The following is a 55137-nucleotide window of genomic DNA, read 5'->3' as shown; positions in this document are numbered from 1 at the left end:
GCCGACCGCTTCGATCATCTCGATGGACACCAGCTTGTCGTACTGACCGGTCAGGTCGCGATAATCTTGCAGCAGCAGCTTCACCTGATCCTTGAGGCCCAAGGCCTCGATGCGTTTTTCGGTGTAGGCAAACTGTTCTTTGGACAAGGTCGTGGTGGTGACCTTGCAGCCATAGTGCTGCGCCGCATACAACGCCATGCTGCCCCAGCCGGTGCCGATTTCGAGCAAATGGTCAGTGGGTTTGAGCGCAAGCTTCTGGCAGATGCGTTCCAGCTTGTTCAACTGCGCCTGTTCCAGGCTGTCGTCGGGCGTCAGGAACTGCGCCGCCGAATACATCATGGTCGGGTCGAGGAATTCCTCGAACAGGTCGTTGCCCAGGTCATAGTGGGCGGCGATATTTTTCTGCGAGCCCTTGCGGGTGTTGCGGTTAAGCCAGTGCAGGCCTTGGGTGAACGGTCGCGCCAAGCGCGCCAGGCCGCCTTCCATTGCGTCAAGCACATCAAGGTTGCTGACCATCACACGCACCACGGCGGTGAGGTCCGGGCTGCTCCAGTAACCGTGGATAAACGCCTCGCCGGCGCCGATCGAACCATTGGCGGCCACCAAGCCCCAGACCGCCGAATCGTGGATCTGGATTTCGCCCAACAGATGCGCTTCGCGTGCGCCGAACACCTGGCGTTCACCCTCTTCAATCACTACCAACTGGCCGTGGCGCAGTTGGCTGAGCTGGCGCAGTACACCTTTGCGCAACAGCGCACTGGTCACGCCGTTGACGTTCAGGCGGTTGGTCTTGACCGATAAGCTAGGGGATTTCATGGCGGCGATCCTTGGTATACCCGACTGCGGTGCGAGAGGCGCCATCGGCGGCCTGATGGGAAAAAATCGGTGTGCGTTTGAGCAACAGGCGCATGGCTTGCCAGTAAATCGCCAGGCAGGTCTTGGCGGTCATCCACGGGAAGCGCCACAGGTAACGATGCAGGCTGGCGCGGGTCAGCGTTTCTTTTTGCAGGCTCAAGGTGGCGTCGAAGACTTTTTGCGTGCCCTGCCAATCGGCCATGTGCACACCCAGCCTGTCGGCCGGCGGGCTGAAACTCATGCGGTATTCCAGGTCGCGGGGTAAAAACGGCGACACATGGAACGCCTTGGCCACGGCGAAGTGTTGGTGTTCTTCGGCGCCGAGCGCCTGGGCCGGCAGCACATAGTGGTAACGCTCGCGCCACGGGGTGTTGGTTACTTCACACAGGATCGCGGCCAGTTGCCCGTCGGCCTCGAAGCAGTAGAAGAAACTCACCGGGTTAAAAGCCAGGCCCCAACTGCGGGCCTGGGTCAGTAGGCAGATAACGCCCCGGGGCTCGCGCCCCAGTGCCTTGCCGACTTCCTGGCGCACGGCATCGCTCAAGCTCATGCCGTGACGCGTGAATTCACGCAGGTAGTCCTGCTGGCGAAAGCCGAAGGGCGCCAGGCGGCTGTTGCCGGCCAGGGGTGATAGGCCGAGCACTTCGTCTTGTTCGCTCAAGTCCAGGTACAGCAGGCCGATGCGGTAGCGAAAGGCGTGGGCCTTGGGCGCAAACCGGCGATGGGCGATCCAGCCGCTGTACAGGGCGCTGTTCATAGGGTTTCGCCAAAGGCCTGGGCCACGCGTAATGCGCTGCTCACGCCGTCTTCATGAAAACCGTTGGCCCAGTAGGCGCCGCAGTAAAAGGTGTGCCGCGCACCGTGCAATTCTTCCCAGCGGTTTTGTGCGGCCACTGCCGCCAGGCTGTATTGCGGATGCGCATAGGTGTAGCGCGCGAGGATCTTCAGCGGGTTGATCATCGGCGTCTGGTTGAGGCTGACGCAAAAGGTGGTGTCGCTGTGGATGCCTTGCAGGATGTTCATGTCGTAAGTGACGGCCGCCTGGGTTTGCGCGCTGCCGCTCAGGCGATAATTCCAGCTGGCCCAGGCCAGTTTGCGATCGGGCAGCAGGCGCGTGTCGGTGTGCAGCACCACGTCATTGTCGGCGTAGGGCAGGGCACCAAGAATGTCCTGCTCAGCCTGGCTCGGGTCGGCCAGCAACGCCAGGGCCTGGTCGCTGTGACAGGCGAACACCAAGCGGTCAAAGGTCTCCCTGCCGGCGGGGCTGTGGATAACCACGCCGTCGACTGTGCGTTCGACTTTATCCACAGGGCAATTGAGGCGGATCTGCTCGCGAAAACTGCGGGTCAAAGGTTCGATATAACTGCTGGAACCACCTTCGATCACGCACCATTGCGGCCGATTGTTCACCGACAGCAACCCGTGGTTCTTGAAGAACCGCACAAAGAACTGCAACGGAAAACCGAGCATGTCCGCCAGCGACATCGACCAGATCGCCGCGCCCATCGGCACGATGTAATGGCGGATAAAGCGTGGGCCATAACCCCCGGCCTCGAGGTAGTCGCCCAGGGTCATATCGGCACTGATGCGTTGCTCTTGCAGGTCCAGCGGTGCCTGGCGATTAAAGCGCAGAATGTCGCGCAACATGCCCCAGAATCCCGGCGAGAGAATATTGCGGCGCTGGGCAAACAGGCTGTTGAGGTTATTACCGTTGTACTCGAAACCTGCGTTCTGGTCGCACACCGAAAAGCTCATTTCGGTGGGCTTGAAGGTCACGCCAATCTGCCCGAGCAGACGGATGAAATTAGGGTAGGTCCAGTCGTTGAACACGATAAAACCGGTGTCCACGGCATAGGGTTTACCTTTGACCGTGACGTTGACCGTGTGAGTGTGCCCGCCAATGCGCTCGCCCGCCTCAAACAGCGTGATGTCGTGGCGCCGACTGAGCAGGTAAGCGCTGGTCAGCCCGGCGATACCGCTGCCGATGATGGCGATCTTCACAGGTCGTCCTTCTTCGGTGGCGGGCTGCGCAGCATGCGTTTGCCGATAATCAGTTGCGCGCGGTTGGGCAGTTTCGACAATGGCCACAAGGTGGCGATAAACATCGCGGGGAAGGCGATTTCCAGCGGGCGCTTTTCCAATTTGGCGAAGATATGCCGCGCAGCCTTTTCGGCGGACCAGCTCAGCGGCATCGGGAAATCATTGCGTTCGGTCAGCGGGGTGTCGACAAAGCCCGGGCTGATCACCGTGACGTCGATGTTCTCCGGCGACAGGCTGATGCGCAGCGATTCGAACAGGTAACGCAGCCCGGCCTTGGACGCGCCATAGGCTTCGGCGCGTGGCATTGGCAGGTAGGTCACGGCGCTCGCAACGCCGACCAGATGTGGGGTGAGCCCTTTGCGCAACAGCGGCAGTGCAGCTTCGATGCAATAGCTGCTGGCAAGCAGGTTGGTGCGCACCACGTGCTCGACGATGGAGGAGTCGAATTGCCGGGCGTCGACATACTCACAGGTGCCGGCGTTGAGGATCACCGTATCCAATGAACCCCAGACCTCGCCGATGCGTTCACCGATCTCGCGCACGGTCTGGCTGTTGGTCAGGTCGCCGGCTACCACCAGCACTTGGCCTGGATAACGCTGGGCGAACGCTTCCAGCGGGCCTTTGCTGCGCGAGCTGAGCGCCACATGCGCGCCACTGTTGAGCAGTTCGACGGCCAGTGCGGCACCGATGCCACTGCTGGCGCCGGTCAACCAATAACGGCGGGGCGGTACAAGGCTCATCCCATTCTCCTTTTTAGCCAACTGACCACACGGCCGACTACCGGTAAGTGTTCATAGAGCAACGCGCCCGCATCGAAATAATCGCGATGGCGGTAGACCTTGTCGCGCCACATCAGGTGCGAGCAACCTTCCACCCGGATTACCTTGCCATTGGCCAGGCGCGGGTGGCAAAAACTCATTTTCCAGCGCAGGTAGCCTTCACCTTCGGCGACCTGGTCGAAGCCATGGAAGTCAAAACGCAACTGGCTGATGTTGCTGTACATCTCGGTGAAGTAACCGCGCAAAGCGGGCAGCCCATGCACTTCGTGCAGCGGATCGGTGAAGGCAATGTCCTGGCTGTACAAGCTGTCGAGCAGGTGCAGGTTGTGCTTGTCCAGCGTGGTAAAGGCTTGGGCGAACCGGTGCAGGAAGTCACTCATGTTCGGCGACCTCCTGGCGTGAAGGCAGGTTGCGGAAGGCGGCGAGGGCGCGCTCGCGGGATTTTTTCAGGTCGACAATCGAGCGTGGGTAATCTGCCGCGCCGAACAGGCCACCGGCGGCTTCGGGGTTGTGCACTTCTTTTTTGTTCAGCGCCGCCAACTCTGGCAGCCAGTGCTTGATGAACACCCCTTCGCTGTCGAACTTTTCCGACTGGCTCAACGGGCTGAAAATCCGGAAGTACGGTGCCGCGTCGGTGCCGGTGGACGAACTCCACTGCCAGCCGCCGTTGTTGGCGGCCAGGTCGCCGTCGATCAAGTGGCGCATAAAGAAGCGCTCGCCTTCGCGCCAGTCGATCAGCAGGTTCTTGGTCAAAAACATCGCCACCACCATGCGCAGGCGATTGTGCATCCAACCGGTTTCCAGCAGTTGGCGCATGGCTGCGTCAATGATCGGCAGGCCGGTGCGCGCTTGCTGCCAGGCGGCCAAGTCCTTGGGCGCATCGCGCCAGGCCAGTGCCTCGGTTTCGGGGCGGAACGCACGGTGGCGTGAGACCCGTGGGTAACCGACCAGAATGTGTTTATAGAACTCGCGCCACAGCAACTCGTTGATCCAGGTGATGGCGCCGATATCGCCGCTTTCGAACTCGCCCTGGTTGGTTTGCAGGGCGGCGTGCAGGCACTGGCGCGGCGAAACCACACCGGCGGCGAGGTAGGCCGAGAGCTGGCTGGTGCCGGGTTTGGCCGGGAAGTCGCGTTCGTCTTTGTAGTAGCTGATCTGTTGGTCGGCGAAGGCGTCAAGGCGACGCCGGGCTTCTTCTTCACCGGCGGGCCAGAAAGCGCGCAAGGTCTCGCTGGGCGGCGCGAAACCGTCGACCTGATCCGGGATGGCGTCGCTGTGCACATCCTGCGGTGCCTGTTGTTGCGGCGTGGCCACCAGGCGCGGCAAGGCGCTGTGCAGGCGGCTGTAGCAGACCTTGCGGAACTGACTGAACACCTGAAAGTAAGTGCCGGTTTTGGTCAGCACGCTGCCGGGTTGGAAAAACAGTTGGTCGAGGTAGCTGTGGAACGTCACACCGTCAGCCTCCAGGGCGTTGGCCACGGCCACATCGCGACGGCTCTCGTGGATGCCGTATTCCTCGTTGACGTGCACCGACTCCACTGACAGTTCCCGGCACAGTTTGCCCAGCACGGCGGGCGCCTGGTCCCAGGTGTCGGCGGTGCGAATCAGCAAGGGAATGTTCAGTTCGCCAAGGGCCTGGCTCAGGTGCTTGAGGTTACGCAGCCAGAAATCGACTTTGCAGGGTGCATCATCATGGGCCAGCCATTGCTGCGGCGTGATCAGGTACACGGCGGCAACCGGGCCGCGCTGGCAGGCGGCGGCGAGGGCGGTGTTGTCGTGTAGGCGCAAGTCGGTGCGCAGCCAGATCAAATGCATTTAGACAATTCCACGCTGGATCAGTAACTGGTGGGCTGACAAGGGGTCTTCGGCCACGAACAATTCAGGAGTGTCACGGGTTAATACGGCTAACTCGTCCTGGTGGATGCATACCGTTGGTCCGGCAATCAAAATTGGGCAACTGATGCCGCCCAACAGTTTGCCGAGTGCCGACAAGTGGAGGGCTTTGCTTGAGTACAGCAGCACCGCACGCGGTTGCAGGTGTTCCACGGACAGGGCCAGTTCGCCGGTCGGCAAAGGCCAATCAAAAACCTCCACGGGGCAGTCGGCGCTGCTGGCCAGCCAGGCGCTAAGCCACAGGTGTGGCTCCAGGGGCACGTCTGACTGGTTGACCAGCAGCAACGGCGCGCCCTGGAGCTGGCGGTTGTTGTGGTAAATGCGCGCGCCGAACTTGCTGCGCAGCCAGGACAGAAAAAACACTCGCTCCATTTGCGCGCCGAACTGGCCCTGCCAGCGTTGCTCCAGCGCGTTGAGCAGCGGCAGCATCAATTGCTCACACAAGGTGCGCGGCGGGTACAGCGCCATGGCCTGGTTGAACAGGTCGTCGACCCGGCGTTCGGCCAATTCGCTGATTGCGGTGAGCAGTTTATGACGCAGCACATGCCATTCATTTTCGACGCTGTCGGGGCTGGCCTGGGCGGAATCGATCAAGCCTTTGACCTGGCTGACCGGCACACCACGGTTGAGCCAGGTCAGAATGGTGTGGATGCGTTGTACATGTTCGGCGCTGAACAGCCGATGGCCCTTGGGCGTGCGCTGGGGCACGATCAGGCCATAACGGCGCTCCCAGGCGCGCAGGGTCACGGCGTTGACGCCGGTCTGGCGCGCCACTTCGCGAATCGGCAGCCAGCCGTCTTCGATGGCTTGGGCGATGTCTTCGACAGGGTCGTCTTGCAGGGCAGGTGTCATGGTCTAGATCGCATTACGCAGGCTGAGGTTTTCCGGGTGCGGCTGCAGGTACGCCTGCTGCGCGATGTAGCGGTCCGGGTGTTGGCGAAAGTGATGTTTGAGCAAGGTCAGCGGCACTACCAGCGGCACGATGCCGGTGCGGTATTGGCCGATGACGGTTTGCATTTCCTGCTTGTCATCGGCGCTGATGGCTTGTTTGAGGTAGCCGCTGATGTGTTGCAGCACATTGGTGTGGGTGCCGCGTGTGGCGCACTTTTTCAGGCCGGTCATCAACTCGCTGAAATAGCCGGCGGCCAGTTCATCCAGGTTGATGCTCTTGCCCATGCTGCCCAGCAGGTGGCCAAGGCTTTTGTAATGCACAGGGCTGTGGGCCATCAGCAGGTATTTGTAGCGCGCGTGGAACGCCAACAGGCGGTGACGGGTGATGCCCTCAGCCAGCAATTCTTGCCAGCTGGCGTACACGAACACGCGGGTGAGGAAGTTCTCGCGCAGCACCGGGTCATTCAACCGGCCGTCTTCTTCTACCGGCAGGTTGGGGTGGCGTGCGCAAAACGCCTGGGCATAAATGCCGCGCCCGCCGCCATCAACGGGCGTGCCGTTGTCGCGGTAGACCTTGACCCGCTCCAGCCCGCACGACGGCGACTTCTGCATGAAGATGTAGCCGCACAGGTCTGTGTGTTCCACAGCCATCTGCTGGCCGTAAGCATCCAATGGCTGCGTCACATTGAGGTCACGGTGCACGGTGCCGACCGCCTGCGGGTGGGCAGGGTCGCCCACCAGGCGAATCGGTTCGCGGGGGATGCCCATGCCGATCGCCACTTCGGGGCACAACGGCACGAAGTCGAAATAGTCGGCGAGCGTTTGGCTGCACAGCAGGGATTGTTTGTGTCCGCCGTTAAAGCGCACGTTCTCGCCGAGCAGGCAGGCACTGATGGCGATCTTCGGTTTTGCGCTGCTGGACATGCTCAACCCTCTGCGAAATTCCTATACAGATTTATAACTCTGTACAATTAAATCTCATCATAGGTTTGATGCTGTACAAGTCAAATTGTTTGTATAAGTATTTTCAGCGCCCGCTATTTCCAACCCATGCGCCAGTCTTCGGCATTTTGCAGGGTTTGCCACGGGAGGCGTTCGGCGCGGCGGGTCATGACCGCTTGCAGCTCGATTTCGAGCACGGTGCCTTCGTCATCACGGAACAGTTCGGTGACGAGGAAGTGTTTTTCCTTGTTGCGCGGGCGTGCTGCTGTCCACTTCGACAACAGCAATTTCGTCGGGTTGAGGCGGTTCATTGCAGGTGTTCGATCAGGCGGCGTGCGGCCTCCTGGCCGCTGAGCCACGCGCCTTCGACCCGCCCGGACAGGCACCAGTCACCACACACATACAAGCCCAGGTCGGCGTCGGCCAGCACGCCAAATTCATGCCGCTCCGACGGCCTGGCGTAAAGCCAGCGATGGGCCAGGCTAAAGGACGGTGCGGGCATGGCGCTGTGCAGCAGTTCGGCGAAGGCGCCGTGCAGGTGTTCGATCACCGCCTCTTTGGGCAAGTCGAGATTGGCCTTGCTCCAGGCGCTGGTGGCATGCAACACCCAGGTGTCGAGGGTGGCGTCACGCCCGGGTTTACTGCGGTTGCGCGCCAGCCAGTCGAGCGGGCTGTCTTGCACAAAGCAGCCTTGCATCGGCGTATCCAGCGGCGTGTCAAAGGCCAGCGCGACGGCCCAGGTGGGGTCCATCTTCACCCCGGCGGCGGCACTTGCAAGCTTGGGCGCAGCGGCCAGCAGGGCGGTGGCCTGGGGCGCCGGCGTGGCAATGACTACGTGGCTGAACGGGCCATGATTGCCGCCGTCGGCGTCCAGCAGGTTCCAGTGCTGCTTGCCTTGGAACACTTCGGTGATGCGGCAACCGAACTCAACCGGCAAGTCGTCAAGCAGTGCGCGGGTAATGGCGCTCATGCGCGGCGTGCCGACCCAGCGGATCTGCTCGTCGGGGGAGGGCGTGAGCTGGCCGGACTTGAAGTTGTACAGCTGCGGTTTCCACTGTTCGGCCCAGCCGTTGCTTTGCCAGCGCTGTACTTCGTTGACGAAGCGCCGGTCGCGGGCCGTGAAGTATTGTGCGCCCATGTCCAACGCGCCGGCATCGCTGCGCTTGCTGGACATGCGGCCACCACTGCCACGGCTTTTATCGAAGAGTTGTACAACGTGCCCCGCGTCTCGTAACGCTCGGGCGGCGGAAAGACCGGCGATGCCGGTGCCGATGATCGCGATGGGAACAGTCATTGGGGGCCTCGTTTTACCTTTGGGTACAGACTACGCCGACACCCATAGCTGTACAATATTGTTTTTTGGTATAAGTTTTGGCGTACCTGTTCTAACGGCGTGACCTAAGGTTAAGGGTGAGGGGTTAAGAAGGAGGCCTGAACCGGCCTCTGAAACCAACGTAACGCCCACTTACAAAAGATCCATGCTTATAAAATAGACTAGCGATGGGCGGCAAACGTTACATGAGGAGAAACCCATGCATATTTTGCTGACCGGCGGTACGGGCTTGATCGGTCGCCAACTCTGTCTGCACTGGCTTGCCCAAGGGCATCGCCTGACCGTGTGGAGCCGCGAGCCGGATACCGTGGCCAAATGGTGCGGTGCCGAGGTGCTCGGTGTTGGCCGCTTGCAAGACGTGATCGGCACGGTGGATGCGGTGGTCAACCTGGCGGGCGCGCCGATTGCCGATCGCCCATGGACCAAAAAGCGCAAGGCATTGCTGTGGAGCAGCCGCATCGGCCACACCGAAACCTTGCTGGCTTGGATGCAAGGCCTGGCGCAAAAGCCGGCGGTGTTGATTTCCGGCTCTGCAGTAGGCTGGTATGGCGACGGCGGCGAGCGCGAACTGACCGAAGCCAGTGGCCCGGTGCAGGATGATTTCCCCAGCCAACTGTGCATCGCCTGGGAAGAAACCGCGTTGCGCGCCGAAGCCTTCGGCACCCGCGTGGTGCTGGTGCGCACTGGCCTGGTGTTGGCGGCCAAGGGCGGCTTTTTGTCGCGCCTGCTGCTGCCGTTCAAACTGGGGCTGGGCGGGCCGATCGGCAATGGTCGGCAGTGGATGCCGTGGGTCCATATCAAAGATCAAATCGCCCTGATTGATTTTCTTCTGCACAACGGCGACACCAGTGGTCCTTATAATGCCTGCGCGCCACACCCGGTACGTAATCGCGAGTTTGCCAACACCTTGGGCCAGGTGCTGCACCGCCCAGCGTTCATGCCGATGCCGGCGTTTGCCTTGAAGGTCGGCCTGGGCGAGTTGTCCGGGTTGTTGCTGGGCGGGCAGAAGGCCGTCCCCGAACGGTTGCTGGCCGCCGGTTTCACTTTTCAGTTCACTGAGTTGCACGCGGCACTGGAAGACTTGTCCAGCCGCCTCTAGCCATAGGATGTTGCATGACGGATCACGCGTTGTTACTGGTCAACCTGGGTTCACCGGCGTCCACTTCGGTGGCCGATGTGCGCAGCTACCTTAATCAGTTCCTGATGGACCCTTATGTGATCGACCTGCCGTGGCCGGTGCGGCGCTTGCTGGTGTCGCTGATCCTGATCAAGCGCCCTGAGCAATCGGCGCATGCCTACGCCTCGATCTGGTGGGAAGAGGGTTCGCCGCTTGTGGTCCTGAGCCGTCGCTTACAAGCGCAAATGACCCAGCAGTGGACACACGGCCCGGTGGAGCTGGCGATGCGCTACGGCGAGCCGTCGCTTGAAACCACCCTCACGCGCCTCGCGGCTCAAGGCATTCAAAAAGTCACCCTGGCGCCGTTGTATCCGCAGTTCGCTGACAGCACCGTGACCACGGTGATCGAAGAAGCCAAGCGTGTGGTCCGCGACAAGAAGCTCAACGTGCAGTTTTCTATCTTGCAGCCGTTCTACGATCAGCCGGAATACCTCGACGCCTTGGTCGCCAGCGCCCGGCCGTACGTGGCACAGGAATTCGATCACTTGTTGCTGAGCTTCCATGGGTTGCCTGAGCGCCATCTGAAAAAACTCGACCCCACAGGCCAGCATTGCTTCAAGGATGCTGACTGCTGCAAGAACGCTTCGCCCGAGGTGCTTGCCACCTGCTACCGCGCCCAGTGCTTCAGCGTGGCGCGCGACTTTGCCGCGCGCATGGGCTTGCCGGAGGGCAAGTGGTCGGTGGCGTTCCAGTCACGGCTGGGCCGTGCCAAGTGGATCGAACCCTACACCGAGGCCCGCCTGGAGACCTTGGCCCAGCAAGGCGTGAAAAAGCTGCTGGTGATGTGTCCGGCGTTTGTAGCGGACTGCATTGAGACGCTGGAAGAGATTGGTGATCGCGGGCTGGAGCAGTTCCGCGAGGCAGGGGGCGAGGAGTTGGTGTTGGTGCCGTGCTTGAACGATGAGCCGCAGTGGGCGGTGGCGCTCAATACGCTGTGCGAGCGGGCGCCAGTAGCGCTGTAGTCCGAGTGTCGAAACGATAGAGATCAACTGTGGGAGCCGGGCTTGCCCGCGATGGCGGTTTGTCAGTCGACATATTGGGTGACTGATAGGCCGCCATCGCGGGCAAGCCCGCTCCCACAGTGTTTTCAGGGTTTATTCGTGGTGCGGTTCACCGAGGAAGGTCAACGAAGTAAACAGCCCGCGGGTGGCCACGTCGGCGTTGTCCTTGAGCGGAATCTCCACCTGCGCGGCAATCACATTCAACCCTTCATTACGCACCAGCACCTGGGCGCGGCCGTCCTTGTCGGTCTCAGTGCTCAAGGTGTTCGGCGCATTGCGATAATCGCCCACCAGCTTGATCCCCGCCGCCGGTTTGCCGTCCAGCAGCACCCGCACCGGCAGTGACTTGCCTGGCCCTACGGTCAGCGGGTCGACTTCCGGCAGGATCAGCAGCTTGATCTGATCCAGTTTGGGCAGCTTCGCCCCCGGCTGGTAAATCGCCAGGCTGTACTTGAAGGTCTGGGTCGACTCAATCGCGCCTGGCACTTGGCTACGGCCCTGGTTGATCCACTTCTTGTCCGGCGTCTGCGACCACATCCCGTTATCCAACGCCACGGCTAAAACGGCGGGCGATTTGAGTGGCTTGAGGCGTGCGTGGTCGGCCAGGCGCTCCACGGTGACCGGGATCATTTTGCCGCTGGCGTCATACGCCCAGGCGCCGCTGATTTTTTGCGCCTTGAAGGCATTGTCTTCGGCGCCGTGGCCGTAGATCACTTCGATATTGCCGCGTCGTTGTTCGGTCCACAGGCCGTGGGCGGAGACTTGGCTGGCAAACAGCAGGCCGATCACGGCCAGGGATTTGAAGGCTTGCATGGGGCATCCTTTTACAGGTTAAGGGTCAGGCTGACGGTGAAGTTGCGCGGCTCGCCGGGAGTGACCCAGTAATTGCTGTAGGAGCGCTCGTAGTACTTTTCGTCGAATAGGTTGTTGAGGTTCAGGCCCACCGTGACGCTATCGCTGGCCTTGTAATGCGCCAGCAGGTCGACGGTGTGGTAGGCGGGCAGTTCGAACTGGCTGCCGGCCTCGCCGGAGCGATCACCGACGTAGGTGAACGCCGCGCCCAGGTCCGAGCCGCGCAGCGCGCCATTCTGGAATTCATACACACCCAGCAGACTGCCGCTGCGCTTGGCTACGCCCAGAATCCGGCTGCCGGTGGGGATGGATTTGTCGCCCTTGGTCACTTCGGCGTCGATATAGGCAAAGGCGCCGATCACGCGTACCGCGTCCGTCACTTGCCCGCTCAGTTGCAGGTCAAAGCCCTGGCTGCGCGCCTTGCCTATGGCGCGGCTGTTGTTGAGGGTGGCCGGGTCCTGGGTCAGAACATTTTCTTTTTCGATATGGAAGGCGGCGAGCGTGGTGCTCAAACGGTCGTCGAACAGCTCGCTCTTGATCCCCACTTCATAGCCCACGCCTTCTTCGGGCTTGAAGGATTTGCCGCCGGCATCCACACCGTTGTTGGGTTTGAACGAGGTTGACGCGTTGGCGAACACCCCGACTTGCGGCGTTAGCTGATAGAGCAGACCGGCGCGTTGAGTCAGGGCGTCGTGGGTATGCCGGCTCTTGGCGTGGTTGCGGGTGAAGTCGTCGGTGCGTTGTTCGACATGCTCGAAGCGCGCACCGAGCATGCCGCGCAGGCGGTCGGTGAAGATGATCTGGTCTTGCAGGTTCAGCGCCTGGCTTTTCGTCTGTTCGAAGACGTCGGTGCCGGTGCGTGCGCCGTTGGGTTTGGTCTGGCCGTAGATCGGGTTATAGATGTCGATGGGGTAGAGGCTGCCGGCAACCGCCGACACGCGTTCCTTCTTGCGGTAGTCCTCGTATTCGCCGCCGATCAACAGTTCGTGCTGCCAACTGCCGATGTCGAACTGGCCGCGCAGTTCCAGCTGGGTGATGCTGTCGTGCCAACCGGTGGAGCGTTCGCGCAGGCGGCGGTTAACGGTATGGCCGTTGGCATTCAGCGCACGACTTTCCGAGGCGTCACCCCACAGGCTGCCCTGTTTGTAGTGGCTGGCCAGGCGCAGTTTCCAGGCGTCATTAAGGTGATGTTCCAACGCGGCCTGGATGCGATTGTTGTGGTTGCGGATATTGCCGTCGTTGGGTTCGCCGAGGAAGGTCGAGCGGGACATGCCATGGTTGGCGACGATGCCCCGGTCGAAGGTGGAGCTGTGGCGCACGAACTCGCTTTCTACGAGAAGGCTGGTGTCGGGGTCCAACTGCCAACTGAATGATGGCGCGACGAACACGCGCTGGGCGTCGACGTGATCGCGGAAGCTGTGGTTGTCTTCCACGGCCAGGTTGACCCGCGACAGCACGCGGCCTTCGCTGTCCAGCGGCGTGTTCACATCCAGTGCGGTGCGATAGCGGTCCCAGCTGCCGGCACTGGTTTGCACGGTGGTAAAGGCTTCGGGCTGCGGCTTCTTGGTGACAATGTTCACGGTGCCGCCCGGATCGCCACGGCCGTACAGGCTGGCTGCGGGACCTTTGAGCACTTCAATGCGCTCGATGTTGGCCGCGTCCGGGGTGCTCGGGTAGCCACGGTTGGCGCTGAAACCGTCCTGGTAGAACTCCGACGTGGTGAAGCCGCGCACGCTGTACTCGTAAAGCGTCAGGCCGCCGAAGTTGTTTTGCTTGGACACGCCGCCGGCAAACTCCAGAGCACGTTCCACGCTGGTGCTGCCCAGGTCCTCGAGCACCGTGGCAGGAATCACGCTGATTGATTGTGGGATGTCGCGCAGATCGGTGTCAGTTTTGGTCGCGCTGGCGGAACGGGTGGCGCGGTAGCCTTTGACGGGGCCGGTGGCGGATTCATAGGCGTCGGAGGTGACGCTGATGGTGTCCAGTTCGACAGTGTTGTCATCGGCGTAGGCGGGGTCCAGCAGCAAACCCAAGGCCAGGCCAGCAACGGGGGCGAATCTTTGAGACGGCATGATAGAGCGTTCCAATAGCGATATTGAAACAATATAACATGACCATTGAGAATGGATTTCTTTTGAAATATTCGGTAACAGGAGCCCGCGAACGGGCTCCCGTAGCCGTTATTCCTCTTCTTTCACCGGGGCGGGTGGCGGGCGCAGGCCGATCTCTGCCGACAGCTTGATCTCTTTGCCGTTGCGCATTACCAGGATCGACACCTTATCGGTCGGCTTGATCCGCGCCACCTGGTTCATCGACTTGCGGCCATCACCGGCCGGTTCCCCGTCGATGCTCAGGATCACATCGCCCAACTGCAGGCCGGCTTTCTGCGCCGGGCCGTCGCGGAAGATCCCGGCCACCACGATGCCCGGGCGCCCGGTCAAGCCGAACGACTCGGCCAGTTCCTTGGTCAACGGCTGTACTTCGATGCCCAGCCAGCCACGGATTACCTGGCCGTGCTCGATGATCGACTTCATCACTTCCATTGCCAGCTTCACCGGGATCGCAAAGCCGATGCCCTGGGAACCGCCGGACTTGGAGAAAATCGCCGTGTTGATACCGGTCAGGTTGCCATTGGCATCCACCAATGCGCCGCCAGAGTTCCCCGGATTGATCGCCGCGTCAGTCTGGATAAAGTCTTCGTAGCTGTTGAGCCCCAACTGGTTACGCCCGGTGGCGCTGATGATGCCCATGGTCACGGTCTGGCCGACGCCGAACGGGTTGCCGATGGCCAGCGCGACATCACCGACGCGCAGCCCTTCGGAGCGGCCGATGGTGATCGAGGGCAGGCTCTTGAGGTCGATCTTCAGCACCGCAAGGTCGGTTTCCGGGTCGCTGCCGACCACGCGGGCCAGGGTTTCACGGCCGTCGCGCAGGGCCACCACAATCTGGTCGGCGCCGGTGGTCACGTGGTTGTTGGTGAGGATGTAACCTTCCGGGCTCATGATCACCCCGGAACCGAGGCTGGATTCCATCCGGCGCTGCTTGGGTCCGTTGTCGCCGAAATAGCGGCGAAACTGCGGGTCTTCAAACAACGGATGCGCCGGTTTATTGATGACCTTGGTGGTGTACAGGTTGACCACTGCAGGCGCGGCGATGACCACCGCGTCGGCGTAGGTGACCGGGCCTTGCACCACCGAGCTGCTTTGTGGGGCCTGTTGCAGGTTCACATCAAGGCTGGGTAAGCCCACCCATTGGGGATAACGCTGAATAATCAGCATCGCGATCAGCACGCCAGCCAACAATGGCCATCCAAAAAAACGCAGTGCCTTGAGCATCAAGTAAGTCCTGACAGGTTGCAGGGGGCGGGATAGCGCCCATAATGTCGCGCATTATACGAGGCTGCGAGCGCCTCGGAACGGGATATTTAGGAGTCTTTTATGGCTGTCCCCCTTAGCACCCTGGTCGAGGAAGCGGACCGCTACCTTGGCAGCGCAAAAATTGCCGATTATTGCCCCAATGGCTTGCAGGTCGAGGGGCGCCCGCAGGTGATGCGCATTGTCAGCGGCGTCACGGCCAGCCAAGCGTTGCTGGACGCCGCCGTCGAAGCCCAGGCCGACCTGGTGCTGGTGCACCACGGTTATTTCTGGAAAGGCGAAAACCCGTGCATTACCGGCATGAAGCAGCGCCGCCTGAAAACCCTGCTCAAGCACGACATCAGCCTGCTGGCCTACCACCTGCCGCTGGACCTGCACCCGGAAGTGGGCAACAACGTGCAACTCGCCCGTCAGCTGGATATCACCGTCGAAGGCCCGCTGGACCCCAGCAACCCGAAAATCGTCGGCCTGGTCGGCTCCCTGGCCGAACCCTTGTCGCCGCGTGATTTTGCCCGACGCGTGCAGGATGTAATGGGTTGCGAGCCACTGTTGATCGAAGGCAGCGAGATGATCCGCCGGTTGGGTTGGTGCACCGGCGGCGGCCAAGGCTACATTGATGATGCTATTGCCGCAGGCGTTGACTTGTATCTGAGCGGCGAAGCGTCCGAGCAGACCTTCCACAGCGCGCGGGAAAACGACATCAGCTTTATTGCTGCGGGCCATCACGCTACTGAGCGTTATGGCGTGCAGGCACTGGGTGACTATCTGGCACGGCGTTTCGCGCTGGAACATCTGTTCATCGATTGCCCCAACCCAATCTAAGGAACACCAAGGCTCAAATGTGGGAGCTGGCTTGCCTGCGATTGCATCACCTCGGTTTGCCTGAATGACTGAGGTGCCTGTAGAGCAGACAAGCCAGCTACCACAAGCCAAACTGAGGGGCATATTCATATACCGTTTCGATCTAGCTGGCTCCCTGAATAGAAGAAGGTGCTGTGCTAGCATGCCCCGCTCGAACACGGCCCGCTGGCCGTCCATAAGATCGTTTTTCCGTGAGTAGCCATGGTCGACAAACTGACGCATCTGAAACAGCTGGAGGCGGAAAGCATCCACATCATCCGCGAGGTCGCCGCCGAGTTCGACAACCCGGTGATGCTCTACTCGATCGGTAAAGACTCCGCCGTGATGCTGCATCTGGCGCGCAAGGCCTTCTTCCCGGGCAAATTGCCGTTCCCGGTGATGCACGTCGACACCCGCTGGAAATTCCAGGAGATGTACAAGTTCCGCGACAAAATGGTCGAAGAACTGGGCCTGGACCTGATCACCCACGTCAACCCTGATGGTGTGGCGCAGGGCATCAACCCGTTCACCCACGGCAGCGCCAAGCACACCGACATCATGAAGACCGAAGGCCTCAAGCAGGCCTTGGACAAGCATGGTTTCGACGCAGCCTTCGGCGGTGCCCGTCGCGATGAAGAGAAGTCCCGCGCCAAAGAGCGTGTGTACTCGTTCCGTGACAGCAAACACCGCTGGGACCCGAAGAACCAGCGCCCGGAGCTGTGGAACGTCTACAACGGCAACGTCAACAAAGGCGAGTCGATCCGTGTGTTCCCGCTGTCCAACTGGACCGAGCTGGACATCTGGCAGTACATCTACCTCGAAGGCATCCCGATTGTGCCGCTGTACTTCGCCGCCGAGCGCGACGTGATCGAGAAGAACGGCACGTTGATCATGATCGACGACGACCGCATCCTCGAGCACTTGTCCGACGAAGACAAAGCCCGAATCGTCAAAAAGAAAGTACGTTTCCGTACCCTTGGCTGCTACCCGTTGACGGGCGCGGTGGAGTCCGAAGCCGAGACGCTGACGGACATCATTCAGGAAATGCTCCTGACGCGAACTTCCGAGCGCCAGGGCCGGGTCATCGACCACGATGGCGCAGGCTCGATGGAAGATAAAAAACGTCAGGGTTATTTCTAAGGGGCTGTCACCAATGTCGCATCAATCTGATTTGATCAGCGAGGACATCCTCGCCTACCTGGGCCAGCACGAGCGCAAAGAGATGTTGCGCTTCCTGACCTGCGGCAACGTCGACGACGGCAAGAGCACCCTGATCGGGCGCCTGCTGCACGACTCCAAGATGATCTACGAAGATCACCTGGAAGCCATTACCCGTGATTCGAAAAAATCCGGCACCACGGGCGATGATATCGACCTGGCCTTGCTGGTTGACGGCCTGCAGGCCGAGCGTGAACAGGGCATCACCATTGATGTTGCCTACCGCTACTTCTCCACCGCCAAGCGCAAATTCATCATCGCCGATACCCCCGGCCATGAGCAGTACACCCGCAACATGGCCACCGGTGCGTCCACCTGTGACCTGGCGATCATTCTGATCGACGCCCGCTACGGCGTGCAGACCCAGACCCGCCGCCACAGCTATATCGCCTCGTTACTGGGCATCAAGCACATCGTGATTGCCGTCAACAAGATGGACATCAATGGCTTTGACCAAAGCGTGTTCGAGTCGATCAAGGCCGATTACCTGAAGTTTGCCGAGGGCATTGCGTTCAAGCCGAGCACCATGGCGTTTGTACCGATGTCGGCGCTCAAGGGCGACAACGTGGTGAACAAGAGCGAGCGCTCGCCCTGGTACACCGGCCAGTCGCTGATGGAGATCCTCGAAACCGTCGAGATCGCCAACGACCGCAACTACACCGACCTGCGTTTCCCGGTGCAGTACGTCAATCGTCCGAACCTGAACTTCCGTGGTTTCGCCGGCACCCTCGCCAGCGGCATCGTGCACAAGGGCGATGAAGTCGTGGTGCTGCCGTCGGGCAAGAGCAGCCGCGTCAAATCCATCGTCACCTTCGAGGGTGAGCTGGAACACGCAGGCCCAGGCCAGGCCGTGACCCTGACCATGGAAGACGAGATCGACATCTCCCGTGGCGACCTGTTGGTGCATGCCGACAACGTGCCGCAAGTCACCGACGCTTTCGACGCCATGCTGGTCTGGATGGCCGAAGAGCCGATGCTGCCGGGCAAGAAATATGACATCAAGCGCGCCACCAGCTACGTGCCGGGTTCGATCACCAGCATCGTGCACCGCGTGGACGTGAACACCCTGGCCGAAGGCCCTGCAAGTTCGCTGCAACTGAACGAGATTGGCCGGGTCAAGGTCAGCCTCGACGCCGCCATTGCGTTGGATGGCTATGACAGCAACCGCACCACCGGTGCGTTTATCGTCATCGACCGTTTGACCAACGGTACTGTGGCTGCGGGCATGATTATTGCGCCGCCGGTGGGCCATGGTGGCGCTGCGCAACACGGCCGCCTTGCTCATGTAGCCACCGAAGAGCGCGCCCAACGCTTCGGCCAGCAACCGGCTACCGTGTTGTTCAGCGGCCTGTCCGGCGCCGGCAAAAGCACCTTGGCCTACGCGGTTGAGCGCAAGCTGTTTGACATGGGCCGTGCGGTATTCGTACTGGATGGCCAGAACCTGCGCCGCGACTTGAACAAGGGCTTGCCGCAGGACCGCGTCGGGCGTACCGAAAACTGGCGCCGTGCTGCTCACGTGGCGCGTCAGTTCAACGAAGCCGGCCTGCTGACCCTGGCCGCGTTTGTTGCCCCGGATGCCGAAGGCCGTGAACAGGCCAAGGCGTTAATCGGCAGCGACCGCTTGCTCACCGTCTACGTGCAGGCCTCGCCGCTGGTGTGCGCCGAGCGTGACCCGCAAGGCCTGTACGCGGCGGGCGGGGACAACATCCCAGGCGAGTCCTTCCCGTACGACGTGCCGTTGAATGCCGACTTGGTGATCGACACCCAGGCCACGTCGCTGGAAGACAGCGTCAAGCAAGTGCTGGAGCTGTTGCGCCAGCGCGGCGCGATCTAAACCTCGCCGCCACAAAAAAGCCCGCCACCGATCATTCGGTGGCGGGCTTTTTACTTTCTCAAGGTCTGGCGCGGTCACTGTGGGAGCTGGCTTGCCTGCGATAGCGGTGGGTCAGCAACTTACCCATCAACTGACAGTCAGCTATCGCAGGCAAGCCAGCTCCCACATTAGATTGCATTCACAGGTCGGTCAGTGGCGGCCTGGGTATTCCGTGTGAAGCTTATCCAGCAGCGCATCCTTGTCTTCCCACAGCTGGTTGATCCACCCCTGGAACGCCAACCGATACTCCCCATCCTGCTCATAATTCTTGCCGATAAACCCGGCTGGAATCTGCACTTCCTCAAAGCGCACCACCACGTCTTTCACATTCCCGCACAACAAATCCCAATACCCTGGACGCCCGGCCGGGTAGTGGATGGTCACGTTCACCAATGACTTGAGCTGCTCGCCCATGGCATCCAGCACAAACGCAATGCCACCGGCCTTGGGCTTGAGCAGGTAACGGAACGGCGATTTCTGCTGTGCGTGCTTGCCCGGCGTAAACCGCGTGCCTTCGGCAAAGTTGAAAATACCCACCGGGTTGTCGCGAAACTTCGCGCAGGTCTTGCGCGTGGTTTCCAGGTCTTTGCCTTTCTTCTCCGGGTGCTTCTCCAGATAAGCTTTGGTGTAGCGCTTCATAAACGGGAAGCCCAGCGCCCACCATGCCAGGCCAATCACCGGCACCCAGATCAGTTCCTGCTTGAGGAAGAACTTCAGCGGCCGAATCCGGCGATTGAGCACGTATTGCAGCACCATGATGTCGACCCAACTCTGGTGGTTACTGGTCACCAGATACGAGTGCTGGTAGTCCAGGCCTTCAAGGCCAGTCAGGTGCCAGCGTGTGCGTCGCACCAGGTTCATCCAGCCCTTGTTGTTGGTCACCCAGGCTTCGTGGGTGTGGTTCATCAGCCATTCGCTGAAGCGTTTGGCAAATGGCAGCGCCTTGAACAGCGCGACAACAAACAGGAACGAACACAGCAGGATCGTGTTCAGCGCCAACAACAAGGACGCGATTACCCCGCGTACGGCGGCAGGTAGAAAATCCAGCATTTAGATATCCATAGGTCGGTTGGCGGCTTGAATCGCCGTCAGGGCGATGGTGTACACGATGTCGTCCACTTGTGCACCGCGCGGCAGGTCGTTCACCGGTTTGCGCAAGCCTTGCAGCATGGGGCCCAGGCTTACGCAGTCGGCGCTGCGTTGCACGGCCTTGTGCGTGGTGTTGCCGGTGTTCAGGTCCGGGAACACAAACACCGTGGCTTTACCGGCGACCTGGCTGTTGGGCGCCAACTGCCGGGCGACGGTTTCATTGGCGGCGGCGTCGTATTGCAATGGGCCGTCGATCAGCAGCGAGCTTTGCTGTTCGTGGGCGAGCAAGGTGGCTTCGCGGACTTTCTCCACTTCTTCGCCGCTGGCCGAATCACCGCTGGAATAGCTGATCATCGCCACCCGTGGCGTAATGCCGAAGGCAGCGGCGGAGTCGGCACTTTGCAGGGCGATTTCCGCCAGTTCCACGGCGCTTGGGTGCGGGTTCATCACGCAGTCGCCGTACACCAGCACCTGCTCGGGGAACAGCATAAAGAACACCGACGACACCAAGGTGCAGCCCGGCGCCGTTTTAATCAGCTGCAGGGCAGGGCGGATGGTGTTGGCGGTGGAGTGAATAACCCCGGAAACCAGGCCGTCCACTTCATCCAGCGCGAGCATCATGGTGGCGATCACCACCGTATCTTCCAATTGTTGCTCGGCCATCGGCGCGTTGAGGCTCTTGCTCTTGCGCAGTGCGACCATTGGCTCGACATAGCGCTGGCGAATCAGGTCCGGGTCGAGAATCTCCAGGCCTTCGGGCAATTCGATGCCGTGGGCGCGGGCGACGGCTTCCACGTCGGCAGGTTTGGCCAGCAGCACGCAGCGCGCAATGCCCCGGGCCTGGCAGATGGCGGCGGCCTGCACGGTCAACGGCTCGCTGCCTTCGGGCAACACGATGCGTTTGTTGGCGGCCTGGGCGCGCTGGATCAACTGATAGCGGAACACCGCGGGCGACAGGCGCATTTCCCGTGGCGTGCCGCAGCGTTGGTGCAGCCAGCGTGCATCGAGGTGGCTGGCGACGAAATCGGTGATGATCTCCGCGCGCTCGCGGTCATCAATCGGGATTTCTTTGTTCAGGCTGTTGAGCTGGTTGGCCGTGTCGTAGGAACCGGTGCTCACGGAAAGGACTGGCAGCCCGGCCTGGAAGGCGCCACGGCACAGGTCCATGATGCGCGGGTCGGGCAGGGTGTCGCTGGTCAGCAACAGGCCGGCCAAGGGGACGCCGTTGATCGCGGCGAGGCTGACGGCCAGGATGATGTCGTCACGGTCGCCCGGCGTTACCACCAGCACGCCCGGCTTTAGCAGCTCCACGGTGTTACGCATGGTGCGCGCGCAAATGATGATCTTGGTCATGCGCCGGGTTTCGTAGTCGCCGGCGTTGAGGATCTGTGCGCCCATCAGGTCGGCCACGTCGCGGGTGCGCGGGGCGTTGAGTTCGGGCTGGTAAGGGATGCAACCGAGCAGGCGGAAATCGCCGCTGCGCAACAGGGGCGAATGCTCTTTTAGGCGCGCCGAGAAGGCTTCCATGCTTTCGTCGGTGCGCACTTTGTTGAGGATCACGCCCAGCACTTTCGGGTCTTTGGGGCCGCCGAACAGTTGGGCCTGCAATTCCACGCGGCCCGATAGCTCGGTGAGCACTTCGTTTTCCGGTGCCGACACCAGGATCACTTCTGCGTCGAGGCTCTTGGCCAGGTGCAGGTTGACCCGCGCCGCATAGCTGGCGCTGCGGGTCGGCACCATGCCTTCGACGATCAGCACGTCTTTGCCCACGGCGGCTTGCTGGTACAGGGTGATGATTTCTTCGAGCAGCTCGTCGAGCTGGCCGTCGCCGAGCATGCGTTCCACATGGGCCAGGCCCAAGGGTTGTGGTGGCTTAAGGCCGTGGGTGCGCGCCACCAGTTCGGTGGAGCGCTCGGGGCCGGTGTCACCCGGATGTGGCTGGGCAATCGGTTTGAAGAAGCCGACTTTCAGCCCGGCCCGCTCAAGGGTGCGCACCAGCCCAAGGCTGATGGAGGTCAGACCCACACCAAAATCGGTGGGCGCGATAAAAAAAGTCTGCATGCGAATTCTCTGGAGGTGCATGGCTTCGGTGGCGTTCTATGGCTGAGCGCCTACCGGGAATCAGGCACCAAGGTTATCGTTATTCAGGCGCTTGCGCACACCAGCCGCACGTAAAGGGTTGGCCTATTTTTTCAAGACGTTGCGCGGTATCGAGTACCCAGGCGCGCGACTGCCATGGCGGCTGGTGGCGCAGGTGCTGGGTGTGGCCGCAAGACAGCTCGGCCACCCAATGGTTGTCCTCATCCTGATGGAAACCGATGATGAAGGATGCCGTTGATCGGTTCCGTCTGTCCGGGTTCTGTTCGCTTTCGGGCAAATCCTTGTTTAGACTTGTCCGTTCTTCATTCTTATGCAAAAGGTCTCGCCCCATGACGATCGCCGCTAACAAGGCTGTCTCCATCGACTATACCCTGACCAACGACGCTGGTGAGGTCATCGACAGCTCCGCCGGCGGCGCGCCGCTGGTCTACCTGCAAGGTGCAGGTAACATCATCCCGGGCCTGGAGAAGGCTCTGGAAGGCAAGAACGTCGGTGACGAACTGACTGTCGCCGTAGAACCTGAAGATGCTTACGGCGAATACTCCGCCGAACTGGTCAGCACCCTGAGCCGCAGCATGTTCGAAGGCGTTGATGAGCTGGAAGTGGGCATGCAGTTCCACGCATCCGCTCCGGACGGCCAGATGCAGATCGTCACCATCCGCGATCTGGACGGCGACGACGTGACTGTCGACGGCAACCACCCTCTGGCTGGTCAGCGGCTGAACTTCCAAGTGAAGATCGTTGCTATCCGCGACGCCTCCCAGGAAGAAGTGGCCCACGGCCACGTCCACGGTGAAGGCGGTCATCACCATTGATTGTGGTTTGATCAATAGGTAGCAAAAACGCCCCGACTGGTTCGGGGCGTTTTTTTTGCGCCCGAAAATACACTGCAGTTCAAGTGTGGGAGCGGGCTTGCCCGCGATGAGGGCGTGTCAGCCGCCTTATACATCACTGACCCACCGCAATCGCGGGCAAGCCCGCTCCCACATTTTTGATCTTATCGCGCACAAACAAAAATGCCCCGGACCTTTCGGTTCGGGGCATTTCTTAACTGTTACGCAACCTGAGTTACGTGGCAGTTGTTACCACTTAGGCTGCTGCAGCGACGTTCAGAGCCTTGATGTGGCCATTCAGGCGGCTCTTATGACGAGCGGCTTTGTTCTTGTGGATGATGCCTTTATCGGCCATACGGTCGATAACAGGCACAGCCATGTGGGAGCGGGCTTGCCCGCGATGGGGGCGTGTCAGCTGGCCTGTTCACCACTGACCCACCGCAATCGCGGGCAAGCCCGCTCCCACATTTTGATCCGTGCGCCCAAGTTATTGAGCACAAACAAAAATGCCCCGGACCTTTCGGTTCGGGGCATTTCTTAACTGTTACGCAACCTGAGTTACGCGGCAGTTGTTACCACTTAGGCTGCTGCAGCGACGTTCAGAGCCTTGATGTGGCCATTCAGGCGGCTCTTATGACGAGCGGCTTTGTTCTTGTGGATGATGCCTTTATCGGCCATACGGTCGATAACAGGCACAGCCAGAACGTAAGCAGCTTGAGCTTTTTCAGCGTCTTTGGTGTCGATGGCTTTAACTACATTCTTGATGTAGGTACGAACCATGGAACGCAGGCTGGCGTTGTGGCTGCGACGCTTCTCAGCCTGTTTTGCACGTTTTTTGGCGGAAGGTGTGTTGGCCACCGTCGAGCTCCTCGAAAGACTTTTTAGGAAATAGCAAACAAAATAGGCCGCGAATCATGCCGATGACTTGATGGGTTGTCAAGGGCGGCTGATGCGAACTGCTGAGTGGTCGATCTGAAGAGGCGGGTGATTTATTTCCGGCGCTTGACCTGTAAACTCGCGAGCTTTGGCTCTGTGCTGTTGCAGGCGCGCAGTATCGCATAAGTGGGCGCTTTGTTCGCCTGCTCTTTATCTAAAGGCGCAAACTCTTTCAATGAATCTGCTCAAATCGTTGGCTGCCGTCAGCTCTATCACGATGATCTCCCGGGTTTTAGGGTTTGTGCGTGACACCCTGCTGGCGCGCATTTTCGGCGCCAGCATGGCCACGGATGCGTTCTTTATTGCCTTTAAACTGCCCAACCTGTTGCGGCGGATCTTCGCCGAGGGCGCATTCTCCCAGGCTTTCGTGCCGATCCTGGCCGAATACAAAACCCAGCAGGGTGAAGAGGCGACCCGTACCTTTATTGCCTATGTCTCGGGCTTGCTGACCCTGGTACTGATGCTGGTAACCCTCGTCGGCATGCTTGCCGCGCCCTGGGTGATCTGGGCCACGGCCCCCGGTTTTGCCAATACCCCGGAAAAATTCGCGCTGACCACTGACCTGTTGCGGGTGACCTTTCCTTATATATTGCTGATTTCGCTGTCTTCCCTGGCCGGGGCGATCCTCAATACCTGGAACCGTTTCTCGGTACCGGCCTTCGTGCCGACATTGCTGAACGTCAGCATGATTATTTTCGCGCTGTTCCTGACGCCGTACTTCGACCCGCCGGTTATGGCCCTGGGCTGGGCGGTGCTGGCCGGCGGCCTGGCGCAGCTGCTGTACCAACTGCCGCACCTGAAAAAAATCGGCATGCTGGTGCTGCCGCGCCTGAACCTCAAGGACACCGGCGTATGGCGCGTGATGCGCAATATGCTGCCGGCGATCCTGGGCGTGTCGGTGAGCCAGATTTCCCTGATCATCAACACTGCGTTCGCATCCTTGCTGGTGTCCGGTTCGGTCTCCTGGATGTACTACGCCGATCGCTTGATGGAGTTGCCGTCCGGCGTACTGGGTGTAGCCTTGGGCACAATCTTGCTGCCGACGCTGTCGCGCACCTATGCCAGCAAGGACCGCCAGGAGTACTCGCGCATCCTCGACTGGGGCCTGCGCCTGTGCTTTATGCTGGTGTTGCCGTGTTCCCTGGCCCTGGGCATTCTGGCTGAGCCGTTGACCGTGTCGCTGTTCCAATACGGCCAGTTCAGCGCGTTTGACGCGTCAATGACCCAGCGCGCACTGGTCGCCTACTCCGTCGGTCTGCTCGGCATTATCGTGATCAAAGTGCTGGCGCCGGGCTTCTACGCCCAGCAAAACATCCGCACGCCGGTCAAGATCGCAATCTTCACCCTGATCGTCACGCAACTGCTCAACCTGGTGTTTATCGGCCCGTTGGCCCATGCCGGCCTGGCCCTGGCGATCAGCGCGGGTGCCTGCATCAACGCGGGCCTGCTGTTTTATCAACTGCGCAAGCAGCAGATGTATCAGCCGCAGCCGGGCTGGGGCCTGTTTGCCCTCAAGCTGCTGGTGGCGGTGGCGATGATGTCGGCGGTGTTGTTGGGCCTGATGCACTTCATGCCCGCCTGGGATCAAGGCCATATGCTTGAACGCTTCATGCGCCTGGGTGTTCTGGTCGTGGCAGGTGTGGTGGTGTACTTCGGGATGTTGCTGTTGCAAGGCTTCCGTCTGCGTGATTTCAATCGAAAGTCGCTTGGCTAGAGACTTTGCCGTGATAAAACGGTTGTTTTATCGATTCGATCCATTTGGCCTGCGCTGTTGCCTGTCGTCCGGGGCCGGGTGTGGTTATAATCGACCACTTTATGAGCAAGAAGCGCGTTATGCAGCTGGTTCGAGGTCTCCACAACCTGCGCCCCGAGCATCGGGGCTGCGTCGCCACTATTGGCAACTTTGACGGTGTTCACCGTGGCCACCAGGCTATCCTGGGCCGGCTGCGTGAACGTGCGGTCGAGTTGGGCGTGCCCAGCTGCGTGGTGATTTTTGAGCCACAGCCGCGGGAATACTTTACCCCCGAGACGGCTCCGGCGCGCTTGGCCCGCCTGCGCGACAAGCTGCAACTGCTGGCTGAAGAGGGCGTGGACCGTGTGCTGTGCCTGGCCTTCAATCAGCGTTTGCAAAGCCTCAGCGCCGCCGAGTTCGTTGACCGTATCCTGGTAGATGGCCTGGGCGTGCAGCACCTGGAGGTCGGCGACGACTTCCGTTTCGGCTGCGACCGCGTCGGCGATTTCGACTTCCTGCAACACGCTGGTGTGAATCAAGGTTTTACCGTCGAAGCCGCGCAAACCGTCGAACTGGACGGCCTGCGCGTGAGCAGTACCCAGGTGCGTAACGCACTGGCGGCTGCCGACTTCGCCTTGGCCGAGCGTTTGCTCGGTCGCCCGTTCCGCATTGCCGGGCGGGTATTGCACGGTCAGAAGCTGGCGCGCCAACTGGGCACGCCAACCGCCAACGTGCAGCTCAAGCGTCGTCGTGTGCCACTCACCGGGGTTTACCTGGTAAGTGTCGACATCGACGGCCAATCGTGGCCGGGAGTCGCCAACATAGGCGTCAGGCCCACGGTTGCAGGTGATGGCAAGGCCCACCTGGAAGTTCACCTTTTGGATTTTGCCGGTGATTTGTATGACCGGCGTTTAACGGTGGTTTTCCACCAGAAGCTGCGTGAAGAGCAGCGTTTCGCCTCCCTTGAGGCGTTGAAAACGGCGATCAATGCGGATGTCGCCGCCGCCCGTGCACTAGCCGCACCTAGCGCCCATCGCTAACCGAAGAGCCTTAAATGACCGACTATAAAGCCACGCTAAACCTTCCGGACACCGCCTTCCCAATGAAGGCCGGCCTGCCACAGCGCGAACCGCAGATCCTGCAGCGCTGGGACAGTATTGGCCTGTACGGAAAGTTGCGCGAAATTGGCAAGGATCGTCCGAAGTTCGTCCTGCACGACGGCCCTCCTTATGCCAACGGCACGATTCACATCGGTCATGCGCTGAACAAAATTCTCAAGGACATGATACTGCGTTCGAAAACCCTGTCGGGCTTCGACGCGCCTTATGTTCCGGGCTGGGACTGCCACGGCCTGCCGATCGAACACAAAGTCGAAGTGACCTACGGCAAGAACCTGGGCGCGGATAAAACCCGCGAACTGTGCCGTGCCTACGCCACCGAGCAGATCGAAGGGCAGAAGTCCGAATTCATCCGCCTGGGCGTGCTGGGCGAGTGGGACAACCCGTACAAGACCATGAACTTCAAGAACGAGGCCGGTGAAATCCGTGCCTTGGCTGAAATCGTCAAAGGCGGTTTCGTGTTCAAGGGCCTCAAGCCCGTGAACTGGTGCTTCGACTGCGGTTCGGCCCTGGCTGAAGCGGAAGTCGAGTACGAAGACAAGAAGTCCTCGACCATCGACGTGGCCTTCCCGATCGCCGACGACGACAAGCTGGCCCAAGCCTTTGGCCTGTCGAGCCTGCCAAAGCCTGCAGCCATCGTGATCTGGACCACCACCCCGTGGACCATCCCGGCCAACCAGGCGCTGAACGTGCACCCGGAATTCACCTACGCCCTGGTGGACGTCGGTGATCGCCTGCTGGTGCTGGCCGAAGAAATGGTCGAGGCCTGCCTGGCGCGCTACGAGCTGCAAGGTTCGGTCATCGCCACCACCACCGGCACTGCGCTGGAACTGATCAATTTCCGTCACCCGTTCTATGACCGTCTGTCGCCGGTGTACCTGGCTGACTACGTGGAGCTGGGTTCGGGTACTGGTGTGGTTCACTCCGCGCCGGCCTACGGCGTTGATGACTTTGTGACCTGCAAAGCCTACGGCATGGTCAACGATGACATCCTCAACCCGGTGCAGAGCAATGGCGTTTACGCGCCGTCGCTGGAGTTCTTTGGCGGCCAGTTCATCTTCAAGGCCAACGAGCCGATCATCGACAAACTGCGTGAAGTCGGTTCGCTGCTGCACACCGAAACCATCAAGCACAGCTACATGCACTGCTGGCGTCACAAGACCCCGCTGATCTACCGCGCTACCGCGCAGTGGTTTATCGGCATGGACAAAGAGCCGACCAGCGGCGACACCCTGCGTGTGCGCTCGCTCAAAGCCATCGAAGACACCAAGTTCGTCCCGGCCTGGGGCCAGGCGCGCCTGCACTCGATGATCGCCAACCGTCCGGACTGGTGCATCTCCCGCCAACGTAACTGGGGCGTGCCGATCCCGTTTTTCCTGAACAAGGAAAGCGGCGAGCTGCACCCACGTACCGTTGAACTGATGGAAGCAGTGGCGCTGCGCGTTGAGCAGGAAGGCATCGAAGCCTGGTTCAAGCTGGACGCCGCCGAACTGCTGGGCGACGAAGCGCCGCTGTACGACAAGATCAGCGACACCCTCGACGTGTGGTTCGACTCGGGTACCACCCACTGGCACGTGCTGCGCGGTTCGCACCCGATGGGTCACGCCACCGGCCCGCGTGCCGACCTGTACCTGGAAGGCTCGGACCAACACCGTGGCTGGTTCCACTCGTCGTTGCTGACCGGCTGCGCCATCGACAACCACGCGCCGTACCGCGAACTGCTGACCCACGGCTTCACCGTCGACGAGACGGGCCGCAAGATGTCCAAGTCGCTGAAAAACGTGATCGAGCCGAAAAAGATCAACGACACCCTGGGCGCCGATATCATGCGTCTGTGGGTCGCCTCGACCGATTACTCGGGCGAAATCGCCGTGTCGGACCAGATCCTGGCCCGTAGCGCCGATGCCTACCGCCGTATCCGTAATACCGCACGCTTCCTGCTGTCGAACCTGACCGGTTTCAACCCGGCCACCGACATCCTGCCGGCCGAGGACATGCTCGCCCTGGACCGTTGGGCCGTGGACCGTACGCTGTTGCTGCAGCGCGAGTTGCAGGAACACTACGGCGAATACCGTTTCTGGAACGTGTACTCCAAGATCCACAACTTCTGCGTGCAGGAGCTGGGTGGTTTCTACCTCGATATCATCAAGGACCGCCAGTACACCACCGGCGCCAACAGCAAGGCGCGCCGCTCGGCGCAGACCGCGCTGTACCACATCTCTGAAGCGCTGGTGCGCTGGATCGCACCGATCCTGGCCTTCACCGCTGACGAACTGTGGGAATACCTGCCGGGCGAGCGTAACGAATCGGTGATGCTCAACACCTGGTACGAAGGCCTGACCGAATTGCCGGCCAACTTCGAACTGGGCCGCGAGTACTGGGAAGGCGTGATGGCCGTCAAGGTTGCGGTGAACAAGGAGCTGGAAGTTCAGCGCGCGGCCAAGGCCGTCGGTGGCAACCTGCAAGCCGAAGTCACCCTGTTTGCCGAGGAAGGCCTGACCGCCGACCTGGCCAAGCTGAGCAACGAACTGCGCTTCGTACTGATCACCTCGACCGCGAGCCTGGCACCGTTTGCCCAGGCACCTGCGGACGCAGTGGCCACCGAAGTGCCGGGCCTCAAGCTCAAAGTGGTCAAGTCGGCCTTTCCTAAGTGCGCCCGTTGCTGGCACTGCCGTGAAGACGTCGGCGTGAACCCAGAGCATCCGGAAATCTGCGGTCGTTGCGTCGACAACATCAGCGGTGCTGGCGAGGTTCGCCACTATGCCTAATGCTTCCAGTCGTTTCGGACGTCTGGGTTTGCTCGTGCTGAGCGTGCTGGTCCTGGTCATTGACCAGGTCAGCAAGGCTCATTTCGAAGGCTCCCTGCAGATGTTCCAGCAGATTGTGGTCATTCCTGACTACTTCAGCTGGACCCTGGCCTACAACACCGGTGCTGCCTTCAGCTTCCTGGCGGGCAGCGGCGGCTGGCAGCGCTGGCTGTTTGCCTTGATCGCGGTGGTTGTCAGCGCTGTGCTGGTGGTCTGGCTCAAGCGTCTGGGCCGTGATGATACCTGGCTCGCCATTGCCCTGGCCTTGGTGCTGGGCGGCGCGCTGGGCAACCTGTACGACCGCATTGCCCTGGGCCATGTGATCGACTTTATTCTGGTGCATTGGCAGAACCGCTGGTACTTCCCGGCGTTCAACTTTGCCGACAGCGCCATCACCGTCGGTGCAATCATGCTGGCGTTGGACATGTTCAAAAGCAAGAAAACCGGAGAGACCGTCAATGACTGATCAGGTATTGGCTGAGCAACGCATCGGCCAGAACACGGAAGTCACTTTGCATTTCGCACTGCGCCTGGAGAATGGCGACACGGTCGACAGCACGTTCGACAAAGCCCCGGCGACCTTCAAAGTCGGTGATGGCAACCTGCTGCCGGGTTTTGAAGCGGCACTGTTCGGTTTCAAGGCCGGCGACAAGCGCACCTTGCAGATCCTGCCGGAAAACGCCTTTGGCCAGCCCAACCCGCAAAACGTGCAGATCATCCCGCGCTCGCAGTTCCAGGACATGGACCTGTCGGAAGGCCTGTTGGTGATCTTCAACGATGCGGCGAACACCGAGCTGCCCGGCGTGGTTAAAACCTTCGATGACGCGCAAGTGACCATCGACTTCAACCACCCGTTGGCCGGTAAAACCTTGACGTTTGACGTTGAAATCATCGACGTTAAAGCGCTCTGACTGACGAAACCGGCGCTTATGGGGCCGGCTTGTGTGGGAGCTGGCTTGCCTGCGATAGCATCACCTCGGTGTACCTGATACACCCGGTCGTTTGCATCGCGGGCAAGCCCGGTTCCCACAGGGGCTTACTCCTGTAGAGTTGAGTTGATCCAATTTCTTGCCCTGCAAGACACGAGGCACAGCATGCAAATCAAACTCGCCAACCCCCGTGGCTTCTGCGCCGGTGTGGACCGGGCGATCGAAATCGTCAATCGCGCCCTGGAAGTGTTCGGGCCGCCGATTTACGTGCGCCATGAAGTCGTCCACAACAAATTCGTGGTTGAAGACCTGCGCGCACGCGGGGCTATCTTTGTCGAAGAACTCGACCAGGTGCCGGACGACGTTATCGTCATCTTCAGCGCCCACGGCGTGTCCCAGGCAGTACGTACCGAAGCGGCGGGCCGTGGCCTCAAGGTGTTTGACGCCACCTGCCCGCTGGTGACCAAGGTGCATATCGAAGTCGCGCGCTATAGCCGCGACGGCCGTGAATGCATCCTGATCGGCCACGCCGGTCACCCGGAAGTCGAAGGCACCATGGGGCAGTACGACGCCAGTAATGGCGGCGCCATCTACTTGGTAGAAGACGAAAAAGACGTGGCCGAGTTGCAGGTTCAAAACCCTGATCGCCTGGCCTTCGTGACGCAAACCACCCTGTCGATGGACGACACCAGCCGTGTGATCGATGCCCTGCGCACGCGTTTCCCGGCAATTGGCGGCCCACGTAAGGATGACATCTGCTACGCCACGCAAAACCGCCAGGACGCGGTCAAGCAACTGGCCGACGAATGCGATGTGGTTCTGGTGGTCGGCAGCCCCAACAGCTCCAACTCCAACCGCTTGCGCGAACTGGCTGAACGCATGGCCACGCCGGCCTACCTGATCGATGGCGCTGAAGACATGCAGCGCAGTTGGTTCGACGGCGTTGAGCGTATTGGCATCACCGCAGGGGCTTCCGCTCCAGAAGTGCTGGTGCGCGGTGTGATCCAGCAACTGCAGGCCTGGGGCGCCACCGGCGCGGATGAATTGGCCGGTCGCGAAGAGAACATCACGTTCTCCATGCCCAAAGAGCTGCGGGTTCGTTCGCTGCTCTGAGTGCCACGGTGCCGGAGCCGCACAGCGCCTGCTCGGTGGCCTCACTGCGCAGGCTGATGCGCCCGCTGGGCGCCAGCACCACTTGATAGAGGCTCTGTACCGGGTCGGTGCCGCAGATGTGCACCGTACCGGCGCGGAAGCCACCTCCCGCAAACACCGGCTCACCCAGCCCGCTGAAGCGTACCTGGTTCTTGACTGGCCCATTGCCCGCCATCAGCACGCGCCCATTGCCCTGCCGTTCCAGCAGTATAGGGTTGTCGGTACCCGGCTCGCCGCGCCCGCTTGTATCCACGATGATTTGCCATCCTCGGCTCCAATCGTTCTCCAGCGCCTGAATGATCACTGCGCGATTGCGGGTGATTGCCTCAGTGCGCGCCAACCGCAGGCCTTCGGCAAGTGAGTGTGCCGCGCTGCGTTGCTGCTGCGACGCAAGCAACCCCTTGAAGGCGGGCACTGCCACGGTCACCAGGATGCCGCCCAGTAACAGGCCGAACAGAAGTTCGATCAGGGTGAAACCGCGTTGTTGCATAGTCTGTCCCTCCATGGGCAAGGGTAAAAATGGGTTTGGAGACCTAGGTATAGCGCCCGGCGGCGGGGCTGAATGATGGCCTTTATGTCCAAAGTATTTCCCTTTGTTCCGATAGCAGCGCGAGCCAAAAACCGGCGCTAGTCTTGGGTCTCACAGCAGCATTGCGCTGCTTTTTTCAGCCTTCGACACGGATGACGACGGTAATGCTTGCCTGCCCGAACAGACTTTTTCCCTGCGTGCTGCCTCGACAGCAAACCGGCATGACCTTGATCGAAGTGCTGGTGGCGGTGCTGATTCTCGCCGTCGGGCTGCTGGGCGCCGCAGTGACCCAGCTCAATGCACTCAAGTACACCGACAGCTCAAGGATGACCAGCCAGGCCAGTTTCATTGCCTACGATATGCTCGACCGAATCCGCGCCAACTCAGGTGCCGACTATGCATGGGGGGGCGCGCAAACCGCCCCCGTCCTTAGCGCGACGGCCAGCGTGCGGGACCTGGACCTGCATGACTTCGAAGCCAATATCATCGGCTTCGCCGGCGAGGACGCCAAAGGCTCGGTGGTGATCAGCGGTGGCGAGGTAACCGTGAGCATCAGTTGGGATGATGCCCGTGGGGCGAATACGCCCGGGGCGCGGGAAACCTTCACCCTCACCAGCCGCATTACCAGCGACCCGCAGGTGCCTCAATGAGAAGCTTTGTCCGTGGCTTCAGCCTGGTGGAGTTGTTGCTCGCGCTGGCTGTCGGGTTGCTGCTGGTGCTGGGTGTCAGCCAGGTGACGATCAGCGCTCGCGCGACTCAAGCCAGCCAACAGGCCGCCATGCTGCTGCAGGATGACGCGCGGTTTGTGCTGGGCAAGATGATCCGGGATATCCGCCAGGCGGGCATGTTCGGCTGCCTGGCGACAGCCGCTATCGACAACGCACCCCCAGCCTTTGATCAACCTGTGGGTTGGCATTCTGCAGGCAGTTCCTGGTCGCTGACGCTGGTCACCGCCGATGTCGCAGGTGAGGGCGGCACGCCTGACTGGACGGTGCTCTCTGACTGCCTCGGCACGGCCCAAGCCTACGCGGGGAATTCACCGCCACCGATGCCAGGGCAGATCCGCTTTGCGCTGCGCCAACTCACCTACACCTATGAAACTGGGCAATTGAAGGTCAGTACGCCTGCGGCGCCGGCCAAGGCGGTGCTGTTGGACAACGTGCAGGCCTTCGACATCAGTTTCGGCGTGGCGGGCAAACCAGGTTCGCCTCAGGTAGCGCGCTATGACGCCAGCCCGGCGGATGAATCGCTGATCCGCAGCGTACGCCTGCGCATGACGCTGCAAGACCCGACCGGGCGCGTGAAAGATCAGGCCTACAGCGTCGTCGCAGCCCTGCGAAACCGGTTGGGGTAGGGCAGCATGTTCAATCATCAACGCTTTTATGCAGGGCAAGCCGGCATGGTTTTACTGATCAGCCTGGTGTTTCTGCTGGTGCTGTCACTGATCGGCCTGGCATCGATGCAAGGGGCGGTGTCCCAACAAAAGATTACCGGCAGCGTATGGCATCGAAACCAGTCATTCCAAAGCGCCGAAAGTGGCCTGCGGTTGGGTGAGTCGGTGATCCGGCGGGCAGGCGCGACACTGCCGGTGTGTCGGGCAATCAATTCCTGTGCGCCGCCGGTCGAGTCGTCGCAGGTGATAGAGGCAGGCACAAACCCCGTGTCAGCAGTCACTTGGGTTGCCCTGAAGGGCGGCCTGTATGGCGTGCAATCCCTGGGAGTGGGCGTGGGGATGGCGGGTTTGCCTGCCGAAACACCGGCCGCGTTGTACCGCGTGACGGCGGTTGGGAGCAGTGGCCAAGTGCGCACGGTGCTGGAGGCGGTCTATGCACAGGTAGAGGGCGATCTGAGCGTTCATCGGGTGCTATGGCGACAACTTCACTAGTAAGGAGCGTATCAATGGGCAAGGATTGCCAAGGTTTTACCCTGATCGAGTTACTGGGCGCGGTCGCGATCATCGCGTTTTTGGCCGGGATTGCTTACCCCGCGTATACCGGGCAGGTGAAAAAAGCCTACCGCGCGCAGATCGTTGCACTGTTGATTGAGCAGGCGCAGCACCTCGAACGTTTTTACACGCGCCACGGCACTTTTATTGATGCAAGCGGCGCCAGTGCCGGCAATGATCACTATAGAATCAGCACTGCATTGAGCCCCCAGTCATTCACACTGGTCGCCTCGCCTGCAGTCGGCGCCATCATGGCAAATGACCCATGCGGTGAGTTCAGCTTGTCCAGCACCGGCGTGCGCAGCAACCCGGGCGCGATACCTGAAATGTCGCGCCAGGCGTGTTGGGGGCAATGATGAGAGTACTGGATGAATGGGCGCCGGGTGCGCTTTTCCCTTTTTATCGGCTGGATCAAATGATGGCTAAGCAACAGCAAGTGGTGATTGTCGGTGGCGGTGTCATCGGCTTGTTGACCGCGTTTAACCTGGCCACGGAGGGGCAGGCCGTGGTGCTGCTGGAGCGGTCGGGGCTTGGGCAGGAGTCTTCCTGGGCGGGTGGCGGCATTGTTTCGCCGCTGTATCCATGGCGCTACAGCCCGGCGGTCACCGCACTGGCCCATTGGTCGCAGGATTTTTACCCGCAGTTGGCAGAGCGGCTGTTTGCGGCCACCGGGGTTGATCCAGAGGTTCACACCACAGGCCTGTACTGGTTGGACCTGGAAGATGAAGCCCAAGCGTTGGCTTGGGCTGCCCGAGAAGGTCGCCCGTTGAGCAAGGTAGATGTGTCGGCCGCCCATGATGCCGTGCCGGTGCTGGGCGGTGGATATTCCCAGGCGATCTACATGGCGAACGTGGCCAATGTGCGCAACCCGCGTCTGGTCAAATCCCTCAAGGCTGCGCTGTTGGCGTTGCCGGGCGTGACCCTTCATGAGCAGTGCGAAGTGGAGGGGTTTGTTATTGAAGGTGGCAACGTCGTGGGTGTAAATACCGCTGCGGGGCCGATCCTGGGCGATCAGGTGGTGCTGGCTGCGGGCGCCTGGAGCGGCGAAATACTCGGCAAGCTGGGTCTGTCGCTGCCAGTGGAGCCGGTCAAAGGCCAAATGATTTTGTACAAATGTGCGTCGGATTTTTTGTCGAGCATGGTGCTGGCCAAAGGGCGTTATGCGATCCCGCGGCGTGACGGGCACATTCTGATCGGCAGCACGCTGGAGCATGAAGGGTTCGACAAGACCCCGACCGAGTCGGCCTTGGAAAGTCTCAAGGCATCGGCGGTGGAGTTGATTCCCGCGCTGGCAGACGCGCAGGTCGTAGGTCACTGGGCCGGTTTGCGCCCCGGTTCACCGGAAGGTATCCCTTACATCGGTGAAGTGCCCGGTTTCAAAGGGCTTTGGCTCAACTGCGGGCATTATCGCAATGGGCTGGTGCTCGCGCCGGCATCCTGTCAACTGTTCGCTGACTTGCTGTTGGGGCGTCCCCCGATCATTGACCCGGCGCCGTATGCGCCCGCCGGTCGGATCAACGCTGAATAGACTTCGGCCCTTGTTCCAGGTGCGCCTGGGTGCAGTACCACTCCTGGCGTGAATTGAGTGCGCGATCCTGCGGCAGGTGCACGCCGCAGTGGGCGCAGCGCACCATCAGGGCCGCGCCCGGCTCGGCGGAGCGTTGCTGTCTAGCCGCCGGGCTTTTGAATTTGCGCCAGAACCATACCGCGGCAGCAATGACGGCAATCCAGAACAGTAGACGAAGCATGATGGGCAGTTTCTCGACAGGGAATGCGCCAGTTTAGCCAAGCGCGTGGCAAGCGCACAGCGCAATAACAAGACGTCCACAAAAAAGGAGCCTCGAGAGGCTCCTTCTTGATGACGCTGTGTGCAATCAGTCAAACACGCCGAAGGTCATGTAGCTGAACCACGAACGGTCTTCATTGTTGCCCAGGGCCTGGGGTGCTTCTTCTTCGATCACGTCGCCATTGGCGTCATGCGGCTTGAGCTCCGAAGGAATGGCTTCCTTGGCGTCCTGGAACTGCTTCATCACGTCCTGGTTGGCGCGGGTTTCGCCCGGCGGCAACGGTGGGCGGGAACTGATCAGGCCCAGGGTGTATTTGCTCAACCAGGAACGGTTGTCTGCTTCAGCTACCCGAGGCACGAACTGGCCGTCTTTCAGACTTGGGGAGTCCGGGTAGTTGAGCTTCAGGGTTTCCAGGCTGGTGGTTGCCAATGCATCCAGGTGCAATGCCTGGTAAGCCTGGGTCATCACCGCCAGGCCGTCACCCACGGATGGGGTCTCCTGGAAGTTCTCAACTACATAACGACCACGGTTGGCGGCAGCTACATACGCCTGACGGGTCAGGTAGTAGTCGGCCACGTGAATCTCGTAGGACGCCAGCAGGTTGCGCAGGTAGATCATGCGCTGCTTGGCGTCCGGCGAGTAGCGGCTGTTGGGGTAGCGGCTGGTGAGCTGGGCGAACTCGTTGAAGGAGTCGCGGGCAGCACCAGGGTCACGCTTGGTCATGTCCAGCGGCAGGAAGCGCGCCAGCAGGCCAACGTCCTGGTCGAACGAGGTCAGGCCCTTCATGTAGTAGGCGTAGTCCACGTTCGGGTGCTGCGGGTGCAGGCGGATGAAACGCTCGGCGGCGGATTTTGCAGCTTCCGGCTCCGCGTTCTTGTAGTTGGCGTAGATCAGCTCGAGCTGTGCCTGGTCGGCATAGCGCCCGAACGGATAGCGCGACTCCAGGGCCTTCAGCTTGGCTGTGGCACTGGTGTAGCTATTATTGTCCAAGTCTTTTTGAGCTAATTGATACAGCTCGACTTCGCTCAGGTTTTCGTCGACGACTTCCTTTGTTGACGAGCAAGCAGCAGTCATGGCGAGGATGGCGATCAGCAGCAGGTGTTTCACTTGCATGGCGGCTTGCGTCCCTATGACGGCCGCTGTCTTGGGCGGGGCCGTCCTGTTATGATGAGCGCCCCGTTGAAAGCCTCGGGGCAAAAGACGCCGTATTTAACCACAAGCGCGCAGCCGAAACCAAAGGCTGTGCCACGCCTAGTCTGAGCATGTCCGATAAAATTGAACTTCGCGCAGAGGTGCCGTCCGAATTGGGCGGCCAACGCCTCGATCAAGTCGCCGCACAATTATTCGCTGAGCACTCGCGCTCGCGCCTTTCCGCCTGGATCAAAGACGGCCGCCTGACTGTGGATGGAGCGGTTATCCGCCCGCGAGACATAGTCCATGGCGGTGCGATTCTTGAGCTGACTGCCGAGCAGGAAGCCCAGGGAGAATGGGTCGCCCAAGACATCGAGCTGGATATCGTCTATGAAGACGATGACATCCTGGTCATCAACAAACCTGCAGGCCTGGTGGTTCACCCGGCGGTCGGGCACGCTGATGGCACTTTGCTCAATGCCTTGTTGCACCACGTGCCGGACATCGTCAACGTGCCGCGCTGCGGCATCGTGCACCGCCTGGACAAGGACACCACCGGCTTGATGGTGGTGGCCAAGACCATTCAGGCGCAGACGCAGTTGGTCACACAATTGCAGGCCCGCAGTGTCAGCAGGATCTACGAATGCATCGTGATCGGCGTGGTGGTGGCGGGTGGCAAGATCAACGCCCCGATCGGCCGCCACGGCCAGCAGCGCCAGCGTATGGCTGTGATGGAAGGCGGCAAGCCGGCCGTCAGCCACTACCGTGTGCTGGAGCGTTTCCGCTCCCACACGCATGTGCGGGTGAAGCTGGAGACCGGCCGCACGCACCAGATTCGCGTGCATATGGCGCACATCAACTTCCCGTTGGTCGGAGATCCGGCCTACGGTGGTCGCTTCCGTATTCCGCCAGCGGCCAGCCAGACCATGGTTGAATCGCTGAAAACCTTCCCGCGCCAGGCACTGCATGCACGTTTCCTGGAGCTGGATCATCCGACGAGCGGTAAGCGGATGAGCTGGGAATCGCCTCTGCCGGACGATCTGGTCTGGTTGTTGTCGCTGCTCAAGCAGGATCGCGAGGCGTTTGTAGGATGAGTGACTGGCTGATTCCTGACTGGCCCGCGCCGTCGGGAGTCAAAGCCTGCGTCACCACCCGTGCGGGCGGCGTCAGTCTGGCGCCGTTCGACAGCCTTAATCTGGGCGATCATGTCGAGGACAGTCTTGGGGCCGTCCTTGAAAATCGCCGCCGCCTCACTGATACCTTTGATATTCAGCCGGCCTGGCTGCGCCAAGTCCACGGGGTGCGCGTGGTCGAGGCTGATCCGGATCGCATTGTCGAAGCGGATGGCAGTTGGACCAGCACGCCCGGCGTCGCCTGCACCTCAATGACCGCCGATTGCCTGCCCGCGTTGTTCTGCAACCGCGCCGGCACACGTGTGGCGGCTGCCCATGCCGGTTGGCGCGGGCTGGCGGCCGGTGTATTGGAGGCTGCGTTTGAAAGCTTGAATGCCGAGCCCGATGAAGTACTGGTGTGGCTAGGCCCGGCCATTGGCCCGCAAGCGTTTGAGGTCGGCCCCGAAGTGCGTGAAGCCTTCATGCAGCAATTGCCGACCACGGCCGAGGCCTTTGTACCTAGCCGCAACCCCGGCAAGTACATGGCCGATATTTACCAGTTGGCGCGCCTGCGCCTGGCCGCGCGCGGTGTCACCGCTGTATATGGTGGCGGTTTATGCACCGTTACCGACCCACGCTTCTTTTCCTATCGTCGCAGCCCGCGCACCGGTCGGTTCGCCTCCCTTATCTGGCTTGAGCGCTAGACTCTCCTGACTTGGGTCAATGCTGATCCACATCAAGGATCAGTTGCTTGAATCTTCCAGAATCCACCCCATCTATAAGGGTATCTGGCAGGTTTCTTCATTCAGGATGTGTATTTCTAGCTCCGGCCTGCTCAAAAGGAAGGTGACTAATGCGTATTGATCGTTTAACCAGCAAATTGCAGTTGGCACTCTCGGATTCCCAATCCCTGGCGGTCGGCCTCGACCACCCGGCGATTGAGCCTGCGCACTTGATGCAGGCGCTCCTGGAACAGCAAGGTGGTTCTATTAAACCCTTGCTGATGCAGGTGGGCTTTGACGTCAACAGCTTGCGCAAGGAGTTGAGCAAAGAGCTCGACCAACTGCCGAAAATCCAAAACCCTACCGGCGACGTGAACATGTCGCAGGACTTGGCGCGCCTGCTTAACCAGGCCGATCGCCTGGCCCAGCAGAAAGGTGACCAGTTCATTTCCAGCGAACTGGTGCTGCTCGCCGCGATGGACGACAACAGCAAGCTTGGCAAATTGTTGCTGGGCCAGGGCGTGAGCAAAAAAGCCCTGGAAAACGCCATCAACAACCTGCGTGGCGGCGAGGCGGTGAATGACCCCAATCATGAGGAGTCGCGCCAGGCCCTGGACAAATACACCGTCGACCTGACCAAGCGCGCCGAAGAAGGCAAGCTGGACCCGGTGATCGGCCGTGACGACGAAATTCGTCGCACCATCCAGGTGTTGCAACGCCGCACCAAGAACAACCCTGTGCTGATCGGTGAGCCTGGCGTGGGTAAGACCGCGATTGCCGAAGGCCTGGCCCAGCGCATCATCAATGGTGAAGTGCCGGACGGCCTTAAAGGCAAGCGCTTGTTGTCGCTGGACATGGGTTCGCTGATCGCCGGTGCCAAGTTCCGTGGCGAGTTCGAAGAACGCCTGAAGTCCCTGCTTAATGAACTGTCGAAACAGGAAGGGCAGATCATTCTGTTTATCGATGAACTGCACACCATGGTCGGCGCCGGCAAGGGCGAAGGTTCGATGGATGCCGGCAATATGCTTAAGCCCGCATTGGCTCGGGGTGAGTTGCATTGCGTTGGCGCGACCACGCTCAACGAATACCGTCAGTACATTGAAAAGGACGCGGCCCTTGAGCGCCGCTTCCAGAAAGTATTGGTGGAAGAACCGAGCGAAGAAGACACCATCGCCATCCTGCGTGGCCTCAAAGAGCGTTATGAGGTGCACCACAAGGTGGCGATCACTGACGGCGCGATCATTGCGGCGGCCAAACTGAGCCATCGCTATATCACCGACCGTCAGTTGCCGGACAAGGCCATCGACCTGATCGACGAAGCGGCCAGCCGCATTCGCATGGAGATCGATTCCAAGCCGGAAGTGCTCGACCGCCTGGATCGGCGCCTGATTCAGCTGAAAGTTGAATCCCAGGCACTTAAGAAAGAAGAGGACGACGCAGCGAAGAAACGCCTGGAAAAACTTCAGGAAGAAATCCTGCGTCTGGAACGCGAGTATTCGGACCTCGAAGAAATCTGGACCTCGGAAAAAGCCGAAGTGCAGGGTTCTGCGCAGATCCAGCAAAAGATCGAGCAGTCCCGTCAGGAGCTGGAAGCCGCGCGCCGTAAAGGCGACCTGAACCGCATGGCCGAGTTGCAGTACGGGGTGATCCCGGACCTGGAGCGCAGCCTGCAAATGGTTGACCAGCACGGCAAGCCCGAGAATCAGCTGCTGCGCAGCAAGGTGACCGAGGAAGAAATTGCCGAAGTGGTCTCCAAGTGGACCGGCATTCCCGTGTCGAAAATGCTTGAAGGCGAGCGCGACAAGCTGCTGAAAATGGAAAGCCTGCTGCACCAGCGCGTCATCGGCCAGGAAGAGGCCGTGGTGGCAGTGTCCAATGCGGTACGGCGTTCGCGGGCCGGTTTGTCCGACCCGAATCGTCCGAGCGGCTCGTTTATGTTCCTCGGCCCAACCGGCGTGGGTAAGACCGAGCTGTGCAAGGCATTGGCCGAGTTCCTCTTTGATACTGAAGAGGCCATGGTGCGCATCGATATGTCCGAATTCATGGAGAAACACTCGGTGGCTCGCCTGATCGGTGCTCCACCAGGCTATGTGGGCTATGAAGAAGGCGGTTACCTGACCGAAGCCGTGCGGCGTAAGCCTTACTCGGTGATCCTGCTGGATGAGGTCGAGAAGGCCCACCCGGATGTGTTCAACATCTTGCTGCAGGTGCTGGAAGATGGTCGGTTGACGGACAGCCACGGGCGCACTGTGGACTTTCGCAATACGGTGATCGTGATGACCTCTAACCTGGGCTCGGCGCAGATCCAGGAGCTGGTCGGTGATCGTGAGGCCCAGCGCGCTGCGGTGATGGATGCGCTGACCTCGCACTTCCGCCCGGAATTTATCAACCGGGTCGATGAAGTGGTGATCTTCGAGCCTCTGGCGCGGGATCAGATCGCGGGTATTACCGAGATCCAGCTGGGCCGTCTGCGTAGCCGCCTGGCCGAGCGTGAGCTTGACCTGGAGCTGAGCAGCGAGGCGTTGGACAAGTTGATCGCGGTGGGTTACGACCCCGTGTACGGCGCACGGCCTCTGAAACGTGCGATTCAGCGCTGGATCGAGAATCCCTTGGCGCAGTTGATCCTGTCGGGCAGCTTCATGCCGGGGACCAGCGTGGCGGCCACGGTGGAAAACGACCAAATCGTCTTCCACTGAGCCCGACCTGTATGGCGATAAGAGGAGGCCCCGCATTGCGGGGCCTTTTTTTTCGATAGGGCGTTGAACTGTAAGGCAAAGGCTTGTAAAGTGCGCCCCGCAGCAACGTCAGCCCACGGATTTCTTCTCCCCAAGAAGAAATCAGAAACAAGCGCAAATCATTGTCTTAAAAGCAATTTAAAGGGTTGACAGGGGTTTTTAAGATTGTAGAATAGCGCGCCTCAGAGACGTGAACGTAGCGATACGGACAAGCCGAAGAGAAGGTTACAAAGCAGTAAAAGCAGTAAAAGTTGTAAATTTGAAATATGTAGTTCCGTGATAGCTCAGTCGGTAGAGCAAATGACTGTTAATCATTGGGTCCCAGGTTCGAGTCCTGGTCACGGAGCCAATTTCAAAACCGGGGTATAGCGCAGTCCGGTAGCGCGCCTGCTTTGGGAGCAGGATGTCAGGAGTTCGAATCCCCTTACCCCGACCATTTTTGGGTCGTTAGCTCAGTTGGTAGAGCAGTTGGCTTTTAACCAATTGGTCGTAGGTTCGAATCCCACACGACCCACCATTTTTGAGACCAGTTAACGCTGGAATCGAATCTTAAGATCAGAGGCCAAAAGCACTGATCGAAGAAGGCGACTGAGAGGTCGCCTTTTTTTTACCGGGGTATAGCGCAGTCCGGTAGCGCGCCTGCTTTGGGAGCAGGATGTCAGGAGTTCGAATCCCCTTACCCCGACCATATTAAAAATCCTCGTATCGAAAGATACGGGGATTTTTTTTGTGCGCGCAAATCTTAAATATTACGCAAAAAATGTGGGAGCTGGCTTGTCGAATCGTCGCACCGCTGCGATAGCGGTGTATCAGCCTGTGCATCTTGTGCTGATCGATCGCCATCGCGGGCAAGCCAGCTCCCACATTAGTTTGTGTTGTTAATGGAGCTTGAGCCGCGGCTCAGTCCCGCGCCCAATCTTGCTGCCCAGCATCAACATCGCCGTGCGGAAGAACCCGTACAGCGCCATCTGGTGCATGCGGTACAGCGACACGTAGAACATCCGCGCCAGCCAGCCTTCGAGCATCACGCTGCCCGTCAGGTTGCCCATCAAGTTACCCACCGCCGAAAAACGCGACAGCGAGATCAGCGAACCGTAGTCGGTGTACTTGTAGGACGGCAGGTCCTTGCCTTCGATCCGCAGTTTCAGCGACTTGGCCAACAGTGAAGCCTGCTGGTGAGCGGCCTGGGCGCGTGGCGGCACATTGCGGTCGGTGCCCGGTTGCGGGCAGGCGGCGCAGTCGCCAAAGGCGAAGATGTTTTCATCACGGGTGGTTTGCAGCGTCGGCAATACCTGCAATTGATTGATGCGGTTGGTTTCCAGCCCGTCAATATCCTTGAGGAAGGCCGGTGCGCGGATACCCGCAGCCCAGACCTTGAGGCTCGCTGGAATGACCTGGCCGCTGCTGGTGATCAACGCATCCGCGGTCACTTCGCTGACCGCCGAGTTGGTCAGTACCGTTACCCCAAGTTTCTCCAGGGTTTTGTGCACAGGCCCGCCGATCCGCTCCGGCAGCGCGGGCAATACCCGTGGGCCGGCTTCGATCAGGGTGATGTGCATGTTTTCCGGTTTAATGCGGTCCAGGCCATAGGCAGCCAGCTCATGGGCGGCGTTGTGCAGTTCAGCGGCCAATTCGACGCCCGTCGCACCAGCGCCGACGATAGCGACGCTGATGTTCTCTTCCACGTCGGTCTGGCCCGCATGGGCGCGCAGATAGTGGTTGAGCAATTGTTGATGGAAGCGCTCGGCCTGTTTGCGGGTGTCGAGGAACAGACAGTGCTGCGCCGCGCCCTCGGTGCCGAAATCGTTGGTGGTGCTGCCGACTGCGATCACCAGGCTGTCATAACCCAGCACGCGCGCAGGCACCAGCTCACGGCCTTCTTCATCGAGGGTCGCGGCCAGCTGGATTTTTTTCTGTTCACGGTCAAGCCCGCTCATGCGCCCCAGTTGGAACTCGAAGTGGTTCCATTTGGCCTGGGCGACGTAATTGAGCTCGTCTTCCGAAGAGTTCAGCGAACCGGCGGCCACTTCGTGCAGCAGCGGTTTCCAGATATGGGTGAGGTTGGCGTCCACCAGCGTGATGCTGGCGGTGCCGCGCTTGCCCAGAGTCTTACCCAGGCGGGTAGCCAACTCCAGGCCGCCGGCGCCGCCGCCGACGATAATAATACGATGGGTCATGGGGATATCTCGCAAGGCTAAAAGAAATCGGAGCAGTTACCCTCGCGAGCGCGATGCAGCTCATAGCGTCAGGTAACTCAAAAGGCGGCTCAGCAGGCCGAGCCCGATCACCGCCAACAGCACAACACCTAGGAGCAGCCACGGCCGGAAAGGCTTGCGCTCGACTCGGTTTTGGGAGAGTTGCAGGTACTCTTCGACATGCTGTTGGTCATCGGGGTTCAGGCGGCTGGTCATAAAGGCCTCGTCAGGTAGACGTTGCAAAAGGGCGCCACGTTACAGCCAGAAGGTTGGCGGGTTCGCCACAAGCGTAGCCGGTGCCGGCGTCACAGGCTGATGCCCACGTCGAATACTATGCTGCGCCCCAGGTTGTTGCGCAAGAAGTCCGGTGCGTCCGGGTGGGCAAACAGTACGCGCGCAAAGGTCGGGCCTACCAACGACAGCGAGCGCCACCCTTGGCGCAGGTATTCGGTAGGCGGTGGGAAATGGCTGTTGAGGTCCAGCACTTCACGCTTGAGGCTGGTGAAGGCAATCAGGTCCAACTCGCCCAGGTCTATGCCGCGTTCTTTGTAGTTATGTGCCTTTTTGCGCAACGTCGGCGCCAGGCGCAGCAGGAATTCATGGGCCGGAATGCGCCGTGGCTTGGCTTCGCGTCGCACCAACTGGCTCAAGGAAAACGCACTGCGCCGCCGCAGCAACTCATCACGCCATTCGTCGTTCAGGCGCCGGCCTTCATCCAATACGAAAAAAACTTCGAAACTGGCGTCGCGAAACAACACGTCCGGCGGCTCTTGGCCGGCGGGGTGAAACTCTTCGGCACGGTAAGGCACGTTCAAGCCTTGCAGCAGGCGCTGGCAGACCCAACGCTCACGCTCCCATTTGCGGGCATTGGACAGGAACGCATTGGCTTGTTCGGCCGCTACGGTGAGCAGGCGCAAATAATCTGAGTCATCCATATTGGCAGCTTAGCGTCCAATTGATGACCGCAGGAAGTCTTGCTTTGAAACGCCGGTGTAGACTGCTCATTCAACAGCAACTGCATGGACGAGGTGTGTGGTGAGGTTTTCTGCAAAGGCATTACGCTCGTGATCAGCGCTGCAGTGTTGGCGCCGCAAACGCTCATCATTGGCTGGCTGTTTTACGCGCCATTGGTCATGTGGGCGATCCTGCGCGCACCGTGGGTCGAGTTGTTTGCCGACCGGCGGCGCCAGCATTTGCTGTTCGGCACCGTGTTTGCCCTGTTTATGCTCTGGCTGGTACGGCGGGATTTCGACACCGGTGTGTCTTACCACTTTATCGGCATGACCGCCGTGACCCTGCTGCTGGATTGGCCCCTGGCTATCGTCGGCGGGTTGGCCGCGCAATTGGGTTTGGTGCTGCTGGGGCGCCAGGACCTGGCGGCGGTCGGGGTCAATGGTTTGCTGCTGATTGGTTTGCCGGTGCTGGTCACCGAGACCTGCGCGCTGCTGGTGGAGCGGGCGCAACCGCGCAACCCCTTTGTGTATATCTTCTGTTCCGGCTTTTTCGCCGCAGCGCTGTCGGCACTGCTGTGCCTGCTGGCGGCGTTGGGGTTGTTGTGGTTTGACGGCCGTTTTGCCATGCCCGAGTGGCTGGAAGACTTCGTCGGTTACCTGTGGCTGATCATCTTCCCCGAGGCGTTTATCAACGGCATGGTCATCAGTGCCCTGGTGGTGTTCTGCCCGGAATGGCTGGAGACCTTCAACCGTACGCGCTACCTGTCGGCGCCGTGGAAGGATGACGATTCGCGGCGTTGATCCAGATCAAATCCCAGGCGGCCGCGCAGGCCCATGCTCTGCGAAATTTTACTGAGCAGGGCGGGGCACAGACTATGAGTGTGTACGAATGGGCGCGGCAAGAGTTGCGCAGAAGCCAGGATGCGGCGCAGGAAATCGGTTTTGACCCAGGCCTTACCCTGCGCGCCATGCTCAGTGCGGTGGTGCAGCAGAGCAAGGGTGTGCGCAGTTTTGAAGACCTGGCCGACGAGCTGCAATACCTTGCAGAAAACCTCGACGACCAGCAGGAATACGCCTTTATGCGGCCTTAGTGGCGCGGCGGCAGGTCTTCTGAGAACAGCTCGTCCTCGGCATCCGGGCTCACCGGAATCTTGTGTTCTTCCGCGGCCCAGGCGCCAAGGTCGATAAGCTTGCAGCGGTCCGAGCAGAACGGCCGGTTGAGGTTGTCGGGTTTCCATTCCACGGGTGCGCCGCAGGTTGGGCAGTCGACGGTCAAGGGTTGGCTCATGATCGGCCTCCACGCAAAGTAAGGTAAAAGTGGTGCAGTCGCTCGACCTCGCTGTGCAGCCAGGCGAGGTCCTTGTCGTTGACCAGCACGTCATCGGCATGGTTCAGACGGTCTTCACGGCTGGACTGAGCCTTGAGGATCGCCTGCACCTGCTGTTCGCTGATGCCGTCGCGCTGCAGGGTACGCTGAATCTGCAGCGATTGCGGCACGTCGATCACCAGGATGCGCTGGGTCATGCTGTACTGGCCGGACTCGATCAGCAGCGGTGAGACCAGGATCGCGTAAGGCGATTGCGCACGCGCCAGATGGCTGCGAATTTCTTCGCCAATCAACGGGTGCAGCAGGGCTTCCAGCCAGCGACGTTCTTCGGGAACTTCAAAGATCAGCTTGCGCAGGGCGGCGCGGTCCAACTGGCCGTCCGCCTGCAGCACACCTGCACCAAAATGCTCGGCAATGCGTGCGAGTGCTGGCCGGCCGGGTTCGACCACCCAGCGTGCGGCATGGTCGGCATCGACCAGGTCAATGCCCAGGTCGATAAAGTGCTGGGCGGCCGCGCTTTTACCGCTGCCGATGCCGCCGGTGAGGCCTAGAATCCAGGGTGTTGCGACACAAGTGGTCATCTGAAACCGACAGACTGCAAATAGAAGTCGGTTATTTGACCACCCCAGAGCAATGCAATCCAGCCGGCAATTGCCAGGCACGGGCCAAATGGCATCGGCACCGATGCCTGGGACTTGCGCAAACGCATCAGGACAAGGCCTGCGAACACGCCCAGCAGCGACGCTATCAGCAGCGTCATCGGCAGGATCTGCCAACCACCCCAGGCACCGAGCAGGGCCAATAGCTTGAAATCGCCATAACCCATGCCGTCCTTGCCGGTGACAACCTTGAACACCCAGAACACGCTCCACAGGCACACATAGCCTATGACTGCGCCCCACAGCGCATCGGGCAGCGTCGCCAACAAGCCGCCGCTATTGAGGACCAGCCCCAGCCACAGCAGTGGCAACACCAGCACATCCGGCAGCAGTTGATGATCGATGTCGATCAGGCTCATCGCCAGCAGGCCCCAACCCAGCAGCATCACTGCGCCAGCTTGCCAGCCGAAGCCAAAATGCCAGGCGACCATGGCCGAGAGCAGCGCACAGGCCAGTTCGGTAAAGGGGTAACGCGCGCTGATAGACTCGCGGCAGCGGGCGCAGCGCCCCTTGAGTAGCAGGTAGCTGAGTACCGGGATATTTTCCCAGGGGCGAATCGGCTGGCTGCAATGCGCACAGCACGAGTTGGGATGCATCAGGTTGTAGACAGGGCCGGCGGGGTCGGCCGGCAGGCCGAGTATTTCCTGGGCCTGGGCGCGCCATTCGCGCACGAGCATCTTCGGCAGGCGCCACACCAGCACGTTGAGAAAGCTGCCGACGATCAGGCCGAGCACCAACGCCATCCCGACAAAGACCCAGGGTTGTTCACCCAGCAGCAGGCTCAAAACGCCGACCCCAACTGGAACACCGGCAGATACATCGCAATCACCAACGCGCCGACAATGCCCCCCAACACCACCATGATCAGTGGCTCCATCAGGCTGGTGAGGTTATCGACCAGGTTCTCCACATCGGCTTCATAGTGGTTGGCGACTTTTTCCAGCATGAGGTCCAGGGTGCCCGACTCTTCACCGATGGCCGTCATCTGGATGGCCATGCCGGGGAACAGCCCGCTGTGGGCCATGGACTGGTTCAACGGCACACCTGTGGATACATCGTGCCGCATATGTTCGATCGCCTTTGTGAACAACCCATTACCTGCCGCGCCTGCCACGGAGTCCAGAGCCTGCACCAATGGCACGCCCGCGGCAAAGGTGGTTGAAAGTGTACGGGCGTAGCGGGCGATGGCTGAGCGCCTCAGCAGTGTGCCAGCCAGGGGCGCGTTCAACAAAGCGGCATCCAGCCCGTCACGAAACCCCGGGTAAGCCCGATAGGCATGGCGCAGCGCAGTTATTGCCATACCCAGCCCCAAGGCAAGCATCCACCAGGCGTGCTGCAGGAAGTTGGACAGCGCAATCACCAGCAAGGTAAAGCCCGGCAGTTGGCCGTTTACCCCGGCGAAGAGGTTCTGGAACTGCGGCACCACGTGAATAAGCAAAACTGCGCTGACCAGGCAGGCGACGACGATTACGGCGATAGGGTAGGTCATGGCTTTTTTGATTCGCGCCTTGAGCTGCTGGCTTTTTTCCAGGTGAATCGCCACCCGTTCGAGCAATGTTTCCAGGGCGCCTGCCTGTTCGCCTGCGGCAATCAGGTTGCAATACAAGTCATCAAAGTGACGCGGCTGTTTGCGCAGCGCTGCTGCCAGGCTACTACCGGCGGCAATCTCCTGCTTCAAGCCTTTTATCAACGCGCGCATCTGCCGGTTTTCGAAGCCTTCGCAGATGATGTCGAACGCCTGCAGCAGCGCAATGCCTGCCTTTAACAGGGTCGCCAATTGGCGCGTGAACAGCGCGATGTCGGCGGGTTTTATCGGCGCGGCAAAATATGGCCGGTGCGAAGCCTTTTTGCGCACGCGCCCGGGGTAAATCCCCTGCTGGCGCAGCTGTGCCTTGATCAGTGCCAGGTTATGCCCGGTGGCTTGCCCGGACACCCGGCGGCCTTTGCGGTTGGTGCCTTCCCAGGCGTAGATCGTTGAAGCGTCATTCATGGCACAGGTCCGCACACAGGTCGTCGTAGATTTATAGCTTAGTCAGATGACGGATTCGGACCGCTCGTGGGCGCACGATAAAATGTCAGAATGTGCGTCTTACCCACAATTGGGCGCTCACGGATGAGTACACTGGCGCCGCTGCACACTGCGGGGCGCAGGACGCGCCTTGATAAGGTTTTTATTCTGGAGAGTGAATGTGATGCGTCAGAAAGGCTTTACCTTGATCGAGTTGTTGATCGTCGTGGCAATCATCGGCATTTTGGCCACCATCGGTCTGCCCATGTACACCAAGCACCAGGCCAAGGCCAAGTTCACGGCGGGGCTGGCTGAAATTGCGGCGTTGAAGGCCGGTTTTGAAGACACCCTTAACCAGGGCACTGTGCCGACCTTGCCTTTGATTGGTGGCACCAGCCCGACTGCCAACTGCACGATCACCGTAACCGGCGATGTGGCCACGGGCGTCGGTTCCATTACCTGCGAAATCCTCGATGCACCTGCGCCGGTACTGGGCAAGACCATCACCTTGACGCGCAGCGCCACCCAGGGTTGGGCCTGTGCCACCACGGTCGAGGCGCAGTACGCCGCCAAGGGTTGCGGCGCCGACGGGGCGTAATGCCTGCCGGGCGGTCAGCGAGTTTGTTGCTGCCTGCCCAATGCGGTGCTAGCTTTAGCCCACCGCCCGTGTAGCTCAGTTGGTAGAGCAGCGCACTCGTAACGCGAAGGTCGCAGGTTCGACTCCTGTCTCGGGCACAAGGCAACACTGTTTCAACGGCGACACTGTTTCAAAGGCAACGTTTTCAGATGATCCCAGAATGGTTCTGAAGGCCAGACGAGGCGGCATTCGTGCCCACTTTTTTGTATCTGCGCAACCTTGATGACCCAGATGCATCCCCATTCCATGATCTAAGAGAACAACATGACCACACAAGAAATGACCCAGGAACAGCGGCACGAAGCAGCCCTCAAAAAATACGTCGCGGAATCGCCGGAACTGCTCGACGAGATCAAGGACCTGAGCGCCGATGATCAAAAGGACCAGATCCAGTGGGCCTTCGAGGATGAGGCCGAGGCCCAGGGCCTGCAGCCATGGGAACTGACCCTCAAGTACACCTCGACGCCGCAAGAGTTCGAAGCGGCGCGCCTGGCCTTGCACAAGGAGGCCGCCGAGGTACTGGGCGTTGACTGGAACGAGTATTGCGGGATGAATAATCTCGCGATCTGAGCGCGAAATTGAAGGAGCGAGCAACCTCGCTCCTTTTGCTCGGATGTTGCTTGCTCAGGTGCTCAGGCGCATCGACAAATCCACCGCCTTCACATCCTTGGTCATCGCACCGATGGAAATGTAATCCACCCCGGTCTGCGCGATAGGCAGCAAGGTGGTTTCATTGATCCCGCCGCTGGCTTCCAGCTTGGCCTTGCCGGCATTCAGGCGCACGGCCTCACGCATGTCATCCAGGCTCAATTCGTCGAGCATGATGATATCGGCGCCCGCCGCCAGTGCTTCACGCAGCTCCTCCAGGCTTTCCACTTCGATTTCCACTGGCTTGCCCGGCGCGATCTTGTGGGCGGCGGTAATCGCCTCGGCAATCCCGCCACAGGCGGCGATATGGTTTTCCTTGATCAGGAACGCGTCATACAACCCGATGCGATGGTTGTGGCAACCGCCGCAAGTCACGGCGTACTTCTGCGCCAGGCGCAGGCCCGGCAGGGTTTTGCGGGTGTCCAGCAACTTGACCTGAGTGCTGGCGACAAAGTCCGCCAAGTACTGCGCGCGCGTGGCGACGCCTGACAACATCTGCAGAAAATTCAGCGCACACCTTTCGCCGCTCAGCAGTGAGCGTGCCGGGCCTTCAAGGTGGAACAGCACTTGATTGGGGCTCACACGCTCACCGTCGGCCACCTGCCAATGCACCGCAACCCGTGGGTCGAGCTGGCGGAACACCGCGTCCACCCAGGCGGTGCCGGCGATAACGGCTGCGTCGCGGGTAATGATGGTGGCCTTGGCCAGCCGTTCGGCCGGGATCAGTTGCGCAGTGATGTCGCCGCTGCCGATGTCTTCCAGCAGTGCGCGGCGCACGTTGGCTTCGATTTCGGCGGTGAGGTCGGCAAGACGGAGATTCGGCATAACAGGCTCCACAAACAAAGTGCCTCGATTATAGGGGCAGCGCGCCGCCGAACCCATACTCGCCACTCATTTACAGCGCATTGGCAGAGTTCACTGGCGCAACAGCCCCCATTTGCAAGATAATCTCGCGCCTTGCGATTGGCGTCATAGCTTTGACGTCCTTGGAGATAACCGGTGTTTGCAGCCCGATGGGGCCTGTAGCCGATTTTTCCCCAACTCATCACCGCCGTTTCAGGAGGCCAGGATGCACATTGACGGAAAGGTGGTGCCCATCAATCGGGCACAGGCCACGCCATCGCCGCTCGCGCGCCTGCCGGTGGTGTTGCTGCAGGTTCGCGACAAGGCTGCACAGCAGTTGCAGCAAGGTTTGCAGGAGCTGTTCGATAACGCTGACGACACCTTGTTTGAAATGGCCGACAAGGCCCGCAGCAACGTCGACCACCATATTTTCTTTGAAGCCATGCGTGACCTGCGCCTCAAACGCAAGAATTTCGAGCGCGTGTTCATGGAGCAATTGTTCGCCGCATTTATCGACCTGGGCCAGGCCGAGCGCGGTGAGTTTCACCTGGTGCCGATGGTGTCCTATGAGGCGGCGCCGGGTACGTCCAGTGATGAGCTGGAAAAAGCCGTCGCGCTGGAGGCCATGCTCGGCCGGGTGCGCCATCGCGATGGCCTGGCGCTGGGGCAATTAACCGCGCGCCTGGGCGCGTTGCTCGGCAACCCCCTGGATGAGCGCGATAACCCGCTTGGCCCGGCACTGCTGTGCGAGTTCTTCCTGCGTGCGGGGCGGAGCCTGGGGGTGGAGATTCGCGTCAAGCTGATCATGCTCAAGCTGTTCGAAAAGTATGTGCTCAGTGACGCCGACCAACTGTACGCCGAGGCCAACCAACTGCTGGTTGCCACTGGCGTTTTGCCGCAGCTCAAGGCTGTGCCGTCACGCCGCCCAGGTGGGCGTGAAGCTCGCGAGCAGCAGCGCGAAGGCAGTGTGCAGGCCGTTGATCAGCCCATGGATGAAAACGGCCAGCAAGCCTTCGCCGCGTTGCAGAAGTTGCTCGCTGCCGTGCGTGGCAGCGTCGCGCCCACCCTGGAAGCCAGCGCCGAACCCCAGCCCATCGCCACCCGCGATTTGCTGCGCCTGCTCTCCCACCTGCAGCAATATGTGCCGGAGCCCGAGGCCGAAGACGACTTCGACCTGCGTAACCAGCTTGAGCAGTTGCTGACTCGCGTGAGCGTCAAGAGCGGCAAGTCCCGTGTGGTGGAAGACGCCGATGAGGATGTGATCAACCTGGTCGCGCTGTTGTTCGAGTTCATCCTCACTGACCACTGCGTGCCTGACGTATTCAAGGCCTTGATCGCACGCTTGCAGATTCCGTTGTTGAAAGTGGCGGTGCTGGACAAGAGTTTTTTCAGCCGCGCCAGCCACCCGGCGCGACGTCTGCTCAATGAAATCGCCAGCGCCGCCATGACATGGAGCCCGCGCGATGATTATCAGCGTGACAGCCTGTACCTGCGCACTGAGCAGGTGGTGCAACGGCTGTTGAATGAGTTCGTTGAAGACCTGGCGATTTTCCCCCAGGTGCTGGCGCAGTTCAGTGCCTCTACTGCCGACGAGCGCCACCGCAGCGAGTTGCTCGAACAGCACACCTGTGAGGCCGAAGAAGGCCGGGTGCGCAAAGACGCCGCGCGTCAGCGGGTGGCCGAGGTGCTCAATCGACGGTTGGTGGGCCGAGTGTTGCCGCAGTCCGTGGTGCAGTTTATCCAGCAGGCCTGGAGCCAGGTGCTGTTGCTGGCCAGCCTCAAGCAGGGCGAGCAGTCAGTGCAATGGCAGGCGGCCGTGCGCACCATGGACGAATTGATCTGGAGCGTCAGCCTGCAAAAAGACACCGAGGCCGGCCGGCACTTGCTTGAGCAGCTGCCCGGCCTGCTCAAAGCCTTGCGTGATGGGTTGACCAGTGCTGCGTTCGACCCCTTCAGCACCCGCGAATTTTTTCTACGTTTGCAGGCCATGCACCTGCAGTCGTTCGAAGGCGAGCGCCTGGACACGCTGATCGAGGTGCGTGAGCCGTTTTCGCTCAGTAGCGAGGTGCCTGACGCCATCCCGAGTCTGCCCAGTGATGATCCGGAGTTGCTCAAGGTCCAGCAGTTGCACATTGGTCACTGGTTTGAGTTCCAGCAGGAGGACGGCAGCCGGCTGCGTTGCAAGCTGAAGGCCATCATGGCGCCGGCCAACCGCTATATTTTTGTCAGCCGCACCGGGCTCAAAGCCCTCGAGAAAAGTGCCGGCCAATTGGCCATGGCCCTCAAGCAGGGCGCGCTGCGCAGCCTTGATGAGGGGCTGCTGTTCGACCGCGCGCTGACGTCGGTGATTGGCACGCTGCGCCAACTCAATCGCGGCAAGTGATCGCAACCGCAGGGCTGAACGCGGCATACTGGTAACACCTCGTCTCATTCAAGGAACCCGTATGCAGTTGGACCCCACCAGCGGTTGGTGCCAGGGCATCCGTCATTGCCCGTCGCCCAACTTCAACGAGCGCCCCGCCGGCGAGATCTCACTATTGGTGGTGCATAACATCAGCCTGCCACCGGGGCAGTTTGCTACTGGCAAAGTGCAGGAGTTTTTCCAGAATCGCCTGGACGTCACGGAGCATCCCTACTTTGAAAGCATTGCCAGCCTACGGGTGTCTGCGCATTTTCTGATTGAACGCGACGGCTTGGTGACACAATTTGTGTCGTGCCTGGAGCGTGCCTGGCATGCCGGGGTGTCCAGTTTCGAGGGGCGTGAAGTGTGCAATGACTTTTCCCTCGGGATCGAACTGGAAGGCACGGACGAGCTACCGTTCACCGATGCGCAATATGTGTCGCTGATCGACCTGGCCCGGCAACTGTTGTCGGCCTACCCAGGCATTACCCAGCAGCGTATTTGTGGTCACAGTGATATCGCACCGGGACGCAAGACCGATCCAGGCCCGGCTTTTGATTGGACGCGCTTTCGCAGCGCCCTGCAGGATGGAGGACACGCACGATGAGTTTCCTGGTGTTGGTGCTGGCGGTGTGGATCGAGAAGTTCTCGGCCCTGCGTCGGCGGTTGCAACGTGACGGCGGATGGCTGCGCGAACTGGCCAAGCTGGAAACGAGCCCGCGCATGGGCAAGCAGCCTTGGCTGATCCTGGTACTGCTGGTGTTGTTGCCGGTGGCCTTGCTGGGGTTGTTGCTGTTGGTGTTGGAGCCCGTGGCTTATGGTCTGTTGGCGTTGCCGGTGCATTTGCTGGTGGTGATCTACAGCCTGGGGCGCGGCGATCTGCTGGGCGAGCTTGGGCCGTTTCGCGACGCCTGGCGGCGCGGTGACCTGCAAGCTGCCGAGCACGTTGCCGAGCGCGACCTGAAGGTGGCCGCCGACAGTGGCGAGCAACTGCTGGAGCGGGTTCAAGGCCATTTGCTGTGGCAGGCCTACCAAAGCTTTTTTGCGGTGATTTTCTGGTATTTCCTGCTTGGCCCGGTCGCGGCCCTGGCTTATCGCCTGTTGGCATTGGCCAGCGAGAACAGCCAGAACCCGCTGGTCGCCGAACGCGCCGGGCAATTGCGTCACGCATTTGATTGGCTGCCGGTGCGTCTGTTGGCGGCCAGCTTTGCCCTGGTGGGTAACTTTGTCGCGGTCAGCCGGGTGATGCTGCATGAGCTGTTGAGCTGGGACATCAGCGCTGCGCAACTGATGGAAAAAGTTGGCTTGGTGGCGGCTGAAATTCCACCACCGGTGGTGGGGGCCGATGGCATCAACAGCCTGGATCGTCTGTGGGAACTGCTGCTGCGGGCTGCGGTGCTGTGGTATGCCGGGTTCGCGATCTGGACGGTGTTGCCTTAGCTCCTCGCAACAGGATGGCTGCATGCGGTCAAAGTGTGGGAGCTGGCTTGCCTGCGATGGCCATAGGTATCTACACAACCGGTTAGGCTGTTGTGGCGAGCAGGCTTGCCCTGCGTTGGGCTGCGAAGCGGCCCCAAACCCAGACGCTGAGTTCTTTCAGGAAAATTGCAGTGCCTTTACTGGGGCTGCTTCGCGGCCCAACGCAGGACAAGCCTGCTCGCCACAGGAGAAATGGGATGCCTCTAAAAGTTGTGTAGATACCTATGCTGCGATAGCGGTGTGTCAGCCCCAGCTATGGCAC

The 55137-nt window shown here is 60.5% G+C and carries 55 protein-coding genes, 5 tRNA genes and 1 pseudogene (1 of these 61 only partly in view); 32 read left to right on the top strand and 29 right to left on the bottom strand.

Annotation, left to right across the window (positions count from 1 at the left end):
* The 10 genes from GIW28_RS06285 to GIW28_RS06240 all read right to left on the bottom strand — a co-directional run.
* On the bottom strand, positions 1-816 hold the 5' portion of the coding sequence (locus tag GIW28_RS06285; protein ID WP_099549226.1) for an SAM-dependent methyltransferase. 456 nt of this gene lie to the left of the window's left edge; 816 of the gene's 1272 nt are visible here — the first part of the coding sequence; it begins with the start codon at positions 814-816; its stop codon lies off the left edge, out of view.
* The gene (locus tag GIW28_RS06280) at positions 803-1612 is read right to left on the bottom strand and encodes a DUF1365 domain-containing protein (protein WP_017137629.1); all 810 of its coding nucleotides are present in this window, start codon (positions 1610-1612) and stop codon (positions 803-805) included. The genes GIW28_RS06285 and GIW28_RS06280 overlap by 14 nt, the downstream gene beginning before the upstream one ends.
* Positions 1609-2856, bottom strand: coding sequence for an NAD(P)/FAD-dependent oxidoreductase (locus GIW28_RS06275; RefSeq protein WP_236445809.1), 1248 nt, complete (start codon positions 2854-2856; stop codon positions 1609-1611). The genes GIW28_RS06280 and GIW28_RS06275 overlap by 4 nt, the downstream gene beginning before the upstream one ends.
* Complete coding sequence (locus tag GIW28_RS06270; protein ID WP_017137627.1) at positions 2853-3635, bottom strand: SDR family NAD(P)-dependent oxidoreductase; 783 nt, start codon at positions 3633-3635, stop codon at positions 2853-2855. The genes GIW28_RS06275 and GIW28_RS06270 overlap by 4 nt, the downstream gene beginning before the upstream one ends.
* Complete coding sequence (locus GIW28_RS06265) at positions 3632-4054, bottom strand: nuclear transport factor 2 family protein (RefSeq protein WP_017137626.1); 423 nt, start codon at positions 4052-4054, stop codon at positions 3632-3634. The genes GIW28_RS06270 and GIW28_RS06265 overlap by 4 nt, the downstream gene beginning before the upstream one ends.
* The gene (gene phrB / locus GIW28_RS06260) at positions 4047-5489 is read right to left on the bottom strand and encodes a deoxyribodipyrimidine photo-lyase (protein ID WP_017137625.1); all 1443 of its coding nucleotides are present in this window, start codon (positions 5487-5489) and stop codon (positions 4047-4049) included. The genes GIW28_RS06265 and phrB overlap by 8 nt, the downstream gene beginning before the upstream one ends.
* Positions 5490-6419, bottom strand: coding sequence for a MerR family transcriptional regulator (locus tag GIW28_RS06255; protein WP_176991536.1), 930 nt, complete (start codon positions 6417-6419; stop codon positions 5490-5492).
* Positions 6420-6422: 3 nt separating this feature from the next.
* Positions 6423-7382, bottom strand: coding sequence for a YbgA family protein (locus tag GIW28_RS06250; protein ID WP_236445812.1), 960 nt, complete (start codon positions 7380-7382; stop codon positions 6423-6425).
* Between the two features lie 113 nt (positions 7383-7495).
* Positions 7496-7711 (bottom strand): TIGR02450 family Trp-rich protein, encoded by a 216-nt coding sequence (locus GIW28_RS06245; RefSeq protein ID WP_017137622.1) that lies wholly within the window; start codon positions 7709-7711, stop codon positions 7496-7498.
* The gene (locus tag GIW28_RS06240) at positions 7708-8694 is read right to left on the bottom strand and encodes an NAD(P)/FAD-dependent oxidoreductase (RefSeq protein ID WP_017137621.1); all 987 of its coding nucleotides are present in this window, start codon (positions 8692-8694) and stop codon (positions 7708-7710) included. Before GIW28_RS06240 ends, GIW28_RS06245 begins: the two co-directional genes overlap by 4 nt.
* 238 nt (positions 8695-8932) lie before the next feature.
* Here GIW28_RS06240 and GIW28_RS06235 point away from each other — a divergent pair, with 238 nt between their 5' ends.
* Both GIW28_RS06235 and hemH read left to right on the top strand, forming a co-directional pair.
* The gene (locus GIW28_RS06235; protein WP_017137620.1) at positions 8933-9832 is read left to right on the top strand and encodes a TIGR01777 family oxidoreductase; all 900 of its coding nucleotides are present in this window, start codon (positions 8933-8935) and stop codon (positions 9830-9832) included.
* A gap of 14 nt (positions 9833-9846) precedes the next feature.
* Positions 9847-10872 (top strand): ferrochelatase, encoded by a 1026-nt coding sequence (gene hemH / locus GIW28_RS06230; RefSeq protein ID WP_138451169.1) that lies wholly within the window; start codon positions 9847-9849, stop codon positions 10870-10872.
* Between the two features lie 132 nt (positions 10873-11004).
* Here the strand turns inward: hemH and GIW28_RS06225 are convergent, their stop codons facing one another.
* The 3 genes from GIW28_RS06225 to algW all read right to left on the bottom strand — a co-directional run bounded on the left by GIW28_RS06225 (position 11005) and on the right by algW (position 15098).
* Positions 11005-11724, bottom strand: a complete 720-nt coding sequence (locus GIW28_RS06225) for a DUF4198 domain-containing protein (protein ID WP_017137618.1) — start codon at positions 11722-11724, stop codon at positions 11005-11007.
* Between the two features lie 11 nt (positions 11725-11735).
* Complete coding sequence (locus tag GIW28_RS06220) at positions 11736-13835, bottom strand: TonB-dependent siderophore receptor (protein ID WP_176991537.1); 2100 nt, start codon at positions 13833-13835, stop codon at positions 11736-11738.
* A gap of 108 nt (positions 13836-13943) precedes the next feature.
* Complete coding sequence (gene algW / locus GIW28_RS06215) at positions 13944-15098, bottom strand: Do family serine endopeptidase AlgW (RefSeq protein WP_017137616.1); 1155 nt, start codon at positions 15096-15098, stop codon at positions 13944-13946.
* A 102-nt stretch (positions 15099-15200) separates the two neighbouring features.
* Here algW and GIW28_RS06210 point away from each other — a divergent pair, with 102 nt between their 5' ends.
* From GIW28_RS06210 to cysN, 3 genes are all read left to right on the top strand, one after another.
* Positions 15201-15959 carry a Nif3-like dinuclear metal center hexameric protein gene (locus GIW28_RS06210; RefSeq protein WP_236445822.1) on the top strand — a complete coding sequence of 253 codons (759 nt, stop codon included), beginning with the start codon at positions 15201-15203 and terminating at the stop codon, positions 15957-15959.
* A 240-nt stretch (positions 15960-16199) separates the two neighbouring features.
* A complete protein-coding gene (gene cysD / locus GIW28_RS06205; protein WP_017137614.1) occupies positions 16200-17117 on the top strand; it encodes a sulfate adenylyltransferase subunit CysD in 918 nt (305 codons plus the stop codon).
* A 13-nt stretch (positions 17118-17130) separates the two neighbouring features.
* Positions 17131-19029: a sulfate adenylyltransferase subunit CysN gene (cysN, locus tag GIW28_RS06200; protein ID WP_017137613.1), complete on the top strand. Its 1899-nt coding sequence runs from the start codon at positions 17131-17133 to the stop codon at positions 19027-19029.
* A 189-nt stretch (positions 19030-19218) separates the two neighbouring features.
* On the opposite strand, the gene GIW28_RS06195 is transcribed toward cysN, so the two are convergent.
* The 3 genes from GIW28_RS06195 to GIW28_RS06185 all read right to left on the bottom strand — a co-directional run bounded on the left by GIW28_RS06195 (position 19219) and on the right by GIW28_RS06185 (position 22588).
* Entirely contained in the window at positions 19219-20118 is a 900-nt protein-coding gene (locus tag GIW28_RS06195; RefSeq protein WP_017137612.1) for an acyltransferase, read from the bottom strand.
* Positions 20119-22218, bottom strand: a complete 2100-nt coding sequence (gene pta, locus GIW28_RS06190) for a phosphate acetyltransferase (RefSeq protein WP_056859109.1) — start codon at positions 22216-22218, stop codon at positions 20119-20121.
* A 79-nt stretch (positions 22219-22297) separates the two neighbouring features.
* Positions 22298-22588, bottom strand: coding sequence for a DUF3565 domain-containing protein (locus tag GIW28_RS06185; protein ID WP_017137610.1), 291 nt, complete (start codon positions 22586-22588; stop codon positions 22298-22300).
* Here GIW28_RS06185 and GIW28_RS06180 point away from each other — a divergent pair.
* A complete protein-coding gene (locus GIW28_RS06180) occupies positions 22587-23072 on the top strand; it encodes an FKBP-type peptidyl-prolyl cis-trans isomerase (RefSeq protein ID WP_003188398.1) in 486 nt (161 codons plus the stop codon). The two genes, GIW28_RS06185 and GIW28_RS06180, sit on opposite strands and share 2 nt — an antisense overlap.
* Positions 23073-23346: 274 nt before the next feature.
* Here the strand turns inward: GIW28_RS06180 and rpsT (GIW28_RS06175) are convergent.
* Together rpsT (GIW28_RS06175) and rpsT (GIW28_RS06170) are read right to left on the bottom strand one after the other, a co-directional pair.
* Positions 23347-23475: pseudogene (gene rpsT / locus GIW28_RS06175) on the bottom strand (30S ribosomal protein S20); the annotation flags it as partial.
* Between the two features lie 194 nt (positions 23476-23669).
* Complete coding sequence (rpsT, locus tag GIW28_RS06170) at positions 23670-23948, bottom strand: 30S ribosomal protein S20 (protein ID WP_003171647.1); 279 nt, start codon at positions 23946-23948, stop codon at positions 23670-23672.
* 253 nt (positions 23949-24201) lie between these two features.
* On the opposite strand from rpsT (GIW28_RS06170), the gene murJ reads away from it, so the two are divergent.
* The 6 genes from murJ to ispH all read left to right on the top strand — a co-directional run bounded on the left by murJ (position 24202) and on the right by ispH (position 31725).
* Positions 24202-25740 carry a murein biosynthesis integral membrane protein MurJ gene (gene murJ / locus GIW28_RS06165; RefSeq protein ID WP_056859107.1) on the top strand — a complete coding sequence of 513 codons (1539 nt, stop codon included), beginning with the start codon at positions 24202-24204 and terminating at the stop codon, positions 25738-25740.
* A gap of 119 nt (positions 25741-25859) precedes the next feature.
* Positions 25860-26798, top strand: a complete 939-nt coding sequence (gene ribF / locus GIW28_RS06160) for a bifunctional riboflavin kinase/FAD synthetase (RefSeq protein WP_016971190.1) — start codon at positions 25860-25862, stop codon at positions 26796-26798.
* 14 nt (positions 26799-26812) lie between these two features.
* Complete coding sequence (ileS, locus tag GIW28_RS06155) at positions 26813-29644, top strand: isoleucine--tRNA ligase (RefSeq protein ID WP_017137608.1); 2832 nt, start codon at positions 26813-26815, stop codon at positions 29642-29644.
* Positions 29637-30149, top strand: a complete 513-nt coding sequence (lspA, locus tag GIW28_RS06150) for a signal peptidase II (protein WP_236445824.1) — start codon at positions 29637-29639, stop codon at positions 30147-30149. Before ileS ends, lspA begins: the two co-directional genes overlap by 8 nt.
* 7 nt (positions 30150-30156) lie before the next feature.
* Entirely contained in the window at positions 30157-30594 is a 438-nt protein-coding gene (fkpB, locus tag GIW28_RS06145; protein ID WP_010213263.1) for an FKBP-type peptidyl-prolyl cis-trans isomerase, read from the top strand.
* 183 nt (positions 30595-30777) lie between these two features.
* A complete protein-coding gene (gene ispH / locus GIW28_RS06140; RefSeq protein WP_017137605.1) occupies positions 30778-31725 on the top strand; it encodes a 4-hydroxy-3-methylbut-2-enyl diphosphate reductase in 948 nt (315 codons plus the stop codon).
* Here the strand turns inward: ispH and GIW28_RS06135 are convergent.
* Positions 31679-32254, bottom strand: a complete 576-nt coding sequence (locus GIW28_RS06135; protein WP_017137604.1) for a GspH/FimT family pseudopilin — start codon at positions 32252-32254, stop codon at positions 31679-31681. The two genes, ispH and GIW28_RS06135, sit on opposite strands and share 47 nt — an antisense overlap.
* 203 nt (positions 32255-32457) lie before the next feature.
* Between GIW28_RS06135 and pilV the strand changes: the two genes are divergently transcribed.
* The 5 genes from pilV to thiO all read left to right on the top strand — a co-directional run bounded on the left by pilV (position 32458) and on the right by thiO (position 35766).
* The gene (gene pilV / locus GIW28_RS06130; RefSeq protein WP_177033710.1) at positions 32458-32943 is read left to right on the top strand and encodes a type IV pilus modification protein PilV; all 486 of its coding nucleotides are present in this window, start codon (positions 32458-32460) and stop codon (positions 32941-32943) included.
* Entirely contained in the window at positions 32940-33647 is a 708-nt protein-coding gene (locus GIW28_RS06125; protein ID WP_236445826.1) for a prepilin-type N-terminal cleavage/methylation domain-containing protein, read from the top strand. Before pilV ends, GIW28_RS06125 begins: the two co-directional genes overlap by 4 nt.
* A 6-nt stretch (positions 33648-33653) precedes the next feature.
* Entirely contained in the window at positions 33654-34178 is a 525-nt protein-coding gene (locus GIW28_RS06120; protein ID WP_236445828.1) for a pilus assembly PilX family protein, read from the top strand.
* A gap of 14 nt (positions 34179-34192) precedes the next feature.
* Complete coding sequence (locus GIW28_RS06115; protein WP_017137600.1) at positions 34193-34594, top strand: type IV pilin protein; 402 nt, start codon at positions 34193-34195, stop codon at positions 34592-34594.
* Between the two features lie 62 nt (positions 34595-34656).
* A complete protein-coding gene (gene thiO / locus GIW28_RS06110; protein ID WP_017137599.1) occupies positions 34657-35766 on the top strand; it encodes a glycine oxidase ThiO in 1110 nt (369 codons plus the stop codon).
* On the opposite strand, the gene GIW28_RS06105 is transcribed toward thiO, so the two are convergent.
* Together GIW28_RS06105 and GIW28_RS06100 are read right to left on the bottom strand one after the other, a co-directional pair.
* Positions 35753-35986, bottom strand: a complete 234-nt coding sequence (locus GIW28_RS06105; protein ID WP_236445830.1) for a PP0621 family protein — start codon at positions 35984-35986, stop codon at positions 35753-35755. The genes thiO and GIW28_RS06105 overlap by 14 nt on opposite strands.
* Before the next feature lie 126 nt (positions 35987-36112).
* Complete coding sequence (locus GIW28_RS06100; RefSeq protein WP_017137597.1) at positions 36113-37138, bottom strand: outer membrane protein assembly factor BamD; 1026 nt, start codon at positions 37136-37138, stop codon at positions 36113-36115.
* Between the two features lie 149 nt (positions 37139-37287).
* On the opposite strand from GIW28_RS06100, the gene rluD reads away from it, so the two are divergent.
* From rluD to GIW28_RS06065, 7 genes are all read left to right on the top strand, one after another.
* Positions 37288-38250 carry a 23S rRNA pseudouridine(1911/1915/1917) synthase RluD gene (gene rluD / locus GIW28_RS06095; protein ID WP_017137596.1) on the top strand — a complete coding sequence of 321 codons (963 nt, stop codon included), beginning with the start codon at positions 37288-37290 and terminating at the stop codon, positions 38248-38250.
* Positions 38247-38972 carry a peptidoglycan editing factor PgeF gene (gene pgeF / locus GIW28_RS06090; protein WP_236445832.1) on the top strand — a complete coding sequence of 242 codons (726 nt, stop codon included), beginning with the start codon at positions 38247-38249 and terminating at the stop codon, positions 38970-38972. Before rluD ends, pgeF begins: the two co-directional genes overlap by 4 nt.
* 149 nt (positions 38973-39121) lie before the next feature.
* Entirely contained in the window at positions 39122-41686 is a 2565-nt protein-coding gene (clpB, locus tag GIW28_RS06085) for an ATP-dependent chaperone ClpB (protein WP_138816894.1), read from the top strand.
* A gap of 312 nt (positions 41687-41998) precedes the next feature.
* Positions 41999-42074 (top strand) — tRNA-Asn (locus GIW28_RS06080).
* Between the two features lie 10 nt (positions 42075-42084).
* Positions 42085-42161 (top strand) — tRNA-Pro (locus tag GIW28_RS06075).
* Positions 42162-42166: 5 nt separating this feature from the next.
* Positions 42167-42242 (top strand) — tRNA-Lys (locus GIW28_RS06070).
* A gap of 94 nt (positions 42243-42336) precedes the next feature.
* Positions 42337-42413: transfer RNA gene (locus GIW28_RS06065), tRNA-Pro, on the top strand.
* A gap of 190 nt (positions 42414-42603) precedes the next feature.
* Here GIW28_RS06065 and GIW28_RS06060 read toward each other — a convergent pair.
* The 3 genes from GIW28_RS06060 to GIW28_RS06050 form a co-directional block, all read right to left on the bottom strand.
* Positions 42604-43902 (bottom strand): NAD(P)/FAD-dependent oxidoreductase, encoded by a 1299-nt coding sequence (locus GIW28_RS06060; protein ID WP_017134502.1) that lies wholly within the window; start codon positions 43900-43902, stop codon positions 42604-42606.
* 60 nt (positions 43903-43962) lie between these two features.
* Positions 43963-44136 carry a DUF3094 family protein gene (locus GIW28_RS06055; protein ID WP_236445834.1) on the bottom strand — a complete coding sequence of 58 codons (174 nt, stop codon included), beginning with the start codon at positions 44134-44136 and terminating at the stop codon, positions 43963-43965.
* An 89-nt stretch (positions 44137-44225) separates the two neighbouring features.
* Complete coding sequence (locus tag GIW28_RS06050) at positions 44226-44855, bottom strand: DUF1780 domain-containing protein (RefSeq protein WP_017134504.1); 630 nt, start codon at positions 44853-44855, stop codon at positions 44226-44228.
* Between the two features lie 129 nt (positions 44856-44984).
* On the opposite strand from GIW28_RS06050, the gene GIW28_RS06045 reads away from it, so the two are divergent.
* Positions 44985-45674: an energy-coupling factor ABC transporter permease gene (locus GIW28_RS06045; RefSeq protein ID WP_236445836.1), complete on the top strand. Its 690-nt coding sequence runs from the start codon at positions 44985-44987 to the stop codon at positions 45672-45674.
* Between the two features lie 74 nt (positions 45675-45748).
* Complete coding sequence (locus GIW28_RS06040) at positions 45749-45964, top strand: hypothetical protein (protein ID WP_003171680.1); 216 nt, start codon at positions 45749-45751, stop codon at positions 45962-45964.
* On the opposite strand, the gene yacG is transcribed toward GIW28_RS06040, so the two are convergent.
* From yacG to GIW28_RS06020, 4 genes are read right to left on the bottom strand one after another with little or no spacing between them, the layout of a single operon-like run.
* Positions 45961-46161 (bottom strand): DNA gyrase inhibitor YacG, encoded by a 201-nt coding sequence (yacG, locus tag GIW28_RS06035; protein WP_017134507.1) that lies wholly within the window; start codon positions 46159-46161, stop codon positions 45961-45963. The two genes, GIW28_RS06040 and yacG, sit on opposite strands and share 4 nt — an antisense overlap.
* The gene (gene coaE, locus GIW28_RS06030; RefSeq protein WP_017134508.1) at positions 46158-46781 is read right to left on the bottom strand and encodes a dephospho-CoA kinase; all 624 of its coding nucleotides are present in this window, start codon (positions 46779-46781) and stop codon (positions 46158-46160) included. Before coaE ends, yacG begins: the two co-directional genes overlap by 4 nt.
* Positions 46778-47644, bottom strand: coding sequence for a prepilin peptidase (locus GIW28_RS06025; RefSeq protein ID WP_272912866.1), 867 nt, complete (start codon positions 47642-47644; stop codon positions 46778-46780). Before GIW28_RS06025 ends, coaE begins: the two co-directional genes overlap by 4 nt.
* The gene (locus GIW28_RS06020) at positions 47641-48849 is read right to left on the bottom strand and encodes a type II secretion system F family protein (protein WP_236445838.1); all 1209 of its coding nucleotides are present in this window, start codon (positions 48847-48849) and stop codon (positions 47641-47643) included. Before GIW28_RS06020 ends, GIW28_RS06025 begins: the two co-directional genes overlap by 4 nt.
* Positions 48850-49051: 202 nt before the next feature.
* Between GIW28_RS06020 and GIW28_RS06015 the strand changes: the two genes are divergently transcribed.
* From GIW28_RS06015 to GIW28_RS06005, 3 genes are all read left to right on the top strand, one after another.
* Positions 49052-49465 carry a pilin gene (locus GIW28_RS06015; protein ID WP_017134511.1) on the top strand — a complete coding sequence of 138 codons (414 nt, stop codon included), beginning with the start codon at positions 49052-49054 and terminating at the stop codon, positions 49463-49465.
* 64 nt (positions 49466-49529) lie between these two features.
* Positions 49530-49602 (top strand) — tRNA-Thr (locus GIW28_RS06010).
* A 166-nt stretch (positions 49603-49768) separates the two neighbouring features.
* A complete protein-coding gene (locus tag GIW28_RS06005; RefSeq protein WP_017134512.1) occupies positions 49769-50074 on the top strand; it encodes a DUF6388 family protein in 306 nt (101 codons plus the stop codon).
* A gap of 54 nt (positions 50075-50128) precedes the next feature.
* Here the strand turns inward: GIW28_RS06005 and nadC are convergent, their stop codons facing one another.
* Positions 50129-50977 (bottom strand): carboxylating nicotinate-nucleotide diphosphorylase, encoded by an 849-nt coding sequence (gene nadC, locus GIW28_RS06000; protein WP_186618175.1) that lies wholly within the window; start codon positions 50975-50977, stop codon positions 50129-50131.
* Positions 50978-51221: 244 nt separating this feature from the next.
* Here nadC and GIW28_RS05995 point away from each other — a divergent pair, with 244 nt between their 5' ends.
* From GIW28_RS05995 to ampE, 3 genes are all read left to right on the top strand, one after another.
* Entirely contained in the window at positions 51222-53378 is a 2157-nt protein-coding gene (locus tag GIW28_RS05995; protein ID WP_169986850.1) for a DUF1631 domain-containing protein, read from the top strand.
* A 61-nt stretch (positions 53379-53439) separates the two neighbouring features.
* Positions 53440-54003, top strand: a complete 564-nt coding sequence (gene ampD, locus GIW28_RS05990; RefSeq protein ID WP_099550501.1) for a 1,6-anhydro-N-acetylmuramyl-L-alanine amidase AmpD — start codon at positions 53440-53442, stop codon at positions 54001-54003.
* Positions 54000-54836: a regulatory signaling modulator protein AmpE gene (gene ampE, locus GIW28_RS05985; RefSeq protein WP_065911640.1), complete on the top strand. Its 837-nt coding sequence runs from the start codon at positions 54000-54002 to the stop codon at positions 54834-54836. The genes ampD and ampE overlap by 4 nt, the downstream gene beginning before the upstream one ends.
* Positions 54837-55137: the final 301 nt, after the last annotated feature.

It is taken from the genome of Pseudomonas sp. PA-5-4B (assembly GCF_021606215.1).
Lineage (GTDB): Bacteria > Pseudomonadota > Gammaproteobacteria > Pseudomonadales > Pseudomonadaceae > Aquipseudomonas > Aquipseudomonas edaphica.
This window is presented reverse-complemented; position numbering and strand designations above follow the sequence as displayed.

Bases quoted from the DNA above. Each gene is read 5' to 3' on its own strand.
- GIW28_RS06280 (WP_017137629.1), bottom strand. From the start codon at position 1,612: ATGAACAGCGCCCTGTACAGCGGCTGGATCGCCCATCGCCGGTTTGCG.
- GIW28_RS06270 (WP_017137627.1), bottom strand. From the start codon at position 3,635: ATGAGCCTTGTACCGCCCCGCCGTTATTGGTTGACCGGCGCCAGCAGT.
- GIW28_RS06265 (WP_017137626.1), bottom strand. From the start codon at position 4,054: ATGAGTGACTTCCTGCACCGGTTCGCCCAAGCCTTTACCACGCTGGAC.
- phrB (WP_017137625.1), bottom strand. From the start codon at position 5,489: ATGCATTTGATCTGGCTGCGCACCGACTTGCGCCTACACGACAACACC.
- GIW28_RS06255 (WP_176991536.1), bottom strand. From the start codon at position 6,419: ATGACACCTGCCCTGCAAGACGACCCTGTCGAAGACATCGCCCAAGCC.
- GIW28_RS06250 (WP_236445812.1), bottom strand. From the start codon at position 7,382: ATGTCCAGCAGCGCAAAACCGAAGATCGCCATCAGTGCCTGCCTGCTC.
- GIW28_RS06245 (WP_017137622.1), bottom strand. From the start codon at position 7,711: ATGAACCGCCTCAACCCGACGAAATTGCTGTTGTCGAAGTGGACAGCA.
- GIW28_RS06240 (WP_017137621.1), bottom strand. From the start codon at position 8,694: ATGACTGTTCCCATCGCGATCATCGGCACCGGCATCGCCGGTCTTTCC.
- GIW28_RS06235 (WP_017137620.1), top strand. From the start codon at position 8,933: ATGCATATTTTGCTGACCGGCGGTACGGGCTTGATCGGTCGCCAACTC.
- hemH (WP_138451169.1), top strand. From the start codon at position 9,847: ATGACGGATCACGCGTTGTTACTGGTCAACCTGGGTTCACCGGCGTCC.
- GIW28_RS06225 (WP_017137618.1), bottom strand. From the start codon at position 11,724: ATGCAAGCCTTCAAATCCCTGGCCGTGATCGGCCTGCTGTTTGCCAGC.
- GIW28_RS06220 (WP_176991537.1), bottom strand. From the start codon at position 13,835: ATGCCGTCTCAAAGATTCGCCCCCGTTGCTGGCCTGGCCTTGGGTTTG.
- algW (WP_017137616.1), bottom strand. From the start codon at position 15,098: ATGCTCAAGGCACTGCGTTTTTTTGGATGGCCATTGTTGGCTGGCGTG.
- GIW28_RS06210 (WP_236445822.1), top strand. From the start codon at position 15,201: ATGGCTGTCCCCCTTAGCACCCTGGTCGAGGAAGCGGACCGCTACCTT.
- cysD (WP_017137614.1), top strand. From the start codon at position 16,200: ATGGTCGACAAACTGACGCATCTGAAACAGCTGGAGGCGGAAAGCATC.
- cysN (WP_017137613.1), top strand. From the start codon at position 17,131: ATGTCGCATCAATCTGATTTGATCAGCGAGGACATCCTCGCCTACCTG.
- GIW28_RS06195 (WP_017137612.1), bottom strand. From the start codon at position 20,118: ATGCTGGATTTTCTACCTGCCGCCGTACGCGGGGTAATCGCGTCCTTG.
- pta (WP_056859109.1), bottom strand. From the start codon at position 22,218: ATGCAGACTTTTTTTATCGCGCCCACCGATTTTGGTGTGGGTCTGACC.
- GIW28_RS06180 (WP_003188398.1), top strand. From the start codon at position 22,587: ATGACGATCGCCGCTAACAAGGCTGTCTCCATCGACTATACCCTGACC.
- GIW28_RS06185 (WP_017137610.1), bottom strand. From the start codon at position 22,588: ATGGGGCGAGACCTTTTGCATAAGAATGAAGAACGGACAAGTCTAAAC.
- murJ (WP_056859107.1), top strand. From the start codon at position 24,202: ATGAATCTGCTCAAATCGTTGGCTGCCGTCAGCTCTATCACGATGATC.
- ribF (WP_016971190.1), top strand. From the start codon at position 25,860: ATGCAGCTGGTTCGAGGTCTCCACAACCTGCGCCCCGAGCATCGGGGC.
- ileS (WP_017137608.1), top strand. From the start codon at position 26,813: ATGACCGACTATAAAGCCACGCTAAACCTTCCGGACACCGCCTTCCCA.
- lspA (WP_236445824.1), top strand. From the start codon at position 29,637: ATGCCTAATGCTTCCAGTCGTTTCGGACGTCTGGGTTTGCTCGTGCTG.
- ispH (WP_017137605.1), top strand. From the start codon at position 30,778: ATGCAAATCAAACTCGCCAACCCCCGTGGCTTCTGCGCCGGTGTGGAC.
- GIW28_RS06135 (WP_017137604.1), bottom strand. From the start codon at position 32,254: ATGCAACAACGCGGTTTCACCCTGATCGAACTTCTGTTCGGCCTGTTA.
- pilV (WP_177033710.1), top strand. From the start codon at position 32,458: ATGCTTGCCTGCCCGAACAGACTTTTTCCCTGCGTGCTGCCTCGACAG.
- GIW28_RS06125 (WP_236445826.1), top strand. From the start codon at position 32,940: ATGAGAAGCTTTGTCCGTGGCTTCAGCCTGGTGGAGTTGTTGCTCGCG.
- GIW28_RS06120 (WP_236445828.1), top strand. From the start codon at position 33,654: ATGTTCAATCATCAACGCTTTTATGCAGGGCAAGCCGGCATGGTTTTA.
- GIW28_RS06115 (WP_017137600.1), top strand. From the start codon at position 34,193: ATGGGCAAGGATTGCCAAGGTTTTACCCTGATCGAGTTACTGGGCGCG.
- thiO (WP_017137599.1), top strand. From the start codon at position 34,657: ATGGCTAAGCAACAGCAAGTGGTGATTGTCGGTGGCGGTGTCATCGGC.
- GIW28_RS06105 (WP_236445830.1), bottom strand. From the start codon at position 35,986: ATGCTTCGTCTACTGTTCTGGATTGCCGTCATTGCTGCCGCGGTATGG.
- GIW28_RS06100 (WP_017137597.1), bottom strand. From the start codon at position 37,138: ATGCAAGTGAAACACCTGCTGCTGATCGCCATCCTCGCCATGACTGCT.
- rluD (WP_017137596.1), top strand. From the start codon at position 37,288: ATGTCCGATAAAATTGAACTTCGCGCAGAGGTGCCGTCCGAATTGGGC.
- pgeF (WP_236445832.1), top strand. From the start codon at position 38,247: ATGAGTGACTGGCTGATTCCTGACTGGCCCGCGCCGTCGGGAGTCAAA.
- clpB (WP_138816894.1), top strand. From the start codon at position 39,122: ATGCGTATTGATCGTTTAACCAGCAAATTGCAGTTGGCACTCTCGGAT.
- GIW28_RS06060 (WP_017134502.1), bottom strand. From the start codon at position 43,902: ATGACCCATCGTATTATTATCGTCGGCGGCGGCGCCGGCGGCCTGGAG.
- GIW28_RS06055 (WP_236445834.1), bottom strand. From the start codon at position 44,136: ATGACCAGCCGCCTGAACCCCGATGACCAACAGCATGTCGAAGAGTAC.
- GIW28_RS06050 (WP_017134504.1), bottom strand. From the start codon at position 44,855: ATGGATGACTCAGATTATTTGCGCCTGCTCACCGTAGCGGCCGAACAA.
- GIW28_RS06040 (WP_003171680.1), top strand. From the start codon at position 45,749: ATGAGTGTGTACGAATGGGCGCGGCAAGAGTTGCGCAGAAGCCAGGAT.
- yacG (WP_017134507.1), bottom strand. From the start codon at position 46,161: ATGAGCCAACCCTTGACCGTCGACTGCCCAACCTGCGGCGCACCCGTG.
- coaE (WP_017134508.1), bottom strand. From the start codon at position 46,781: ATGACCACTTGTGTCGCAACACCCTGGATTCTAGGCCTCACCGGCGGC.
- GIW28_RS06020 (WP_236445838.1), bottom strand. From the start codon at position 48,849: ATGAATGACGCTTCAACGATCTACGCCTGGGAAGGCACCAACCGCAAA.
- GIW28_RS06015 (WP_017134511.1), top strand. From the start codon at position 49,052: ATGCGTCAGAAAGGCTTTACCTTGATCGAGTTGTTGATCGTCGTGGCA.
- GIW28_RS06005 (WP_017134512.1), top strand. From the start codon at position 49,769: ATGACCACACAAGAAATGACCCAGGAACAGCGGCACGAAGCAGCCCTC.
- nadC (WP_186618175.1), bottom strand. From the start codon at position 50,977: ATGCCGAATCTCCGTCTTGCCGACCTCACCGCCGAAATCGAAGCCAAC.
- GIW28_RS05995 (WP_169986850.1), top strand. From the start codon at position 51,222: ATGCACATTGACGGAAAGGTGGTGCCCATCAATCGGGCACAGGCCACG.
- ampD (WP_099550501.1), top strand. From the start codon at position 53,440: ATGCAGTTGGACCCCACCAGCGGTTGGTGCCAGGGCATCCGTCATTGC.
- ampE (WP_065911640.1), top strand. From the start codon at position 54,000: ATGAGTTTCCTGGTGTTGGTGCTGGCGGTGTGGATCGAGAAGTTCTCG.